This window comes from Neobacillus niacini, assembly GCF_030817695.1.
Classification (GTDB): Bacteria; Bacillota; Bacilli; order Bacillales; family Cytobacillaceae; genus Neobacillus; species Neobacillus niacini_F.
The window spans coordinates 1,382,184-1,438,015 of record NZ_JAUSZQ010000002.1; the positions used below are offsets into that span (position 1 = coordinate 1,382,184).

68 protein-coding genes, 2 pseudogenes and 1 riboswitch (2 of these 71 cut by a window edge) are annotated in these 55,832 nt (G+C 37.9%); of the genes and pseudogenes, 55 read left to right on the top strand and 15 right to left on the bottom strand.

All coding sequences use genetic code 11. From position 1 onward, the window contains the following. The 9 genes from QFZ28_RS07025 to sufB form a co-directional block, all read left to right on the top strand. Positions 1 to 1,028: the 3' portion of an O-acetylhomoserine aminocarboxypropyltransferase/cysteine synthase family protein gene (locus QFZ28_RS07025; protein ID WP_307193988.1), read on the top strand. Its footprint begins 289 nt before the window's first position; only the last 1,028 of its 1,317 coding nucleotides appear in the window; the start codon falls outside the window, past its left edge; its stop codon occupies positions 1,026 to 1,028. 125 nt (positions 1,029 to 1,153) lie between these two features. Then, a riboswitch (SAM riboswitch) is annotated at positions 1,154 to 1,258 on the top strand. Between the two features lie 164 nt (positions 1,259 to 1,422). Then, complete coding sequence (locus QFZ28_RS07030; protein WP_307193989.1) at positions 1,423 to 2,448, top strand: methionine ABC transporter ATP-binding protein; 1,026 nt, start codon at positions 1,423 to 1,425, stop codon at positions 2,446 to 2,448. Beyond that, on the top strand, positions 2,441 to 3,106 hold the full coding sequence (locus QFZ28_RS07035; RefSeq protein ID WP_307193990.1) for a methionine ABC transporter permease: 666 nt from the start codon (positions 2,441 to 2,443) through the stop codon (positions 3,104 to 3,106). The genes QFZ28_RS07030 and QFZ28_RS07035 overlap by 8 nt, the downstream gene beginning before the upstream one ends. 16 nt (positions 3,107 to 3,122) lie before the next feature. Then, positions 3,123 to 3,959 (top strand): MetQ/NlpA family ABC transporter substrate-binding protein, encoded by an 837-nt coding sequence (locus QFZ28_RS07040; RefSeq protein ID WP_307193991.1) that lies wholly within the window; start codon positions 3,123 to 3,125, stop codon positions 3,957 to 3,959. A gap of 449 nt (positions 3,960 to 4,408) precedes the next feature. Beyond that, positions 4,409 to 5,194, top strand: a complete 786-nt coding sequence (sufC, locus tag QFZ28_RS07045; protein WP_307193992.1) for a Fe-S cluster assembly ATPase SufC — start codon at positions 4,409 to 4,411, stop codon at positions 5,192 to 5,194. A 23-nt stretch (positions 5,195 to 5,217) separates the two neighbouring features. Then, entirely contained in the window at positions 5,218 to 6,528 is a 1,311-nt protein-coding gene (gene sufD, locus QFZ28_RS07050) for a Fe-S cluster assembly protein SufD (protein WP_307193993.1), read from the top strand. After that, positions 6,528 to 7,757: a cysteine desulfurase gene (locus QFZ28_RS07055; RefSeq protein WP_307193994.1), complete on the top strand. Its 1,230-nt coding sequence runs from the start codon at positions 6,528 to 6,530 to the stop codon at positions 7,755 to 7,757. Before sufD ends, QFZ28_RS07055 begins: the two co-directional genes overlap by 1 nt. After that, the gene (gene sufU / locus QFZ28_RS07060; protein ID WP_307193995.1) at positions 7,747 to 8,184 is read left to right on the top strand and encodes a Fe-S cluster assembly sulfur transfer protein SufU; all 438 of its coding nucleotides are present in this window, start codon (positions 7,747 to 7,749) and stop codon (positions 8,182 to 8,184) included. Before QFZ28_RS07055 ends, sufU begins: the two co-directional genes overlap by 11 nt. 158 nt (positions 8,185 to 8,342) lie before the next feature. Continuing rightward, complete coding sequence (sufB, locus tag QFZ28_RS07065; protein ID WP_307193996.1) at positions 8,343 to 9,740, top strand: Fe-S cluster assembly protein SufB; 1,398 nt, start codon at positions 8,343 to 8,345, stop codon at positions 9,738 to 9,740. An 88-nt stretch (positions 9,741 to 9,828) separates the two neighbouring features. Here sufB and QFZ28_RS07070 read toward each other — a convergent pair whose 3' ends face one another. Then, positions 9,829 to 10,716, bottom strand: coding sequence for a tyrosine-type recombinase/integrase (locus QFZ28_RS07070; protein ID WP_307193997.1), 888 nt, complete (start codon positions 10,714 to 10,716; stop codon positions 9,829 to 9,831). On the opposite strand from QFZ28_RS07070, the gene QFZ28_RS07075 reads away from it, so the two are divergent. Together QFZ28_RS07075 and QFZ28_RS07080 are read left to right on the top strand one after the other, a co-directional pair. Continuing rightward, positions 10,670 to 10,876: a xenobiotic reductase b gene (locus QFZ28_RS07075; RefSeq protein ID WP_307196971.1), complete on the top strand. Its 207-nt coding sequence runs from the start codon at positions 10,670 to 10,672 to the stop codon at positions 10,874 to 10,876. The genes QFZ28_RS07070 and QFZ28_RS07075 overlap by 47 nt on opposite strands. A gap of 900 nt (positions 10,877 to 11,776) precedes the next feature. Next, positions 11,777 to 12,310: a sodium:solute symporter family transporter gene (locus QFZ28_RS07080; RefSeq protein WP_307196972.1), complete on the top strand. Its 534-nt coding sequence runs from the start codon at positions 11,777 to 11,779 to the stop codon at positions 12,308 to 12,310. A 247-nt stretch (positions 12,311 to 12,557) separates the two neighbouring features. On the opposite strand, the pseudogene QFZ28_RS07085 reads toward QFZ28_RS07080, so the two are convergent. Beyond that, positions 12,558 to 12,800 (bottom strand): annotated as a pseudogene (locus QFZ28_RS07085) (ATP-binding protein); the annotation flags it as partial. Between QFZ28_RS07085 and QFZ28_RS07090 the strand changes: the two are divergent. The 14 genes and pseudogenes from QFZ28_RS07090 to yunB all read left to right on the top strand — a co-directional run. After that, positions 12,801 to 13,294: pseudogene (locus QFZ28_RS07090) on the top strand (putative PEP-binding protein); the annotation flags it as partial. 430 nt (positions 13,295 to 13,724) lie between these two features. Then, positions 13,725 to 13,862, top strand: a complete 138-nt coding sequence (locus QFZ28_RS07095; RefSeq protein WP_307193998.1) for a hypothetical protein — start codon at positions 13,725 to 13,727, stop codon at positions 13,860 to 13,862. Positions 13,863 to 13,906: 44 nt separating this feature from the next. Further along, complete coding sequence (locus tag QFZ28_RS29705; protein ID WP_373428048.1) at positions 13,907 to 14,251, top strand: GerAB/ArcD/ProY family transporter; 345 nt, start codon at positions 13,907 to 13,909, stop codon at positions 14,249 to 14,251. A 169-nt stretch (positions 14,252 to 14,420) separates the two neighbouring features. Beyond that, a complete protein-coding gene (locus QFZ28_RS07100; RefSeq protein ID WP_307193999.1) occupies positions 14,421 to 15,902 on the top strand; it encodes a spore germination protein in 1,482 nt (493 codons plus the stop codon). A 212-nt stretch (positions 15,903 to 16,114) separates the two neighbouring features. Further along, entirely contained in the window at positions 16,115 to 17,203 is a 1,089-nt protein-coding gene (locus QFZ28_RS07105; protein WP_307194000.1) for a GerAB/ArcD/ProY family transporter, read from the top strand. Beyond that, positions 17,196 to 17,777 (top strand): Ger(x)C family spore germination protein, encoded by a 582-nt coding sequence (locus tag QFZ28_RS07110; RefSeq protein WP_307194001.1) that lies wholly within the window; start codon positions 17,196 to 17,198, stop codon positions 17,775 to 17,777. Before QFZ28_RS07105 ends, QFZ28_RS07110 begins: the two co-directional genes overlap by 8 nt. After that, on the top strand, positions 17,770 to 18,258 hold the full coding sequence (locus QFZ28_RS07115; protein ID WP_307194002.1) for a Ger(x)C family spore germination C-terminal domain-containing protein: 489 nt from the start codon (positions 17,770 to 17,772) through the stop codon (positions 18,256 to 18,258). The genes QFZ28_RS07110 and QFZ28_RS07115 overlap by 8 nt, the downstream gene beginning before the upstream one ends. Before the next feature lie 506 nt (positions 18,259 to 18,764). Further along, entirely contained in the window at positions 18,765 to 18,923 is a 159-nt protein-coding gene (locus tag QFZ28_RS07120) for a hypothetical protein (RefSeq protein WP_307194003.1), read from the top strand. Between the two features lie 998 nt (positions 18,924 to 19,921). Continuing rightward, the gene (locus QFZ28_RS07125) at positions 19,922 to 20,896 is read left to right on the top strand and encodes an N-acetylmuramoyl-L-alanine amidase (protein ID WP_307194004.1); all 975 of its coding nucleotides are present in this window, start codon (positions 19,922 to 19,924) and stop codon (positions 20,894 to 20,896) included. Positions 20,897 to 21,049: 153 nt separating this feature from the next. Continuing rightward, positions 21,050 to 21,895, top strand: coding sequence for a DUF72 domain-containing protein (locus QFZ28_RS07130; RefSeq protein WP_307194005.1), 846 nt, complete (start codon positions 21,050 to 21,052; stop codon positions 21,893 to 21,895). A gap of 21 nt (positions 21,896 to 21,916) precedes the next feature. Continuing rightward, complete coding sequence (locus tag QFZ28_RS07135) at positions 21,917 to 22,738, top strand: sulfite exporter TauE/SafE family protein (RefSeq protein WP_307194006.1); 822 nt, start codon at positions 21,917 to 21,919, stop codon at positions 22,736 to 22,738. Between the two features lie 19 nt (positions 22,739 to 22,757). Beyond that, entirely contained in the window at positions 22,758 to 24,104 is a 1,347-nt protein-coding gene (locus QFZ28_RS07140; protein WP_307194007.1) for a bifunctional metallophosphatase/5'-nucleotidase, read from the top strand. Positions 24,105 to 24,171: 67 nt separating this feature from the next. Continuing rightward, positions 24,172 to 24,474: a YunC family protein gene (locus QFZ28_RS07145; protein ID WP_307194008.1), complete on the top strand. Its 303-nt coding sequence runs from the start codon at positions 24,172 to 24,174 to the stop codon at positions 24,472 to 24,474. Between the two features lie 93 nt (positions 24,475 to 24,567). Next, positions 24,568 to 25,320 (top strand): sporulation protein YunB, encoded by a 753-nt coding sequence (yunB, locus tag QFZ28_RS07150; RefSeq protein WP_307194009.1) that lies wholly within the window; start codon positions 24,568 to 24,570, stop codon positions 25,318 to 25,320. 22 nt (positions 25,321 to 25,342) lie between these two features. On the opposite strand, the gene QFZ28_RS07155 is transcribed toward yunB, so the two are convergent. Continuing rightward, complete coding sequence (locus tag QFZ28_RS07155; protein ID WP_307196973.1) at positions 25,343 to 26,293, bottom strand: M23 family metallopeptidase; 951 nt, start codon at positions 26,291 to 26,293, stop codon at positions 25,343 to 25,345. A gap of 129 nt (positions 26,294 to 26,422) precedes the next feature. Between QFZ28_RS07155 and lipA the strand changes: the two genes are divergently transcribed. After that, positions 26,423 to 27,415 carry a lipoyl synthase gene (gene lipA, locus QFZ28_RS07160; protein ID WP_373428049.1) on the top strand — a complete coding sequence of 331 codons (993 nt, stop codon included), beginning with the start codon at positions 26,423 to 26,425 and terminating at the stop codon, positions 27,413 to 27,415. An 80-nt stretch (positions 27,416 to 27,495) separates the two neighbouring features. Here the strand turns inward: lipA and QFZ28_RS07165 are convergent, their stop codons facing one another. Continuing rightward, positions 27,496 to 28,134: a YhcN/YlaJ family sporulation lipoprotein gene (locus tag QFZ28_RS07165; protein WP_307194011.1), complete on the bottom strand. Its 639-nt coding sequence runs from the start codon at positions 28,132 to 28,134 to the stop codon at positions 27,496 to 27,498. Between the two features lie 113 nt (positions 28,135 to 28,247). Here QFZ28_RS07165 and QFZ28_RS07170 point away from each other — a divergent pair, with 113 nt between their 5' ends. After that, positions 28,248 to 28,523, top strand: a complete 276-nt coding sequence (locus tag QFZ28_RS07170) for a YutD family protein (protein WP_307194012.1) — start codon at positions 28,248 to 28,250, stop codon at positions 28,521 to 28,523. 64 nt (positions 28,524 to 28,587) lie between these two features. Here the strand turns inward: QFZ28_RS07170 and QFZ28_RS07175 are convergent, their stop codons facing one another. Further along, on the bottom strand, positions 28,588 to 28,872 hold the full coding sequence (locus QFZ28_RS07175; protein ID WP_307194013.1) for a cytosolic protein: 285 nt from the start codon (positions 28,870 to 28,872) through the stop codon (positions 28,588 to 28,590). A gap of 49 nt (positions 28,873 to 28,921) precedes the next feature. Next, the gene (locus QFZ28_RS07180) at positions 28,922 to 29,188 is read right to left on the bottom strand and encodes a DUF3055 domain-containing protein (RefSeq protein ID WP_307194014.1); all 267 of its coding nucleotides are present in this window, start codon (positions 29,186 to 29,188) and stop codon (positions 28,922 to 28,924) included. A gap of 197 nt (positions 29,189 to 29,385) precedes the next feature. Between QFZ28_RS07180 and QFZ28_RS07185 the strand changes: the two genes are divergently transcribed. The 4 genes from QFZ28_RS07185 (at position 29,386) to QFZ28_RS07200 (ending at position 31,378) form a co-directional block, all read left to right on the top strand. Continuing rightward, entirely contained in the window at positions 29,386 to 29,841 is a 456-nt protein-coding gene (locus QFZ28_RS07185; protein WP_307194015.1) for a hypothetical protein, read from the top strand. 4 nt (positions 29,842 to 29,845) lie between these two features. After that, positions 29,846 to 30,082 carry an EAL domain-containing protein gene (locus QFZ28_RS07190; RefSeq protein ID WP_307194016.1) on the top strand — a complete coding sequence of 79 codons (237 nt, stop codon included), beginning with the start codon at positions 29,846 to 29,848 and terminating at the stop codon, positions 30,080 to 30,082. A 27-nt stretch (positions 30,083 to 30,109) separates the two neighbouring features. Continuing rightward, positions 30,110 to 30,544, top strand: coding sequence for a DUF86 domain-containing protein (locus tag QFZ28_RS07195; RefSeq protein WP_307196974.1), 435 nt, complete (start codon positions 30,110 to 30,112; stop codon positions 30,542 to 30,544). Positions 30,545 to 30,613: 69 nt separating this feature from the next. Beyond that, on the top strand, positions 30,614 to 31,378 hold the full coding sequence (locus tag QFZ28_RS07200) for a TIGR01457 family HAD-type hydrolase (RefSeq protein WP_307194017.1): 765 nt from the start codon (positions 30,614 to 30,616) through the stop codon (positions 31,376 to 31,378). 37 nt (positions 31,379 to 31,415) lie between these two features. Here QFZ28_RS07200 and QFZ28_RS07205 read toward each other — a convergent pair whose 3' ends face one another. Then, positions 31,416 to 31,916: a phosphatidylglycerophosphatase A family protein gene (locus QFZ28_RS07205; RefSeq protein ID WP_179595316.1), complete on the bottom strand. Its 501-nt coding sequence runs from the start codon at positions 31,914 to 31,916 to the stop codon at positions 31,416 to 31,418. Between the two features lie 211 nt (positions 31,917 to 32,127). Between QFZ28_RS07205 and yutH the strand changes: the two genes are divergently transcribed. Further along, complete coding sequence (gene yutH / locus QFZ28_RS07210; RefSeq protein ID WP_307194018.1) at positions 32,128 to 33,138, top strand: spore coat putative kinase YutH; 1,011 nt, start codon at positions 32,128 to 32,130, stop codon at positions 33,136 to 33,138. A gap of 79 nt (positions 33,139 to 33,217) precedes the next feature. Here yutH and QFZ28_RS07215 read toward each other — a convergent pair whose 3' ends face one another. Beyond that, positions 33,218 to 33,460, bottom strand: coding sequence for a NifU family protein (locus QFZ28_RS07215; RefSeq protein WP_034674824.1), 243 nt, complete (start codon positions 33,458 to 33,460; stop codon positions 33,218 to 33,220). Between the two features lie 149 nt (positions 33,461 to 33,609). Here QFZ28_RS07215 and QFZ28_RS07220 point away from each other — a divergent pair, with 149 nt between their 5' ends. Further along, positions 33,610 to 33,936, top strand: coding sequence for a YuzD family protein (locus tag QFZ28_RS07220; RefSeq protein ID WP_307194019.1), 327 nt, complete (start codon positions 33,610 to 33,612; stop codon positions 33,934 to 33,936). Between the two features lie 419 nt (positions 33,937 to 34,355). On the opposite strand, the gene QFZ28_RS07225 is transcribed toward QFZ28_RS07220, so the two are convergent. Continuing rightward, the gene (locus tag QFZ28_RS07225) at positions 34,356 to 35,423 is read right to left on the bottom strand and encodes an NAD(P)/FAD-dependent oxidoreductase (protein ID WP_307194020.1); all 1,068 of its coding nucleotides are present in this window, start codon (positions 35,421 to 35,423) and stop codon (positions 34,356 to 34,358) included. Positions 35,424 to 35,664: 241 nt separating this feature from the next. Here QFZ28_RS07225 and QFZ28_RS07230 point away from each other — a divergent pair, with 241 nt between their 5' ends. Together QFZ28_RS07230 and QFZ28_RS07235 are read left to right on the top strand one after the other, a co-directional pair. Further along, a complete protein-coding gene (locus QFZ28_RS07230) occupies positions 35,665 to 35,904 on the top strand; it encodes a YuzB family protein (protein WP_307194021.1) in 240 nt (79 codons plus the stop codon). A gap of 143 nt (positions 35,905 to 36,047) precedes the next feature. After that, the gene (locus tag QFZ28_RS07235) at positions 36,048 to 36,413 is read left to right on the top strand and encodes a HesB/IscA family protein (protein WP_307194022.1); all 366 of its coding nucleotides are present in this window, start codon (positions 36,048 to 36,050) and stop codon (positions 36,411 to 36,413) included. 41 nt (positions 36,414 to 36,454) lie between these two features. Here QFZ28_RS07235 and QFZ28_RS07240 read toward each other — a convergent pair whose 3' ends face one another. Beyond that, positions 36,455 to 37,453 (bottom strand): NAD(P)/FAD-dependent oxidoreductase, encoded by a 999-nt coding sequence (locus tag QFZ28_RS07240; protein ID WP_307194023.1) that lies wholly within the window; start codon positions 37,451 to 37,453, stop codon positions 36,455 to 36,457. A 347-nt stretch (positions 37,454 to 37,800) separates the two neighbouring features. On the opposite strand from QFZ28_RS07240, the gene QFZ28_RS07245 reads away from it, so the two are divergent. The 9 genes from QFZ28_RS07245 to kapD all read left to right on the top strand — a co-directional run bounded on the left by QFZ28_RS07245 (position 37,801) and on the right by kapD (position 44,327). After that, positions 37,801 to 39,018, top strand: a complete 1,218-nt coding sequence (locus tag QFZ28_RS07245; protein ID WP_307194024.1) for an NAD(P)/FAD-dependent oxidoreductase — start codon at positions 37,801 to 37,803, stop codon at positions 39,016 to 39,018. 81 nt (positions 39,019 to 39,099) lie between these two features. Continuing rightward, the gene (locus QFZ28_RS07250) at positions 39,100 to 39,591 is read left to right on the top strand and encodes an NUDIX hydrolase (protein WP_307194025.1); all 492 of its coding nucleotides are present in this window, start codon (positions 39,100 to 39,102) and stop codon (positions 39,589 to 39,591) included. 156 nt (positions 39,592 to 39,747) lie between these two features. Then, positions 39,748 to 39,879: a YuiA family protein gene (locus QFZ28_RS07255; protein WP_307194026.1), complete on the top strand. Its 132-nt coding sequence runs from the start codon at positions 39,748 to 39,750 to the stop codon at positions 39,877 to 39,879. Between the two features lie 168 nt (positions 39,880 to 40,047). Next, on the top strand, positions 40,048 to 40,371 hold the full coding sequence (locus QFZ28_RS07260; RefSeq protein WP_307194027.1) for a YuiB family protein: 324 nt from the start codon (positions 40,048 to 40,050) through the stop codon (positions 40,369 to 40,371). A 133-nt stretch (positions 40,372 to 40,504) separates the two neighbouring features. Then, positions 40,505 to 41,122: a 3D domain-containing protein gene (locus QFZ28_RS07265; protein WP_307194028.1), complete on the top strand. Its 618-nt coding sequence runs from the start codon at positions 40,505 to 40,507 to the stop codon at positions 41,120 to 41,122. A gap of 116 nt (positions 41,123 to 41,238) precedes the next feature. Then, positions 41,239 to 42,747, top strand: coding sequence for a leucyl aminopeptidase (locus QFZ28_RS07270; RefSeq protein WP_307194029.1), 1,509 nt, complete (start codon positions 41,239 to 41,241; stop codon positions 42,745 to 42,747). Positions 42,748 to 42,825: 78 nt separating this feature from the next. Continuing rightward, positions 42,826 to 43,038 carry a hypothetical protein gene (locus tag QFZ28_RS07275; protein ID WP_307194030.1) on the top strand — a complete coding sequence of 71 codons (213 nt, stop codon included), beginning with the start codon at positions 42,826 to 42,828 and terminating at the stop codon, positions 43,036 to 43,038. Positions 43,039 to 43,150: 112 nt separating this feature from the next. Beyond that, entirely contained in the window at positions 43,151 to 43,534 is a 384-nt protein-coding gene (locus QFZ28_RS07280) for a hotdog fold thioesterase (protein ID WP_307194031.1), read from the top strand. Between the two features lie 172 nt (positions 43,535 to 43,706). Further along, positions 43,707 to 44,327, top strand: coding sequence for a 3'-5' exonuclease KapD (gene kapD, locus QFZ28_RS07285; RefSeq protein WP_307194032.1), 621 nt, complete (start codon positions 43,707 to 43,709; stop codon positions 44,325 to 44,327). Positions 44,328 to 44,366: 39 nt separating this feature from the next. Here the strand turns inward: kapD and QFZ28_RS07290 are convergent, their stop codons facing one another. Then, positions 44,367 to 44,747 (bottom strand): kinase-associated lipoprotein B, encoded by a 381-nt coding sequence (locus QFZ28_RS07290; protein ID WP_307194033.1) that lies wholly within the window; start codon positions 44,745 to 44,747, stop codon positions 44,367 to 44,369. A 105-nt stretch (positions 44,748 to 44,852) separates the two neighbouring features. On the opposite strand from QFZ28_RS07290, the gene QFZ28_RS07295 reads away from it, so the two are divergent. The 6 genes from QFZ28_RS07295 (at position 44,853) to QFZ28_RS07320 (ending at position 48,689) form a co-directional block, all read left to right on the top strand. Next, positions 44,853 to 45,590 (top strand): peptidylprolyl isomerase, encoded by a 738-nt coding sequence (locus QFZ28_RS07295; RefSeq protein WP_307194034.1) that lies wholly within the window; start codon positions 44,853 to 44,855, stop codon positions 45,588 to 45,590. Between the two features lie 90 nt (positions 45,591 to 45,680). Continuing rightward, positions 45,681 to 45,893, top strand: coding sequence for a hypothetical protein (locus QFZ28_RS07300; protein WP_307194035.1), 213 nt, complete (start codon positions 45,681 to 45,683; stop codon positions 45,891 to 45,893). A gap of 74 nt (positions 45,894 to 45,967) precedes the next feature. Then, positions 45,968 to 46,480: a superoxide dismutase family protein gene (locus QFZ28_RS07305; protein ID WP_307194036.1), complete on the top strand. Its 513-nt coding sequence runs from the start codon at positions 45,968 to 45,970 to the stop codon at positions 46,478 to 46,480. A 100-nt stretch (positions 46,481 to 46,580) separates the two neighbouring features. Beyond that, complete coding sequence (locus QFZ28_RS07310; protein WP_307194037.1) at positions 46,581 to 47,768, top strand: alanyl-tRNA editing protein; 1,188 nt, start codon at positions 46,581 to 46,583, stop codon at positions 47,766 to 47,768. 101 nt (positions 47,769 to 47,869) lie between these two features. Further along, on the top strand, positions 47,870 to 48,247 hold the full coding sequence (locus tag QFZ28_RS07315; RefSeq protein ID WP_307194038.1) for a PH domain-containing protein: 378 nt from the start codon (positions 47,870 to 47,872) through the stop codon (positions 48,245 to 48,247). Positions 48,248 to 48,425: 178 nt separating this feature from the next. Further along, positions 48,426 to 48,689 carry a DUF1871 family protein gene (locus QFZ28_RS07320; RefSeq protein WP_307194039.1) on the top strand — a complete coding sequence of 88 codons (264 nt, stop codon included), beginning with the start codon at positions 48,426 to 48,428 and terminating at the stop codon, positions 48,687 to 48,689. Positions 48,690 to 48,715: 26 nt separating this feature from the next. On the opposite strand, the gene QFZ28_RS29710 is transcribed toward QFZ28_RS07320, so the two are convergent. The 3 genes from QFZ28_RS29710 to QFZ28_RS07330 all read right to left on the bottom strand — a co-directional run bounded on the left by QFZ28_RS29710 (position 48,716) and on the right by QFZ28_RS07330 (position 49,642). Beyond that, positions 48,716 to 48,910 (bottom strand): alpha/beta fold hydrolase, encoded by a 195-nt coding sequence (locus QFZ28_RS29710; protein WP_373428050.1) that lies wholly within the window; start codon positions 48,908 to 48,910, stop codon positions 48,716 to 48,718. After that, positions 48,894 to 49,223 (bottom strand): alpha/beta fold hydrolase, encoded by a 330-nt coding sequence (locus QFZ28_RS29715; protein ID WP_373428051.1) that lies wholly within the window; start codon positions 49,221 to 49,223, stop codon positions 48,894 to 48,896. Before QFZ28_RS29715 ends, QFZ28_RS29710 begins: the two co-directional genes overlap by 17 nt. A gap of 203 nt (positions 49,224 to 49,426) precedes the next feature. Then, positions 49,427 to 49,642, bottom strand: coding sequence for a helix-turn-helix domain-containing protein (locus tag QFZ28_RS07330; protein WP_307194040.1), 216 nt, complete (start codon positions 49,640 to 49,642; stop codon positions 49,427 to 49,429). 207 nt (positions 49,643 to 49,849) lie between these two features. Between QFZ28_RS07330 and yugI the strand changes: the two genes are divergently transcribed. From yugI to QFZ28_RS07345, 3 genes are all read left to right on the top strand, one after another. After that, a complete protein-coding gene (gene yugI / locus QFZ28_RS07335; RefSeq protein ID WP_306075957.1) occupies positions 49,850 to 50,254 on the top strand; it encodes a S1 domain-containing post-transcriptional regulator GSP13 in 405 nt (134 codons plus the stop codon). 158 nt (positions 50,255 to 50,412) lie between these two features. Beyond that, entirely contained in the window at positions 50,413 to 51,612 is a 1,200-nt protein-coding gene (locus tag QFZ28_RS07340; protein WP_307194041.1) for an ornithine--oxo-acid transaminase, read from the top strand. A 22-nt stretch (positions 51,613 to 51,634) separates the two neighbouring features. Beyond that, entirely contained in the window at positions 51,635 to 52,918 is a 1,284-nt protein-coding gene (locus tag QFZ28_RS07345) for a Glu/Leu/Phe/Val family dehydrogenase (RefSeq protein WP_307194042.1), read from the top strand. A 35-nt stretch (positions 52,919 to 52,953) separates the two neighbouring features. On the opposite strand, the gene QFZ28_RS07350 is transcribed toward QFZ28_RS07345, so the two are convergent. Beyond that, entirely contained in the window at positions 52,954 to 53,184 is a 231-nt protein-coding gene (locus QFZ28_RS07350; RefSeq protein ID WP_034674139.1) for a DUF378 domain-containing protein, read from the bottom strand. Between the two features lie 131 nt (positions 53,185 to 53,315). On the opposite strand from QFZ28_RS07350, the gene QFZ28_RS07355 reads away from it, so the two are divergent. Continuing rightward, positions 53,316 to 54,479 (top strand): iron-containing alcohol dehydrogenase, encoded by a 1,164-nt coding sequence (locus QFZ28_RS07355; RefSeq protein WP_307194043.1) that lies wholly within the window; start codon positions 53,316 to 53,318, stop codon positions 54,477 to 54,479. A 171-nt stretch (positions 54,480 to 54,650) separates the two neighbouring features. Then, a protein-coding gene (locus QFZ28_RS07360) for a glucose-6-phosphate isomerase (RefSeq protein WP_307194044.1) crosses the window boundary here: on the top strand, positions 54,651 to 55,832 show its 5' portion. The gene runs 165 nt beyond the window's last position; the window shows 1,182 of its 1,347 coding nt (coding positions 1-1,182); it begins with the start codon at positions 54,651 to 54,653; its stop codon lies beyond the right edge, outside the window.

The window sequence follows — 55,832 nt, forward strand, 5'->3', positions numbered from 1 at the left end:
TTTTAAATATTGCGGAAGCGGGTGATGAAATCGTTTCAGCATCCACATTATATGGCGGCACCTACAATTTATTTGCCGTTACTCTTCCGAAATATGGAATTAAAGTTAGGTTTGTAGATCCCGAAAATCCAGAAAATTTCCGTAGTGCTATCAATGAAAAAACAAAAGCAGTTTTTGCCGAAACGATTGGGAATCCGTCTTTAAGAATTCTTGATATTGAAAAAGTGGCGGACATTGCCCACGCCGCAGGGGTTCCATTAATTATTGATAATACATTTGCGACACCATACCTATGCAGACCTATCGAATACGGTGCAGATATTGTTATTCATTCAGCTACTAAATGGCTATTGGGTAATGGAACCACCACCGGAGGAGTAATCGTAGACGGAGGGAAGTTCGACTGGAATTCGCCTAAATTCCCAGGTTTTACGACTCCAGATCCAAGCTATCATGACCTAGTTTATGCAGAAGCGCTGGGTGCTGTTGCCTATATTATTAAAGCACGTGTACAGCTTTTACGTGATTTAGGACCTTCTTTAAGTCCACAAAATGCATTTCAATTCATACTCGGATTAGAGACGCTTCATGTTCGGATGAAGGAGCATGTTGCCAATACAAAGCAAGTAGTTGAGTATTTAGTAAAGCACCCTGCCGTTGAGTGGGTATCCTATCCTGGTCACTCTTCTCATCCTGATTATGAATTGGCAAGTAAGTATTTGCCTAAAGGTGCCGGGTCGATGATTGTTTTTGGAATCAAAGGTGGAAGAGAAGCAGGAGCAAAGTTAATTGATTCGATTACACTTTTCGCCCATGTTGCGAATGTTGGGGATGCGAAAAGCTTAATTATTCATCCTGCTAGCACTACACATCAACAGCTTGATGCAGAAGGACTAAAGGCAGCTGGAGTTTCTGAGGATTTAATTCGACTTTCCATTGGCATTGAAAATGTAGAGGATTTAATTGAAGACTTAGAAGCGGCAATTGAAACAGCCACAGGAGTGACTTCTTTAACAGCAAAAGCCTAAAAGAGTTTATTCGAAATTTGTAGAAAATTCGTTGACAGCCTTTTTTATCCGTGTTACGATAACTTTCGTACTATAAGTAATTACTTCAATCAATAAAGGCGTTAATTGAATATAGAATGTTGTAACTCTTATCAAGAGAGGTGGAGGGATGTGCCCGATGAAGCCCGGCAACCGTCAATTTATTGAAATGGTGCCAATTCACACAAAGCGGATGCTTTGGAAGATGGGAGAAAGGTCTTATTAGTGATGCCTTTCTGCCTTCCGCAGAAAGGCTTTTTAAATTTTCTAATATAAGAATGTTTTTCTGGAATCAACAAACCCTATATTAAATAGTCCGCTCTAATTCGAATTTTTGTAATACACATTTAATTGGATAAAAAAGAAGGTGTAGAAAATGATTTCTATAAAAGATGTCCGTAAGTTTTTTCCTTCTAAGCAGGGGCAGCTGAAGGCTGTAGATGATGTTAATTTAGAGATACGAGAAGGGGAGATTTTTGGGGTAATCGGGTATAGTGGTGCGGGAAAAAGTACCTTAATTCGAATGCTCAATGGATTAGAGCTCCCAACAGAAGGCTCCGTTACCGTTGCTGGCCGTGTTATTTCAAAGATTAGGGGCAGTGAACTTCGGAAAGCACGTCAAGAAATAAGTATGATTTTTCAGCATTTTAATCTACTCTGGTCAAGAACAGTTAGCGAGAATATCGCCTTTCCTTTGGAGATAGCTGGCGTAGGTGGAGCAGAAAGACAAAGAAGAGTAAATGAATTGATTAAATTAGTTGGTCTTGAAGGCAGAGAAAATGCTTACCCCTCCCAGCTAAGCGGCGGTCAGAAACAGCGTGTGGGAATTGCGCGGGCACTGGCCAACAATCCAAAAGTACTTCTTTGTGATGAAGCAACTTCAGCCCTAGATCCACAAACCACTGATTCTATTTTAGATTTATTGGTCGATATCAATAAAAGGCTAGGATTAACGATTGTATTGATAACTCATGAAATGCATGTCATTCGTAAAATCTGTCATCGGGTAGCGGTTATGGAAAGTGGAAGAATCGTAGAATTAGGTCAGGTGTTAGATGTCTTTAAGAACCCCGCGCAGCAGATTACGAAACGGTTTGTTCAGCAAGTTACCGAGCCCGAAGAAACGAAAGAAACAGCTGAACATTTGTTAGAACGCTATCAATCGGGTAAGGTTGTTCAATTATCCTTTATCGGCGATTCAGTCGAGCAACCGTTAATCACTAATTTAATCCGTCAAAATAATGTTACAGTCAACATTTTGCAGGGGAAAATTTCGCAAACGCAAAGTGGTTCCTATGGGACTCTCTTTATACACCTTGATGGCAGTGAACTAGAAGTTAATAAGGCAGTCGACTACATTCGCTCCCAGCAAGTCGGCGTGGAGGTGATTAGTAATGGCTAACTTTACAGAAATGGTAAAGTGGACTCAATTATTAGAAGCCACACGTGAGACCCTTTATATGACTACTATTTCAGTCCTTGTTACATTTATTTTAGGATTAGTCCTTGGTCTGCTGTTATTTCTAACGGATAAAGGTAATTTGTGGGAAAATAGAGGTATAAATGCTATTATTGCTGGATTTGTAAATATTTTCAGATCAATACCGTTTATTATCTTAATTGTATTATTAATTCCTTTTACTAAATTATTGGTTGGTACGATGCTCGGTGCAAATGCGGCGCTGCCTGCCTTAATTATTGGAGCAGCTCCTTTTTACGCAAGAATGGTGGAAATTGCTCTTAGAGAAATCGATAAAGGTGTTATTGAAGCATCACAATCAATGGGAGCAACACATGGCCAGATTATTTTTAAAGTATTAATACCGGAGTCTTTGCCAGCCTTAATTTCAGGTCTAACAGTTACAGCTATTTCGTTAGTAAGTTTTACAGCGATGGCTGGGGTAATTGGAGCAGGGGGACTTGGTCATTTTGCCTACCTAGAAGGTTTTCAGCGCAATAGGCCGCTTGTTACGTTAGTTGCAACAATTGCTATTTTAATTTTGGTTTTTATCATCCAATTTATTGGGGATTATTTTACAAAAAAAACAGATAAACGATAACAGGAGGAGTTAGATTATGAAAAAAGCATTTGGTTTAATTATCATTGCGTTAGTAGCACTTGTACTATCAGCTTGCGGTGGTGCTAAAAACGATACTGCAGATAACGCAGGAGAAGATGGAAACAAAAAATTAGTTGTTGGTGCATCTGCCGTACCGCACGCGGAAGTGTTAGAGGCGGCAAAACCTTTATTAAAGGAAAAAGGCATTGACCTAGAAGTGCAAGTTTTTCAAGATTATATCCTGCCAAACGTAGCTTTAAGAGATAAAGAACTCGACGCAAACTATTTCCAAACACCAGGGTATTTAGAATTGCAAATGGAAGAAAATAAGGACTTTGATTTTGTAAGTGTAGGTGGCGTTCATAAGGAACCAATCGGAATTTATTCTAAGGAATATAAAAGCGTAAATGACCTTCCAAAAGGTGCAAAAATTATTATGAGTGATTCACTAAGTGACCATGGACGTATCTTACCTATTTTTGAAAAAGAAGGATTAATTAAGCTTAAAGAAGGCGTTGGAGCAAATGCAAGAGTAGAGGATATTGTTGAAAATCCAAAGGACCTTGATTTCTCAACGCTAATTGAAGCAAAACTATTAGCTTCTTCTTTTGAAAGTGGTGAAGGTGATGCGGTTGTTATTAATACGAACTACGCTTTAGAAGGCGGTATTGACATTGGAAAGTATGGAATCGCATTTGAGGGCGATGACGTTGTACCGGCAAACCTTGTTGTCGTTCGCTCAGAGGACCAAGACCGTGAAGAAATTAAAACCCTTGTAGAAGTTCTACAATCAGATGAAATTAAAAAATTCCTCGAAGAAAAGTACCAAGGTGCTGTAATACCAGGTGAATAAGCTCTAAATTGAAATAAAACGATACGAATTAATACGAAGATAGAAGAGGCCGGTGAAGATGTTTCACTGGTTTTCTTTTTATCTATCACATAATATACATGAATCCAATTGGATAGGTAAAAATAGGTATCAAATATAATGTCGAAGTCTTGGCAAAATAGAGATAGATACGTTATAGTTTTATTCGTATGTGACTACATAAAGCGTTCACATTATTAGTCAATTAAGAATTATTATGTTACAAATTCATCTTGTTTGATTTTCATTCTCATTTGGAATGTATGGAGTGAAAATAAAATTACTTTTTTTTCATAAAAGTTATTACTGTTTATGAGTTGCTAACAGATTCTATTTGTTATAAGATTATAATGAGAATAAAGTGAGAATAGAATTTTGAGGCCAAGTGTTTTGGCTACAAGATACAAAATTATCTTTACGGAGGTATATATATGGCGGGGTCAACATTAACGATCAAAGATTTACATGTAGAAATTGATGGAAAAGAAATTTTAAAAGGTGTAAACCTTGAAATAAAAGGTGGAGAAATTCACGCAATCATGGGACCTAATGGTACTGGTAAATCTACTTTATCATCTGCTATCATGGGACATCCAAAATATGAGGTAACAAGCGGTTCCATTATGTTAGATGATCAAAACGTGCTTGAAATGGAAGTAGATGAGCGCGCACGTGCTGGACTATTTTTAGCCATGCAATATCCAAGCGAAATTAATGGTGTAACAAATGCCGATTTCTTACGTTCTGCCTTAAATAGCCGTCTTGGCGAAGGCAATGAAATTTCATTAATGAAATTTATCCGTAAAATGGATAAGCAAATGGAATACCTTGAAATGGACCTTGATATGGCACAGCGTTATCTAAATGAAGGATTTTCTGGTGGAGAGAAAAAGCGAAATGAAATCCTGCAATTAATGATGCTTGAGCCGAAAATCGCCATTTTGGATGAAATTGACTCTGGATTAGATATTGATGCCTTAAAGGTTGTTTCAAAAGGTATTAACCAAATGCGCGGAGAAGATTTTGGCTGTTTAGTCATTACTCACTATCAACGACTTTTAAATTATATCACTCCTGACTATGTGCACGTTATGATGCAGGGCCGTGTTGTAAAATCAGGCGGACCAGAACTAGCACAACGCTTAGAAGCAGAAGGATATGACTGGATCAAGCAAGAGCTCGGAATCGAAGATGAAACAGTTGGGCAAGAAGCGTAGAAGTTAGCGTTAGGAGGATAATCATGACAACAGAAACGAATTTATCATACGATAAAGATTTTGTTCGTTCTTTTTCAAAAGAATTGAACGAGCCTGCGTGGATGGAAGAATTGCGTTTAAAAGCATTAGAATTAAGCGAATCTCTTCCAATGCCAAGACCGGATAAAACAAAAATTGATAAGTGGAACTTCACACAATTTGATACAACTATCGTGAAAAGTGACACGTTTGCGTCATTAGCTGAGCTTCCAGAAGAGGTAAAAGCTTTAATTGGTGACGAATCGACGGCAAAAAATCTGTATATTCAACGAAATCATACCCCTGCATATATTTCTTTAACACAGGAATTAAAGGGGCAAGGCGTCATTTTTACGGATATCTTTACTGCAGTTCGTGAACATAGCGAGCTGGTACAGAAGTACTTGTTAACAGACGCAGTTAAAACAGACGAACACCGCCTGATTGCCATTCATGCAGCACTTATGAATGGCGGAGCATTTTTGTACATTCCTAAAAATGTTGAAATTAAAGAACCGATTCATTCGATTTATTTACATGACTCTGCCGACGCAAACCTCGTCAATCATGTATTAGTTGTTGCCGATGATAACAGCGCAGTTACGTATGTAGAAAATTACCTATCAACGCTAGAGAGTGCTGACAGTGTCTTTAATATCGTAACAGAGGTCATTGCAAAAGCTGGAGCAAAAGTTCAATATGGTGCAGTTGATACTCTTGCAAAAGGAATCACCACTTACGTGAATCGTCGTGGATCAGCTGGAAGAGATGCTAGAATTGAATGGGCACTTGGATTAATGAATGAAGGAAATACTATTTCTGAGAATACAACCAACTTAGTTGGTGACGGTGCTTATGGTGATACAAAAACAGTAGTTGTTGGACGTGGTGAGCAGATTCAAAACTTCACAACAAAAGTTGTTCATTATGGGAAAAACAGCGAAGGTTATATTTTAAAGCACGGTGTCATGAAGGACAGCGCTTCTTCCATTTTTAATGGAATTGGTCATATCCTGCATGGTGCTTCAAAATCAAATGCTGAACAAGAATCACGTGTACTTATGCTAAGTGAAAAAGCGCGGGGGGATGCCAACCCAATTCTTCTTATTGATGAAGATGATGTTACTGCTGGTCATGCAGCTTCAGTTGGACGTGTTGACCCAGTGCAACTTTACTACCTAATGAGCCGCGGAATTCCGAAAAAAGAAGCAGAACGTTTGGTTATCCATGGGTTCCTTGCTCCTGTAGTGAACCAGCTTCCAATTGAAGGAGTTAAGAAGCAATTAACAGCTGTGATTGAAAGGAAAGTAAGATAATGAATGTCTTGGATATTCGTCGTCAATTCCCTATTTTAGATCAAGAAGTAAATGGAAACCCACTTGTCTATCTTGATAGTTCAGCAACATCTCAAAAACCAATCCAAGTGATTGAGACAGTTGAGAAATATTATAAAGAAATTAATTCCAATGTTCATCGTGGTGTTCATACGCTTGGAACACGAGCAACGGATGCCTATGAAGGAGCACGGGAAAAGGTTCGAAAATTTATTAATGCTAAATCAACCCAGGAAGTTATTTTTACCCGGGGGACTACAACAGCCTTAAATACGGTTGCTGCAAGCTATGCAGCTGAGAATCTAAATCCTGGTGATGAGATTGTCATTACGTATATGGAGCACCATAGCAATATTATTCCTTGGCAGCAGGTTGCAAGACGGACAGGAGCAGTGTTAAAGTACATCCCACTTCAAGAAGATGGAACGATTTCACTTGAAGATGTTCAAGCAACGATTACAGCTAATACTCGTGTAGTTTCTGTTATGCAGGTTTCAAACGTACTAGGTGTTATTAATCCTATTAAGGAAATTGCGAAAATTGCCCATGACAATGGTGCGATTATGGTAGTCGATGGGGCACAAAGTGCGCCTCATATGAAAATAGACGTTCAAGATTTAGATTGTGATTTTTTAGCTTTTTCAGGACATAAAATGTGTGCTCCAACTGGTATCGGAGTTCTATATGGAAAAAAGCATTTGTTAGAAAAAATGGAACCAATTGAATTCGGTGGAGAAATGATTGATTTCGTCCATTTACAAGAATCGACATGGAAAGAGCTGCCATGGAAGTTTGAAGCGGGAACACCAATTATTGCAGGTGCCATTGGTCTTGGAGCTGCAATCGACTTTTTAAATGAAATTGGCTTAGATAATATTGCAGAACACGAGCATAAGCTTGCGGCCTACGCATTAGAAAAAATGTCTTCAGTACCTGGAATGACGATTTACGGGCCATTAGACGCCGCAAAACGTGCAGGTCTTGTGACTTTTAATATTAGTGATGTACATCCGCATGATGTCGCTACTGTTCTTGACGCAGAGGGCATTGCTGTCCGTGCAGGACATCACTGTGCCCAGCCGTTAATGAAGTGGCTAAAGGCGTCAGCAACTGCTCGTGCAAGCTTTTATTTATACAACACAGAAGACGATATTGATAAGCTAGTTGAAGGACTTGTTAAAACAAAGGAGTATTTCAGCGATGTCTTCTAATTTAGATGCACTTTACCGTCAAGTTATTATGGATCATTATAAAAAACCGCGTAACCGCGGACTGTTAGAGGATGGCAGTCACACCATCAATATGAACAATCCTACATGTGGTGACAGAATTCAATTGACTTTTAAAGTTGAAGATGGAATTGTAAAGGATGTAGGATTTGAAGGAGAAGGCTGTTCAATTTCCATGTCATCTGCTTCGATGATGACACAAGCCATTAAGGGGAAAAAAGTAGAGGAAGCGATTAGGCTTTCAAAAATTTTCTCTGATATGATTCAAGGGAAAGATTATGATGATGAAGTTGACCTAGGTGATATCGAAGCACTTCAGGGTGTTTCTAAATTCCCTGCGAGAATCAAATGTGCCACGCTTGCATGGAAGGCAATGGAAAAGGGATTGAATGAAGAGGAACAACAATAAAACGAAATTGCGGTTGAGATGTGCTCCAGCGCCCAGCCCCTCGAGTGCTTCGGTCCAGACTTTGAAGTCAAAAAACGACTTCACCGACAGGCCCGCAAGCAACTGTCGGGGCTGAGCAAGGCGCTTCCGCTTTTCGAATGAAATGGAGGAATACGACGATGGCGAAGAAGATGCCGGAAATCGGTGATTATAAATACGGTTTTGCCGATAAGGACGTTTCCATATTCCGATCAAAACGTGGTTTGACAAGTGATATTGTAAAAGAGATTTCAAAGTTAAAAAACGAACCGCAGTGGATGCTTGATTTCCGTTTGAAATCACTTGAGCACTTTTACAAAATGCCGATGCCACAGTGGGGCGGAGATTTAGCTCCGTTAAACTTTGACGAAATCACTTATTATGTAAAACCATCTGAGAGATCGGAAAAATCGTGGGATGAAGTCCCAGAAGAAATTAAAGCAACATTTGATAAACTTGGGATTCCTGAAGCAGAGCAAAAGTATCTAGCTGGTGTATCAGCTCAATACGAATCTGAAGTGGTATACCATAACATGAAGGAAGAACTTGAGGATTTAGGTATCGTCTTTAAAGATACTGATTCTGCTCTTAGAGAAAATGAGGATATCTTCCGTGAGCATTTTGGAAAAACGATTCCACCAACAGATAACAAGTTTGCTGCACTAAACTCGGCAGTATGGTCAGGTGGATCATTTATATATGTTCCAAAAGGAGTTAAAGTAGATACTCCTCTACAGGCATATTTCCGAATTAACTCTGAAAATATGGGACAATTTGAGCGTACTTTGATCGTTGTTGATGAAGGCGCACACGTTCATTATGTAGAAGGCTGTACGGCACCTGTTTATACTACAAACTCACTTCACAGTGCGGTTGTTGAGATTGTTATTAAAAAAGATGCATATTGCCGTTATACAACCATTCAAAACTGGGCGAACAACGTGTTCAACTTAGTTACTAAGCGTGCAGTTTGTGAAGCGAATGCCACGATGGAATGGATTGATGGTAACATCGGTTCAAAATTAACGATGAAATACCCAGCTGTTATTTTAAAGGGTGAAGGCGCACGTGGTATGACTTTATCTATTGCAATTGCAGGTAAAGGTCAGCACCAGGACGCGGGAGCAAAGATGATTCACTTAGCTCCAAATACCTCATCTACAATCGTTTCAAAATCAATTTCTAAGCATGGCGGTAAGGTAACCTACCGTGGTGTTGTACACTTTGGACGTAAAGCAGATGGCGCTCGTGCAAACATCGAATGTGATACGTTGATAATGGATAATCAATCAACATCTGATACCATTCCTTACAACGAGATCTTAAACGATAACATTTCACTTGAGCACGAAGCAAAAGTTTCAAAAGTATCTGAAGAGCAGCTTTTCTACTTGATGAGCCGTGGTATCTCAGAACAAGAAGCAACAGAAATGATTGTAATGGGCTTTATTGAGCCATTTACAAAAGAATTACCAATGGAATATGCAGTCGAAATGAACCGTCTAATCAAGTTCGAAATGGAAGGTTCTATCGGTTAAGATAGAAGAAGCCTTTGTGTATCAAGGGTTTAAGGGGTTATTATAAAATGTAAAATTGTCGGCGTGCCGATTTTGTGCCGATTTGATTTTATCTTTTAGTGTAGGAGGCGAACTTTTGAAGTTCGTCTTCTTCTATTTTTTCAGTAATATCAAGATAAGTATCCGCTGTTGTTTTGATGATTTTATGGCCCAATCGATTTGATACATATTTAAGGCTTGCACCTGATTCAAGCAGTAGAACTGCATGTGTATGTCTGAACCCGTGGGTTCCTTTATATTCAACACCGGCTTTTTTACAATATCCTCGAATTGTTTCACGAATTATAGAAGGTGTTAGATAATGACCATTATAATTTTGAAAAATGATGCCCTCTTCATTTTTACGGAATCTTTCATTACCTAAAATTAATTCATTTTGCTTCAGCTTAAACTTCTTCAATTCACGTATTAAATCAGGGTCTATTTTGATTGTTCGATAAGAAGAATTTTTTAATGTTGTTAATTTCACTTTGTTGTTATCATCACGGCTTGTTTGTTTATCGATCGTTATCTTATCAACATCAATATCTTCCCACCTTAAAGCTAAAGCTAAAGCTTCAGATATCCTTAAACCGGTTTTGCTTAAAAAGAACATTAACATGTAATAAAGCTGGTATTCAGGAAAGCGTTGATGTTTGTATGTTTTCATAAAATCTAATAACTGATTTAATTCTTGAAGGCTGAAATATTTCACTTTTTCTTTTTTAATAGCAACTGCATCTTGAACAGGAACCTTTAATTTATCAGCAGGATTTTTTTCAAGCACTTCAAGTTCATGAACAGCATGATCATTTCCGGAAGGAGAAGGCACGACCGCAACCGATTCAGCTTTTGGAGATGGTGAAGCTTCACTTGCAAGGTTAGCAAAAAAATACAGCAACTTACCTGTTATTGCGAATGGGCACCTTGAGAATCCGGGAACAGCTACAGAAATCATTGGAAAAGGAGAGGCTGACGTGGTTACCTTAGGAAAGGGGGCGCTAGCCAACCATGACTGGGTAAACAAGGTGAAAGCCGGGGAACCTATAGCCGATTTCCAGTTGGAAAAGATACTAAGCCCGAATGCTAGGATTAAAGATTTTGAAGCTCAGGTATAGCTGTCGTTGTGTATTATAAAAAAACTACATGGTGCGTTAATCCAAAAAGGAATAACGCCTTTTTTTGAACTGCTTATTCAACAATCGGGCGCTATTGTTGAAGAGCGATAAAAAAAGTTGATACCTTATTGTCTTAGGGTACCGGCTTTTTGTGCTATAGAAGTCCTGTTGTTTGGAGAAATTCCTAAAGGAATCCAGCATTATTGCTACTGCTATAAACTATGTAGAATTCATTTTTTACACGTATTATGTTGATAAATATAGCTAAATCATACGACCGACACCAAGGGAATACAACGTAGTTTATATTTTGTGGAATTTTTTCTAGGGGTCAGAAATAAGCGGAATTTTTTAAGAAATGCCAAATGTAAATCGCAGAGCTGTTACGTTTGCTTATCAAAACGATCCTTTATTTACAAAGTACCTGTCAATAATAAAATCCATTCGTTTAAGGAGTAAATTAAAAACCAAACAGTAGTCCACCAAGCGGAGATATAATGATTAGAAGGATACCTTCCCAAAAAAATTAAAATAGTACATATAAATACAATGAACTCTCCAGCTAGACATACAACTTCAAATTTAAGTGGTGGGGGAGTAATTGTCCAAATCCGATGATTGTGAGTTGCATAGTAATAAAAAACATCGCCTCTAATACGCCTTTCCCCCCTATGTAAAAATGGAGTAGAACACTCGAATGTTTCCCAGTTTTCTAGATACTCACATTTACTTATTATTCTAACGTGAAATTATATTGACAAACATACATATACCTAGGTATAAATACGGTTTTTTTTCGACAAACTTCTACAATGATAATAGATAACTTTCCTGCCTATTTGCAGTTCAAAACTGACAATCCGTATAGATATATCAAAGAAACCAAATAAATATTAACTTATTACAGGAGCTACATCCTTTTCACATGATTTCTACAATGAGATTTTAAAGGATGGAAAAGCAACTGAAAAACAGCAAATGTTCATGGTTCGTCTCTCTTCTATTATTATTACGATTGTTTCTATTATCTTATCTTTGTCCCTTCAGTCATTTAATGTTACGTTTTTAGCAGTATTAGCCCTGACTTTAGCTGCAAGTTCCAATTTACCAGTTATTTTATTTACTATCTATTGGAAGAAATTTAATAAAACGGGAGCGGTCTTTGGTATGCTTGTCGGGTTAATTGGGACACTAGTCTTGGTTGGGTTAAGTCCAAACGTCTGGAGCCCTGAACCAGGTGCTGCATTATTTAAAGGAGAACCTATTTTCCCGCTCGTTTCGCCAGGGATCGTATCCATTCCACTAGGTTTCGTGGCTTGTTACATTGGAACATTAATAGGTTCCCGAAAGAAAGCTGTCATAGAGGATAATTTTTCAGAAATTACGGTTAAGTCAAATATAGGGAACGATGTAAAAGGGATTGCTCATCACTGATTCTTTATATGTTGAAAGGAACAAAACAGGCGCCGTGCTTAGATAAGGTGGTGCCTGTTTTGTTCCTTTTGCTATGGGTGATAACTGGATAAAACACGACTTAAGAATTTATAAATAGACTTCTATCCTCTAATTGGACACTTAGGAAAATCACTTTCATAATGTATGAAAATGGAGGTTTCATGGAATGAGCATCCTTTCTTTTATCATATTGTAAGCAACAAGTGAAATTAACACTTTTTGCTAATTAATTTTGAACACTTTTCTGTCCGAATATGGAAGATCGATGTTTCATTCTATAACTATCTCCATTTAATTGGATTATCTCAGATCGATGAATAATCCTATCCAAAATTGCTGTCGTTATAGCTGGGTCACCCAATAGTTCTCCCCAATCTGAGGGTTCCTTGTTAGAGGTCAAGATAATAGAAGAATTATTATAGAGAACATTTACTAAATGAAAAAATAAATTAGCTTCTCTTTGATCCATTTATTACGTGCTAGTGTGTTTGGTAATTTAAAAATGATGTTCCCAATGATAGTACTCGATGAACTCCCGCCAAGCTAAAGCGATATTAATGGAAGAAAAAGCAAAGCTTCACGCTGAGGTCACGGCTGTTTCTGATCAAATCGAAGTGGGTATGATGGTAGAAATTCCATCTTCAGCTGTGATAGCAGATATATTCGCAAAAGAAGTAGACTTCTTCTCCATTGGCACAAACGATTTAATTCAGTACACAATGGCGGCACCGTATGAATGAGCGTGTTTCTTATCTTTATCAGCCATATAGTCCAGCTATTCTTCGCTTAGTCAAAATGGTCATTGATGCAACTTATAAAGAAGGAAAATGGGCAGGCATGTGCGGAGAAATGGCAGGGGACGAAGTAGCAATACCAATTCTACTTGGACTGGGCTTAGATGAGTTTAGTATGAGTGCCACTTCCATTTTAAAAACTAAAAGCCAATGCTTCAGCTTTCAAAAGCTGAACGCAACATAAACGCCTTGAAGAACTTTTAAAGGTAGCAGTGTATATATATTAGGAATAAATGGAAAATTAATCTTTTATTAGTAATTAAGGAGTATGAACATGGTTAAAAAAATCCTACAGTTGAACGACAACATATTAGTATTATGTGGAATATTTTTTGCTATTCGCTTTATCTACACAAAAGACATATATATACAGGTATATGGATATACGGTCAATACGCTTGAGTTACTCATACTAACAATTGTATTAGTTGCCGTACATAGAACATATGAAGAAAAAAGTGAGAAGACTATCGAAAAGGTAAAGTCAAATAAGAGTTAGTAAAATGTATCATGATACTACTTTAATTTATAGTATCCTAATTATCTCAATCGAAAAAGTCTTAGGTGACCACTCGTAAGTTAGGGAGTTGTTATCGATTATGCTTGAGAAAGGTAAAATTAACGCCGGCGAATTTCTTATATTAGTCTTCGTATTTTCAATAGGCAGTTCGATACTTGTTGCACCTGCTCCATTTACAGCGTCAGCAAGCAGGATGCCTGTATTGCTAGTGCCTTAACTATTCTCATCAGTTTAATTTTTGTTTTCTTATATAACTAGTTAGTGTTCCTTTATCTATCCAAAACATATGTAGAAGTTTATGGAAAAATATTTGGAAAATGGATTGGCAAAATCGCATCTCTGCTCTATCTTTTTTATCTTTATTACCTTTCTTCTGTTTTACTTAGAGAAATTGGGGATTTTTTTACTACGCAAATAATGGTTGAGACACCGTTCCAAATGATAATGATCATGTTTTTACTGACGAACTTAATTGGTGTACGCGTTAGGATTAGAAGTAATTTGCCGTACAGTGATTATCTTTTTTCCATGGATCGTTATGCTGCTTTTCTTTTTAATTATCTTTCTTGTACCTCAAATAAAATTAGATTTTTGGAGAAGGCATGACAAGTCTTTGGAGTTAACCCTGTTTCTTGCATTACACAAATGGCAGAAGTCTTGATAGGTAATAACCTGTTCAGGTAATTTGATTCACTTTATACAACTTCGCACTCCATTCATAACATTTCCTGTTCTGGAAACAATAAAAGCATACACAACTTTACAGGTGATAACTATGAAAAATTGGTTTCATAAGAAATCTAAAAGCAAATCAGAACTCGAACAAAAGCTAGCAAATTCCAATGATTATAAAAAAGTTAATTACATTAATCAAAAGACTAATATACAATTCAATCTAACTTTTATGTCAACCCTAGTCGACGAAAAAATAATACATCAAAATGTCCTCCCCTTTTTATTAGAACAATCCTTTGGATCCCTTGATGATATTGTAAAAATTCTTCCAATCGCTGACATGCAAATAAGTGATGATGTAAGTTTGATTGAGCAAAAAATATTTAATGGCTATATTTTGTTAACTATAGAATCGATAGAAAAACAATTTGCCTTTATCGCAGCTCAAAAAGAGCTAGGTAGAAGCATTACTCCACCTGAAGTAGAATTTAGTGTCATTGGACCAAAGGAATCATTTGTTGAGTCGATTGGACAGAACCTTAATCTTATTCGCAAACGTGTGCCGATTAAAGAATTGGTTGTTGAAGAACTTACAGTAGGTAAACTGTCAAAAACAAAGGTTGCTATCCTGCATCTTGATGGAATTACTGATAAAGAAAACGTAAATACCGTTAAACAACGTATTAAGGAACTTGAATTTGATCTTATAACTGATAGCTCTTATATAGTACAGCTTATCTCAGACAACAGTAATTCACCGTTTCCACAATTACTGGATACAGAAAGACCTGACCGTATTGCTGCAATCTTAGCCGAGGGAAAAGTGGCCATTGTTGTAGATGGTTCCCCGCATGTGCTTATTGCACCGACAACAATGGTAGAATTTTTTAGTTCCTTTGAAGATTATTTTTTAAATTGGATACTATCTTCTTTCTTTCGCTTAATCCGTGTATTTTCAGTTGCCTTTTCAATTTTAATTACACCAATTTATGTGGCGACCCTTAACTATCACTATGTATTAATTCCGAAAGACCTGCTCGTAACATTGGTGTCTTCTAGGCGGTTAATACCATTTCCGCCAATCCTCGAAGCGTTAATTTTAGAACTTACAATTGAATTACTTAGGGAAGCGGGAGCCAGATTGCCTACTAAGGTTGGACAAACCATCGGTATCGTGGGAGGAATTGTCATTGGAACAGCATCTGTAGAGGCTGGTTTAACAAGTAACGTTCTCTTAATTCTTGTAGCATTGGCTGCTCTTGCATCATTTACAACACCTGTGTATAAGATGGGCAATACCATTCGATTATTGCGGTTCCCTTTTTTAATTTTTGCTGAATTATGGGGATTACTCGGGATCGTCTTTTGCTTTTGTTTTTTATTAACTCACTTAATAAGTCTTACTTCTTTAGGAAGGCCTTTCTTGGAACCAATTTATCCTCTTAGATTGGCTGATATTAAAGATTCCATTGTCCGCCTTCCTTTTAGTAAGCTTACGAAAAGACCAGGTTATTTAAGAACAGAAACACACGCTCGTTTCAATAAAGAAAAGGCCAACAAAAAGAAGGATATTGACGAATGATTATCTAAAAGCGGAAGCACCCGGTTAGCGAAGTATGGGCTCGAGTACACCGACTTAGATAAATGAAACACGAAGAGAGTAAGTAATTCGATGTTAACGTTAAATTATCGTAGGGAGACGGGCAAAGCCTAATAGGCGCTGGGCGCTAGAGCTAGACCCAATAAAAGCACAAGGCACCCAAACACGTATTTTAGAAGGAAGGGATTCAAGTAATGCAACCAGTAGCTGAAAATTCAAAAATATCCCCTTCTCTAGTTTTTTATTTGGTCATTGGTATGCAAATTGGCATTGGAATTCTAGGGTTTCAGAGACAAATCGCTAAAGATGCTGGATATGATGCCTGGATTTCTGTATTAGCTGCAGGTCTTTCTGTACATGTATTTATTTGGATGATTTATAAAATAACTGAAACAGCTGACGGAGATCTTGTTCAAGTACACGAATATATTTTCGGTAAAAAGATTGCTAAACTCTTTAGTTCCCTATATATTCTTTATGCTTGTCTCGTTTGTATAACAGTTCTGAGAACCTTTATTGAAATCATCCAGGTATGGATGTTCCGTGACCTTAGTCCCTTCTGGTTTTCATTAGGATATTTAATTTTATGCATTTATATTGTGTTTGGCGGCTTTAGAACCGTAACAGGTATTGCTTTTTTTTCGATAATATTGCCTAGTTATTTAATCTTTGCTTTTGCCTATCCTTTACCCTTTAGTGACATTACTAATATCCAGCCTATATTTACCCATTCATTTAAAGAAATGACGAAGGCCTATTATGATATGGCCTTAACCTTTTCTGGCTTTGAAACATTGTTATTTTTTTATCCATTTATAAAAGAACCACAAAAGTCAAAAAAGTGGGCGCATTTAGCAGTATTGACTACAACCATTATTTATACAGTTCTCACACTCCTAACTTTTTCTTACTTTGCAGAAAAACAGCTTCAAGAAACCATCTGGCCCACCTTAAACATGTGGAAAATTGTTGAACTGCCATTTGTTGAACGGTTTGAATATATTGGGATCGCGAACTGGAATCTTATTATTTTGCCGAATGTTTGTATTCCACTTTGGGTTGCCAGCCGGTTATGCAAACAAATCTTTCATATTCGTCAACAGTTGGGAGTAATAGCTGTATCTATTGTCTGCTTAGTCGCTTCGAGTTTTATGAATACTAGGAATCAAATTCTTTTTCTTGGTGAGTTTTCCGGTAAAATGAGTTTTTTATTTATTTTTGTTTATATTCCGTTCCTTTTGATCGCAGTCATGATTGCTAAGAAGGTGAAACACGATGATTAGAAATTTTACATTAAATATGATAATCATGCTGTCCATAACAGGATGTGTAGATAAGAATGTATTAGATGATGTCAGTATCGAAAGTGGAATGGGGTATGACATAATAGACCGAAAAATTATAGGAACAGCCGTAGTACCAAATTATTTGCCCGATAAATCTGTTAAAAATGTCAATTATACCGGAGAAGCCACTGAGAATCATGAGATTTTTGTAGAAATGCAGCGGCAATCTGCTGCTCCATTGGTAACGGGTAGCTTAGAGGTTGTCTTATTCGGAGAAAAAATGGCTCAAAAAGGGATTATAGACATAGTTGATATTTTGCAAAGGGATGCCACTATTGGGGAGCGTCTCTATTTAGGAGTTGTCGATGGAACTGCCAATGATATATTAAAACAAGATCTTGGAATAAGTGGTACAGCAACACACATTTCAAATTTAATAGAGCATAATATAGAATCCTATGATCTTCCTAAATCGAATTTACACTTGTTTCTTTATGATTTTTTTCAACAAGGAAAGGATCCTTATTTACCAAGAATTAAAAAAATTAACCCCAAAAAAGATTATGGTTAGCGGGGTTGGTTTATTCAAAGAAGATAAATTAGTCGATACGATTCCAAATAGCAAATTGTTTTTTTTCAAGCTTCTGGCTGATAAATATGGTGAAGGATTTTATAAAGTTAGGCTGGATGGACAGGAGGCAGCCATTCATAGCATAAGTTCACAGCATAATTTAGAGTTATCTAAAAAAAAACCTGCTGAGATTACCATTCATATTAAAATCAAAGGAGCGATTAGGGCCTATACGGGAAAAAAAATCACACTTAAAGAGGTTAAAATGATTGAAAAAACCTTAGAAAAACAAGTAAATGAAGAATGCTTAAAATTAATTAATCATTTTAAAAAGCTCGAGGTTGATCCTATTGGATTAGGAAATTTTGCAAGAACTAAAACAAGAGATTTTGACTTAAAAAAATGGGAAGACGATTATAAAAATTTATCTGTCAAAATTAGAACAGATGTCACTATTATCGAAGCTGGTGTTATTGAATAAATTAAAAGAGGTTGGCAGCACCTTAGTTTCTTCCTATACTTTTATTTGTAGACTTGCTATGATTTCATAAACTAATTCGAATTCCCAACCAATAGGAGTTTTCACTTTGACTTTTATACATTTCTTTGAAGAACGTCTGCTTCGACAGCATTATTTACTTGTTCAAGTAACGGGGAGGGTATTTCAATAAGTGTGGAAAAAAGATCTTCTCTTTAATTCTGCATTTGACCACCAAGACCACTACTATGCGGGGAATGTCAATCACTCCCTCATGCCTAGCCCAAGGAAACCCTAATATTAAAAAGCCTAATTCCTCGGTATTAAAATTGAGAAACTAGGCTTTTTAATTGCTCCATTAAAGCTCCTTCTTTTGCTGTATTGGAGAGTAGTATCCTAGCTTTTCCTTGACTGTAGTAGGGTTTAAAATCTGATGCGCTTTTGAGTTTAGGCCGATATAACAAGCCAATCCCATAAATATTAAAGGGGATCCAAAGAAGACGGACAAAATGATTAAACCTGATATGCTTATTTCATCTGGAGTGGATTCTGCTAATAATTGGTTCGGAATGGAAAACGGAATACTTACCGTTATCGTTACAATTCCTATACCTAGTGTTCTTGCTGCTTTTGCAATCCTAACCCTATTTTTATTTTCGATTAGATAAAAAAACCTCCGAAAATAATCAGTAAAATCCCTAGAATACAACCAATTGTAGTAACGGTTAGCCCAATTTTCTCCAATGGCATTTTTTCACACCCTATTTTTATTTTAGTTTCATTCTTTTCTTGTTTATAAAATCAGACTAACGAGTATATAGAATTAGACGATATATTTTTAAGGAATTATAACACAAGGAACATGAACGTAGTGATAGAATTTGAAATGAGCAACATACCTATTTTTTCCTTTTTGTTTCTATAGTTTTATTCCATTTAAAGGGCGCTTTAGTGGAATAAGTATGGGTTATTTTTGACCACATTCTGACCACCAAACATATATAAGAGTATATTAACAAATTTTTATTAAACAGAAAAAAAGCCCGATAAATCAGGCTTTCAGTAAATCATTTTATTCCCAGTTTCTTCATATTTAATATATAAATAAAAGAGAGCAAAAAATACGCTCTAAAAGGTGCAGTTTGTCCGTGAATCAGGGATGGGTTAATTATTTCATCTCTCATACAGTACCATCACACGCCTGCTGTTTGGTTTGGCTTCTTGACCTTTCATTAATATAGGCATGGGCTGAAAAATTTGTGAGTATATGAAAAGAGCCACAGATTGTTGTCTGTGGGTTCTCTTTTTACCATCTTTCCATAAGTGCTGATGTTGTATTTTGAAACCCTGAAAAATCATTATTTATGAGGTTTCAGCAATTGCCGGCACCGTGCCGATTTCGTGCCGAAATGAAATTATTTTGTATTGTAAGCTATTTTAATAAATGTCTTTATATCAAGCTTCAGCCGCTTTTTTTTATATTATTTCATGCCGTTTTAAGCAAAATTAATCAAGTTCGAGATGGAAGGTTCTATCGGTTAATCACCCAAGGAGACGAACTTATAAGTTTGTCTCCTTCTTGCTTATTCAAAAAATTTTTGCCCATTTGACCTATACAATTATGACCTTTAGTTCATTTAATATTACTAAGGGGGAGATGATAGTAATGGTAAAAATTATGTTAGACCCTGGTCACGACATTAACACGCCTGGAAAACGTGCCCCAGATGGCAGTGTGCGCGAGTTTGAGTTTAACAAGGCAACAGCTATTCATACAGCCAACCTTCTAGCTCAATATAATGGAGTAGAGGTATACTTCTCTCACGATTTAAACGACGCTATTGATACTAGTCTGAATGCGCGTGCGGACTTAGCTAATCGATTACAAGTTAATTGTTTGGTAAGTATTCATGCCAATGCCGGACCAACTTCTGCAAGAGGGATAGAAACTTTTATTTACCTTAATACACCTACTAGTACAGATAACCTAGCAAGGATGATACACGATCATGTGATAAATATTACTGGCATGACCAATCGTGGGGTGAAGCGTGCTGATTTTGCTATCTTACGTCAAACAAACATGGACGCACTTTTGATTGAATGTGGGTTTATGACCAATAATGAGGATTTAGCATTGCTTAAATCTGATGAATACCGAAGGAAATGTGCTCAAGGTATCGTCAATGGATTGGTTCAATTTTATGGTTTGACTAGGAAAGCAGCACCAGCACCAGCACCAGCAAGACCACCTGCACCTTCTATTGTGTATGAAGCACATATCGAACACATCGGGTGGCAAGGACCAAGGAGAAACGGAGAAACGGCCGGGACTACAGGGCAGTCATTAAGACTAGAGGCATTAACGGTAAGATTAGAAAATACTAATGCAAAGTTAGAAATGGAAGGTCATGTTGAAAACAAAGGCTGGACAACTGTTAGAACAAACGGCGAAGTCTTCGGAACTGTAGGGGAAGGACTACGCTTAGAGGCAATTAAAATAAAAAGTGACCAGCATACTGTATTATATAGGGTACATGTGCAGAATATTGGTTGGACGGATTGGAAGAAAAACGGTGAAGTAGCAGGTACCACGGGGCAAGCGTTACGGATTGAAGCGGTAGAGATTAAATTAGCTTAATAAGGTTTATCTTAGACAATGGATCCGCTTGCCTTTTAGGCAGGTGGAATTATTTTTGTTATCAAAAAATACAAGGATAGCGAGAAATACTGGCGGATGGCGGAAAATCCCAACTAGGGTTATATTATTAATAACTAGGTGGAGGTGATTTAGGTGATTTACATTGGTGTAACAGGTTGGGGAGATCATGATAGCCTATATCCGGATCATACACCACCCCGAGACAAGCTAAAAGAATATGCAGGTCATTTTCCAACAGTAGAAGTGGACACTGCTTTTTATGCGATTCAACCAAAAAGGAATGCAGTTAAGTGGGTTAACGACACAACAGACTCATTCCAATTCATTGTCAAAGCCTACCAGGGTATGACAGGTCATCAGCGTGGTGATATTCCATTTGCAACAAAGCAAGAAATGTTTCAGGCTTTCAAAGAATCTCTAGAACCATACATAGAAGCAAAGAAATTAGCCATGGTCCTTTTCCAGTTCCCTCCTTGGTTTGATTGTAAGCGGGAAAATGTAGAATATTTACGTTGGTGCAAAAATGTTATGGGTGATTTACCCTGTGCACTTGAGTTCAGGCATCAATCTTGGTTTACACCTCGTTACCGCCAGCATACACTAGATTTTATGAAAGAAGAAAAGTGGATACATAGTATTTGTGATGAACCCCAATCAGGTAAAGGCTCCATTCCAACCATATTAGAAGCAATTGATTCTGAAAAACTGCTTATTCGATTCCATGGGCGAAACGTTCATGGCTGGCAAAAACGTCAGGCTGAAAATTGGCGTGAGGTTCGCTACCTTTATCGCTATAATCAGTACGAACTCCAAGAATGGGCAGATATCATCCGCAAATTAGCCAAAGAAAGCGCCAATGTTTATGTTCTTTTTAATAACAATTCAGGCGGAGATGCGGCAGATAACGCGAAAGAAATGATTAACCTTTTAGATATAAAATATAAGGACCTTGCTCCTAGACAACTGGATTTATTTTAAAATAAAGGAGAAACAAAGATAATGGAGTGGATTATTTTAATATTGATAGGGATAGCAGGCAGTTCCTTAGGCAGTCTAATTGGATTGGGAGGAGGGATTGTAATTGTTCCTTCCTTGCTTTTTTTAGGCTCTCTTTCTACATTTGGTTATATTTCACCTCAGACAGCCGTGGGCACCTCCCTATTTACGATGATTTTTACCGGACTTTCCTCCACGTTAGCTTATATGAAGCATAAAACGGTGGATTACAAAAGTGGATTGATTTTTTTGATTGGAAGTGGTCCTGGGAGTATCCTAGGAGCATGGGTTACGGAGATTTTAAACTTAAAATCATTTAATTTATTCTTTGGTATTTTTATCATATTTGTTTCATTTGTTTTGCTTTTAAAAGACAAATTAAAACCAATTCCATTTCGAAAAGAAAAGGGAATTGTCAGGAGTTTTACCGATAATTCCGGGAAACTCTTTGAATATGGCTTTAACCCTTTTATGGCCATCATTATCTCTTTCGTAGTCGGCTTTTTATCCGGGATACTAGGTGTTGGCGGAGGATCGTTATTGGTGCCGACTATGATCCTGTTCTTTTTCTTTCCTCCCCATGTAGCAACTGCCACATCGATGTTTATGATCTTACCAACATCCATCCTAAGCTCAATCACCCATATCACTTTAGGGAATGTGGATTGGCTGCTTGCATTGGCATTAGTTCCAGGGGCTTGGATTGGTGCAAAGGTCGGTGTCTATTTAAACACAAGACTGAAAAGCAAAACCATTGTTTTGTTACTGCGAACCATTTTGTTAATTGTTGGGATACGATTAATTTATCAAGGTATTACGGGTTAAAAAAGGATGCGAATGTTACATGGAATTCATTCAAATATATCATACAAATGATCTTCATAGCCATTTAAAACGATGGGCGCGAATTCATCATTTCTTAACTAGTCGAAGAACATATCACGAAGAAGCGGGGGAAGAATTTTTTCTTTTTGACATAGGTGATTTTATTGACCGGTGGCACCCGTTTTCTGAGGGAACTCAGGGCGAAGGGAATATTGAGCTGTTAAATCTAAGCGGCTATACGGCTGTGACTATTGGTAACAATGAGGGAATCAATTTTCCTTACGAAAGACTGAATCACTTATATGACAACAGGAAATTTGATGTTATACTAGCTAATCTCTATAACAGTAACAGGCAGTATCCCACGTGGCTAAAACCATACAAAATTTATCAGACTCAAAAAGGTACACGAATTGGTGTGATTGGATTAACGGCCTATTTCTCCCTGCTTTATGAGCTTTTAGGATGGCACCTTACAGAACCCCTTGAAGAGCTAAAAAGCTGGATCAACACGTTAAAGGCCCAATCAGATATAATTGTTCTGCTTTCTCATCTCGGACTTAACCATGATGAACAAATTGCAAGGGATTTCCCAGAGATTGATATCATTCTTGGCGGTCACACCCACCATACCCTTCCTGAAGGAAAATTAGCCGGGCAGACGTTGCTTGCCGGGGCTGGCAAACATGGAAGATATGTGGGGCATATCTCTATTGATATTGATGAGCGTAAAACAATTAAGAAACAAGCGGTATTATATAACGTGATGGAACTTTCTCCAGTACCGAATGAAAAAGCTATTTCCAAGGAGCTTTACCGTAAAGGTAAGAAATTGTTAAATCAAAAAATTACAACCCTTGCTAACAAATACCCACATGATCTAATCCAAGAAACGGAGCTTGCACAGCTCCTTTGCCAAGGTCTAAGAGAATGGTGCAAAGCTGATTGTGCATTTATTAATGGCGGTCTTATTTTAGGTCCATTATCAGGTAAAGTGACATTGTATGATTTGCTGTCTATTTGTCCTCACCCGATTAATCCTTGTAAAATAGAACTAACAGGCCGGGAATTAAGGACGGTATTACTGGAAACCAGGGATAAAGACTGGGCACAGCAGCACGTAGTTGGGCTTGGTTTCAGGGGAACTATGATGGGAGCAAGTATATATGATAGGATTACCTTTAATGAAAAAAACGACATATATATCAATGGTCATCAACTTGATTTAGCCCAAGTTTATACGCTGGCGGTACCTGATATGTTTACCTTCGGACATTTTTTCAAAGAGATTTTTCCACAAATGAAAAAGGAATATTTCCTTCCTGAATTCTTACGGGACATACTGAAATGGAAATTAGAAAAGTAGTCCTAAAATATATACACGCTTTTTCTCTCGCCTTCATAAGTTGATAGTGAGGAAGGGAGTGTGTAAATTGATTGAGTTATCACCGGTAGAGATTAATGGTCACACGTTCTTGGCTGTTACTGTCTTGCTACCAAAAACTACACTGCTCTCTGTAAGCAATGATAAGGGATATATTATGTGCGGTGCTTTAGATGTTGGATTATTAAATGAAAAATTAAAGGATCGCAAAATCATTGCAGCTAGAGCAGTGGGGGTAAGAACCATTGAACAGCTCCTTAACGCACCAATGGAGTCGGTTACAGTCGAGGCTGAAGCAATCGGTATTACAAAAGGAATGCTCGGAAAAGACGCCTTGTTAAAAATGGTGTAAAAGCTTGCACATGTTGTGCAGGCTTTTTTCAATTTAATAGGCTAGTTCCTCTTTTTTAAGCATACATATAGCATGTAAGGGGGGATTTTTTTGGTGAGGTTTCGTGTGCGTGCCCGGAAACGAGGACCATTACCTTTCAGATATGTCATGCTCTTATCTTTTGTTTTCTTTCTTTTGTCTACTGCATTTGGAATATGGCTGGTTAACAAAGGTATTGAGCCTTCCCTAATGAGATATGCCGAATCTAAAACCAACCAAATTGCCTCGCAGGTAATTAATAAAGCCATTAATAAAAAAACGGTAGAGGTAGGGGATGTTATAGCAGTAGAACCAGGCCAAAATGGAGCACAGCCAAGCGCTAGTTTAAATACAGAAGTAATAAACCAAAAATTATCTGAAATCACCAGTGAAATACAAAAAAACTTGAATGCAGCAGAAAAAGGAGACCTCGCTTCCTTAGAACAATTAACAGACGTGGATATTGAGGTGAATGAGGAAAGAGAGGATGGGATCGTTTGGAATGTTCCATTGGGGCAGGCAACCAACATGGCATTGTTAGGAAATTTAGGTCCTAAAATACCTGTTAGGTTTCATGCAATTGGTGAGGTACGTCCTGATGTAAAAATCGACCCAAAACCTATGGGCATTAATAATACGTGGATTGATGTTGCTATTCATCTAGAGGTGTCCGTACAAATCATAACTCCGTTTGCAACAGAGATCACAAAACTAGAGCAGAAAATCCCTGTTGGCGGAAGATTAATTCAGGGGGATGTACCACAATTTTATAATAATGGCGGGAATGGTGTTACGCCATCCATTGAAATTCCTTCCCCTCAAAATTAAAAGGACTGTCAAAAGGACAGTCCTATTTTTTCGATTTTAATGCTTGTCTTTCTTGCTGTTTCCACAATCTTAAATGCGGGGTAGGGTCAAAGGACCATTCGGTATATCCATTATCTTTATACATTCCATAGTGCAAATGCGGCGGGAATTTTCCAGATGTCCCCGGAGGTCCATAACCGGAACTGCCGACACCGCCAATCAAGGTTCCGGGTTCAACGATTTGGCCAACTTTTAAATCTTTAGCAAAACCGCTAAGATGAGCAAAATAATGATACGTATTATTAATATCACGAATTCCAACTCTCCAGCCGCCGAACTTATTCCAGCCCTTCATTTCCACTATGCCATAGTTTGTAGCGCGTACAGGAACACCGTAACCTGCAAAAATATCGGTACCCTCATGAATTCTTCTGCCGCCCCAGCCCCTTGCATCGCCCCATGTACTGCGATAACTGTGATTACTGCGTAAGGGCAGCGGGAATACATGTGCATCTAAATCTAACCGGCCAAAATGGCGGTACATTTTCGCCTTTCCAACGATTATGCCAACTGTTTTGTCACGGTGATAATAATTCCATAATCCAATTTTAATATTATCATCGTCGATTCCATACGAAAGAAGATAATTGGAGAAAGTATATAAAACATCTTCGTCACTCTTTAAACTAGCTTTACCATCTCCATCCCCATCGACGCCCATACCATTGAAAAATTGGATAATTGCTGGGTTTTCTTCTTCAGGATTTGGATTTGTCGGTCCAGCCCATTTCTCCGGAGTGAAATAAATGCCAATTACACTTTCTGCTTTAGGTAAATCTTTGCGTACCTGCCGAATATTCCTTTCATACTGATCCACAGCAGCTAAGTAATACCAAGGAATGAGTGTAACGGTTTCAACTTTTTTGTATAGCTTCATTCTTTCCTGATACTCATCAGGACCTTTAGCATGAGCATCCCTGAGAGAAAAGCTCATAAATAAGAGGATTGTTCCAATTATCAGAAATGCCCGCACAGGAATCCTCCTTCCGATTATTGTACGCTTTTAGTTTATGATTTCTTGGCCATTTCATTATGAACAATAATTGGAAATAGGCGAATATTGATGTTGTCTGCTTGTTGTTGTGACAAAAAGTATGGTAAAGTGACAAGGAGCAAACTCATTTATAGGGGTGGAAAAGTGAGCAGGAATAGTGAATACCTAAGAAAACCGGAATGGTTGAAAATAAAATTAAATACGAATGAACATTATACAGGCTTAAAAAAAATGATGCGTGAAAAAAATCTACATACCGTTTGTGAGGAAGCGCGCTGCCCTAATATTCATGAATGCTGGGCTGAGAGAAGAACGGCTACCTTCATGATCCTTGGTGATACATGTACACGTGCCTGCCGTTTCTGTGCCGTTAAAACAGGATTGCCAACAGAATTAGATTTGGCAGAACCAGAACGAGTGGCAGACTCCGTTCAATTAATGAACTTAAAACATGTTGTCGTTACGGCAGTTGCGAGGGATGATTTAAAAGATGGCGGTGCAGCTGTTTTTGCAGAAACGGTTAGGGCGATTAGAAGAAAAAATCCTTTTACAAGCATTGAAGTTCTTCCTTCAGATATGGGTGGAAAAGAAGAAAATTTAGCTATGTTAATGGATTCAAAGCCCGACATCCTAAATCATAATATTGAAACGGTAAGACGATTAACACCAAGAGTTAGAGCGCGTGCTAAGTATGAACGTTCATTAGAATTTTTACGCAGAGCGAAAGAAATGCAGCCCACTATCCCAACTAAATCCAGCTTAATGGTTGGACTTGGAGAAACAAAAGAAGAAATTATTGAGGTCATGGAAGACCTTAGAGCAAATCATGTGGATATTATGACGATTGGACAATATTTACAACCGTCTAAGAGCCATCTAAAGGTTGAAAAGTATTATCGCCCTGAGGAATTCGCTGAATTACGCGAAATTGCCCTCACAAAAGGATTTAGTCATTGTGAAGCAGGTCCATTAGTCCGTTCCTCCTATCATGCAGATGAACAGGTGAATGCGGCCGCAAAACACAAACAATTGCTTGGAGAAGCAGAGGCTAAAGAGGCATAAAATGAAAAGCGGAAGGCCCTAGGCGCTGCAGCTAGACAATAAGTAAAAGAGTTCAGTCCACTTGGGCTGAACTCTTTTTGTTAGCGATTGGTTGTATTCATATTATCATCCGCGGTAGCGCCGTTTTCGTCTTCACTATCGCTCATACGATTTCCTTGCGGCGACTTTTTCATTTGTGTAATTAAACCATTCACTAAGTTTCTGGCATTATGACTAGTCGAATCCAAATTTGCAAGATTTTCAACATCACGCATTAATTTTGTATTGTCTGATACATAGACATGATAGTATCTTGGGACCACAGACATAGCCGTTCTCTTTACTTGGTCGGCTGTCCGGTTGCGGTCTTTTGAATTTGTGTCATAAGAAACGAGAACTTCTTGGTCGGTTACAAGAGTAGCCACATCATCTACATTCGGAATATCTGTGCTTAGCTGACTAATAATATTGGCCACTTGTTCACGGTCTATCGCTGCGTAGTGTTGAGTTCCACCTCTGTCGCCTTGAATCGGGCTTTTTTGATGACGGACAAAGCCATAATCATCACTTACATTTCGGACACCCTGGCCGCCGCCTTCATTATAAAGCTCTTCACGCTTGTTATTGACGTTGATGGTATCTCCACTTTCTTTATAAACGTCACGATTAGCCATATCCCTTGAGCAGCCAGCTGCTGTTAGGAGTAAACAAAAAACAATCATCATCGACCATTTTTTCACTTTCAGCACCTCCTTTTTATAGAATAGCCAAATAACTGATTTTTTTTCTTAGTAATTGATGGTGAATCGGTTATAATGAAAGAAAGATTGACTGGTAAATTTGAGGTGATAACATGATCAATATAAACGGCACAACGTATGAAATCGTGCAGGAACATAGAGATGCCTTTAACGAGGAAGCTCTAAAGGCGAGATACAGTGATATATTATCTAGATATGATTATATTGTCGGGGATTGGGGATATGGACAACTTCGGCTTAAAGGCTTTTTTGAAGATCAGAATCAAAAAGCTACATTTGATACAAAAATCAGTACATTAAGCGAATATTTATATGAATACTGTAATTTTGGATGTGCGTATTTTGTCTTGAGGAAAGTCAAAAAGTAAAAAAGAGGCTTGCCAAAACGGCAAGCCTTTAAATATCTAGATTTACACCTACAGCGCAGGAGCTTCAATGTGTATAAGGAGTTTGTTCCTCCGTATTAGGGTCGTCGTGTGTTGGGTGAGCCCCTTCCATTTGACGGGGAATATCCTGATGAAAGGTTTTATTCTCATAATTAAAGTTGCTATAATAACGCTGCCCTTCTTGCCAAGGGGTGCTTTTATTTTGAACAGGTTCATCTTTACGAATTGGAGATCCAAATGAGCCATCTGGAAATTCCTCTGCGGTCAGAAAGTTCTTCCGTTTTTCAACGTTAGAAAGGTCAAAATAGGTCCTTGATTTGTTTTTGGTCATAAATTTACTCACTCCTTTTTATTATTATGTAAAAAGGAATGATAAAAAATTATATTAATTCTAACAAAAAGGAACGTAATTCTTCGGCATCTTCTTCATTTAATTGAAAAGCGTATTCTAAATACCCTTCTTCTTTCAAGTCATCCTCACCAATAATCGCAAAGCGATTCCCTTGTATATCAAGTACAAGATGCTTTCCATAATGACGATCGGTTTTAACAATCGCCAAATCAAATCGCTGGTTGTCACCAACAAAGCTTACAAATCGTGTTTTGGTATCCTCTGTATCATCATATAAGAAATAACGTTCTGCCATGTAAAGTTCTCCTTTAGTTAGTTTCTTCAACCTCTTTATATTACCAAATAATCAGGAGATGGGGGAATATTTGGCGATAATAGAATATTGCTAAAAATTTACTCAAAGAAAAACGGTTTCTGTCAAATTGTGTTACAATATACTTATTATTGTCGGATGTGTTTCTGAGAGGGATGGAATCAATGGACTGTCGTTACATGAAAAAAGTTAAGAGTGTAATGCAATGGGGAAAAATTATTTTACCTCTTTCGTCCATACGCTATTATCCTCCTCGATTTACCTTGCGTAATCCTTTAATGCAAGGGGTAACAAATGCTTTTGAGGCAGGGCATGAGGTAGCGGTAATTGTTTTTAAATTAAGTAACCTTCATGATTTAATAGAACCGGCAAACTCCCAGCAGCATTCTAAATTGCAAAAAAATATGAAGAAACTTTTTCAAACCGTCGTGGAACTAACCGTTGATCCAAAGGAGTTAATTACCCTTCATGATTATTATGGCGAAGGAATTACGCTATTAATTACCGTTGATCACGATAGACATTCTATTTCAAATATCGATATCTTGTTTAAAAAAATAAAAGACGAAGTTTCGCACAGCTACATGAAACAGTATTCTTCTGTGTATCCAATTTTTGAAGTTGGGTATATGTGAACTTATGCCTGACATTATAAAGATTGATCGTTCTGTGATAGAAAATATAGATAAAAACTCTGTAAAGGAGTCAATGTTAAAGGGATTGCTTCTTGTTGCGAAGGAGGCAGGATCCTTAGTGGTGGCCGAAGGTATTGAAAACCAAGAAGAGGCACCCGTATTAACGAGAAATAACGTTGACCTCGCACAGGGGAATTTTTATGCCCGGCCAGCGATGTTTTTTAATGAAATTGCAACGTAAGTGATTATGAAAGAGGAAGTGGATAAAATGTATTTTGTCGACCGCGAAAAGTTGGAGACCACTTTGGTATTTCTAGAAAAGCAAATCAGCCTATTTTCTAATCAAAAAGAGTGGTCCACACCGATAGAAAAAGCAGCATTAGAACGGATTACACATCTTATGATTGAATCAGTGTTAGATGTGGGGAACGCAATGATAGATGGGTTTATTATGAGAGACCCTGGCAGTTATGAAGATATCATTGAGATATTGGTGGATGAGAAGGTTATTACTGAGGAAACCGGAAAAAACTTAAAAACCCTCGTCCAATATCGTAAGGTTCTCGTTCAGTTCTATACGGAGATTAATCATGGGGAACTTCAAAATCAGTTCTCTAGTCTACTTAAAGAGTTAGCCTTATTCCCGAAAAATGTGCGAGACTACCTTGAGAACGAACTCGGCCCTGTAACAGCATTTATTTAAATTTATTACATGACCGCGTTTGCGGTCCTTTTTATGTATTGGGAAATGATAAAGATAGGAGTGATTAATATGAACAAGTATAAAGGTTATTTAATTGATCTCGATGGAACCATGTATAAGGGAACAGAAAAAATTGAAGCAGCAGGAGTATTTGTGAAAAAATTAAAGGAAAAGGGTATTCCATATTTATTCGTAACCAATAATTCATCACGGACACCTGCCCAAGTTGCACAGAAGCTAATAGATTTTGATATTCCAGCTCATGAGGACCTTGTTTTTACAACGAGCCAGGCAACAGCTAATTATATCTATAGTCAAAAGAAAAATGCGTCTGTTTATGTAATAGGTGAGGAAGGCCTTCGTATGGCTTTGGAGGAAAAGGGGTTCACATTCGCCGCTGAGAATGCAGAATATGTTGTCATCGGTATTGACCGTGAGATTAGCTATGAAAAATTAGCTGTAGCATGCCTAGCTGTTCGTAACGGTGCTTCCTTTATCTCAACTAATGGAGACATAGCGATACCAACAGAAAGAGGCTTAGTTCCTGGAAATGGTTCGTTTACGTCTGTAATTGCTGTTTCAACACAAACCGAGCCGACTTTTATTGGAAAGCCTGAATCAATCATTATGGAGCAGGCGTTAAAAGTGTTGGGCACTACTAAAGAAGAAACACTCATGGTAGGCGACTATTATGATACCGATATTTTAGCGGGGATGAATGCGGGTCTTGATACGCTGTTAGTCCATACGGGTGTCACTACAAAGGAATTACTCGCAGGCTATGACCGAAAACCAACATATGCGATAGATTCATTGGATCAATGGGAGCCGTAAGAAAAGGATGGATCCCTCCATCCTTCTCTTGCTTGTTTTATTCCACATGTGCCGCTCGGTGAGCAAGTCTGCTTGAGGCTGCAGCTGCGATTGCACCGACAATGTCATCCAAAAATGTATGGCATTCTCCTGTTGATTTATCATTTAAGCGGGCTAATATTCCAGGCTTTTGCTTATCGATATAGCCATAATTTGTAAAGCCGATAGACCCGTACACATTAACGATGGAAAGTGCCAAAATCTCATCGACACCATAAAGACTTTCATCTGTTTTAATAATGGATTGAATAGGTTCCTCCAGCATGTTTTTTTCGGCTAACATATCCAGTTGAATTCCCGTTATGATGGCATTTTGGACCTCACGTTTTGATATGACTCGTTCCACATTTGCAATACAGTCTTCCATTTTTAAGTTTTCGTGGTATTTTTCCTGCAAGAAATAGACTAAATCAGCGATATCCTGAATTTCCACTCCTCTTTCTTTGATCCATCTTCTTGCAGTTTCTTCTGTTAAATCCATTTTTTTATCTTCTGCCATCCATTTATCACCTTTTCCTCTAAATTTTTTAATTATTCTTAATTTTTAACATATGCACGGTATTTTGAAAAAGGAACGAATGAACCATCACCCTTCTTACAGATTTCTCCTATTACGTTTTTCTTATACTTTTATTACGTAAGAAGACAACAAGTTTTTTGGGCTACTACATATATATGACATAAGAGTAGAAAAGAGAAGAGGTGGAAGGGTGCTTCAAAAATTACTTGAAAATAAATATGGAATACAAGTCGATGAGTACGTAAAGCTGGATTCTTACGACGCATTGAGAAGTAATGGCTGGTTATACTTAGTTGCCAAATCTGACGGAAGAGAAGCTGAGGATATTAATGAACTGGAGAAAATTGCTGAACACCTCAGGAAAAGCGGAGATCCCCATGTGCCAGGATTCCTGCAATCTAATGAGGGCGAATTGATTACTACCTGGGAACATCATCAATATTGTGTATTAGCAAATCGTCAAACAGATAAACCTTTAAAGGTGAAACTTGGAAGGAAGTTGGCCAAATTTCATGAGAGAGGAAAAACGGTACCATTCAAAATTGAAAGAACAAGCAGAATTGGACAATGGAAGCAATTATGGGAAAAGCGCTTGGACCAAATTGAAAAGGTATGGAGTGAGCTCCTATATCAAACACCTGAAGATGACTTTGAACGAATGTTTATTGACTCATTTCCTTATTATATTGGTTTAACGGAAAACGCCATTCAGTATTTAGTAGATACTGAACTAGACGATGAACCAAAAGAATCCGATAGTGGTACCGTATGTCACGAACGTTTTTCAAATGACTCTTGGGGAGCTAATTATTATTTTAAGGACCCATTTGATTGGGTTTTTGATCATCGCAGCCGTGACCTTGCAGAATGGACTCGAGAGCGATATTTCCGTAATACGCAGACGTATGAGATAGATGTTAGACAGTTTTTCGTCGATTATCAAAGTATTGCTCCTTTATCCTCTTTTTCATGGCGGTTATTATTTTCCCGTTTATTATTTCCGCTTCATTACTTTGAATGTATTGAAAATTATTATATAACTCGGTCTGAACAGGAAAAGAAGCTTTTAGAAGAACAGTTAAGTAAGATGTTAAAGCAGTCAACAGAGTATGAGCGCTTTTTAGGCCATTTTTATCATACTGTAGGTGCACCATTAAAACCATTAAATATCCCCCGACTAGACTGGCTGCTTATTAGGTAATCGCTTTTTTAAATTAGTTTGCACAGGTTAGTAATAAAAAAAGCGATTGCTCTTTTGCAGCAATCGCTTTTTATCTGTATTAAAATACTTGTTCTACTTCGACAACGCCAGGAACTTCTTCTAATAGTGCTCTTTCGATTCCTGCTTTTAGGGTGATTGTTGAGCTCGGGCAGCTTCCGCATGCACCTAGTAAACGTAGTTTTACAATACCATCCTCAACATCAACTAATTCACAATCTCCTCCATCGCGAAGAAGAAATGGACGTAATTTATCTAATACTTCCTGAACCTGCTCAAACATTTCTTGTACTTGTTCTGCCATATTTATCGTCTCCTTCCTACCTTATATTATAATGTCATTGAAGGGAAAAATCCATTCTCATGAAATGGGAATTAGCACATTTACAACCATATTTTTATGTTTAATAGTTTAAATGTTGTAAAATAAAAGAAAAAGGCAGGATTGATGGAATGACAAATACGACAATCGAAATTATACTCTATGGTGCAGAACAATTATGTCCGAGCTGTGTTAACCTACCGTCCTCAAAGGAAACATTCGAATGGCTTGAGGCTGCTATTTCAAGGAAGTTCCCTGATCAGCCATTCAAGATGACGTATGTTGATATTTATCAACCACCGGAAGAAAGTGAAAAAGAGGCTTTTGCGAAAAGAGTTATTGAAGAAGATCTGTTTTATCCCGTTGTTGTAATTAAAGATAAAATTGTTGGAGAAGGAAACCCTCGATTAAAAACAATATTTAGTGAGTTGGAAAAGTACGGATACAAATCAATGTAAAACTCACTTCTGTTAAATGAGATCCTTAATCGAGTCACAGTAAAGGTAAAATAAGCGGAGAATTTCCGGTTAAATGAAGAACGGAGCTCGTTTCGGGGGTAAATAAGCGGAGAAATTCCGCCTATGGAAAGAAAAATCTCCCATTTACGACTTTTTTGAGCCTATAGGCGGAATTTCTCCGTCTATTTAAGCCTTTTTTAACAATAATTACGAATTAAGCGGAATTCTTCCGTCTATTTATCAGCTCGTGTTCTTAATCTAACAACCGATAAGTGTGGGTCCTCTTAATCCTAGATTCGGGAGAGATTAAAATAAAGAAAAGACGTATGCCAATTTCATACGTCAATTTCTTGCGTCTTTTAATAAGAAAGCAACCGAAAACGGAAGCCCTCACTGTTATAGCTGGAATGCTTTTTATTTCATCCATTATGATACTTATAGAGCCAAAGAACTCCTGATTTTAACAGACGAGCAACGCGTCCAGTAATGGCTCTGTCTGCCATCATTCCAAAACCATGTTTCTTGCCAAGAGAACCAAGAACACCTTTTAGTTTAATGGTTGGGAATTCAACTGGAGGTTCTTCGCCATTCCATCGCTTTTTCAACACTTCGACGATTTGCTCCGCCTGTCCCTCTGCTAATTGAGCACTTGGGGCATGTGGAAGACTTGCACAATCTCCTAATACAAAAACGTGCTCATCATTTGGCAGATGATGACGAGGAGTAATGATGAGCCTTCCTGAGCGGTCCATTTCTTCCCCTAATTGACGAACAACCTTATTTGCCTGGATACCAGCAGTCCAAACAATCACATCACAAGGGACGGGCTCATCATGATTATAGAGTAAATTTTCTTCTACTTTTGTGATATTAGAGTTGCCAATAATCTCAACATTATTTTTATGAAACCAATTCTCAACATATTTACTTAAACGATCAGGAAAGGCAGGAAGGATGTGTTTACCACGATCAAATAGTTTAATCTTTAGGTCCCGGCGGCTTTCACTTAACTCACTGGCAAGCTCCACACCACTTAGACCCGCACCTACGATGCCTACCACTGACCCTGGTCCTAAATTGTTTAGGACTGAGTACGTCTTACGGGATTTTTCAATGCTTTGGATGCTGTAGGTGTATTGGTCAGCGCCTGGGACACCATGATATTTATCTTCACAGCCGAGCCCAATAATTAAGTCATCATAGGAAATTGGCTCAGAATCTCTTAGCAGGACCTTTTTATTGCCTTTTTCTATTCCTATAACTTCCCCATATTTAATTTCTAATTGGGGATGCTCTGGAAAGGAAACACGCAGCTCCTTGTCAGAAACAGTTCCTGCGGCTAACGCATAGTATTCAGTTTTCAAGCAATGGTATGGAACGCGGTCAACAAGTGTAATTTTTACATCCTCGGGTAAGTGGTTTGGAAGAAGTTCGCTCAATATCTTCATTCCCCCGTACCCGCCGCCGAGAATCACAAGGTTTTTCATTTTTTATATCCCCTTTGTAAACCTGTTTTCATGTCTCTGATTTGATTGAGAATATGAAGCCTAGCAAGCTAGGTCTAAGATAAAAATAAAGTATACAGCCTTTAAATCCAATAAGAGTATATCTGAATTATGACAAAATAACAACAAATATGGGAATATTATTGACGATTTCACTCAAACATGGTATTTGACGTGACCGATGAAAGATAGTAGGATATTATGTTGTGGAGAGGTGATAGCCATGTTTATGCCAATTATTGAATTTTGTATGAGTAATCTAGCTAGTGGTGCTCAAAAAGCGCTGGAAAGGTTAGAAAAAGACCCCAATCTGGATATCATTGAATATGGATGTCTTGGGTATTGCGGGAAATGTGCTTCCACCCTTTTTGCACTTGTAAATGGGGAAGTGGTAACAGGCAAAACACCGGATGAACTGGTTGAGAATATTTACAAACACTTAGATGAAAATCCAATGTTTTAATATATAGCAGCACAGCAGGGGGAGCGTATACCGCTTCCTTATTTTATGTTGATCATATAATACTCATAATAAACGTATTAGTTGAGTCATGAAGATACAGTGTATATACTATAATAAAGACCTCAAATGAAGGAGGAAAAATAATGAGTAACGATGTAATTATTTTAACGGAATCTGCGGCACTTCAAATACAAGAAATGATGAAACACAATGAAGAAGAAGGTGCACTATTACGTGTTAGTGTAAAGGGTGGCGGCTGCAGTGGTTTATCCTACGGCATGGGGTTTGACCATGAAGTAAAGGGAGATGATCTTCATTTTGCTCAGCATGGAATTCAAATTCTTGTGGCTAAAGAGGACGCTCCTATATTAAATGGTACAAAAATTGATTATAAGCAATCAATGATGGGCGGCGGATTTACGATTGATAATCCTAATGCAATTGCATCTTGCGGCTGTGGCTCATCCTTCAGAACCGCAACAGCAACAGGTACACCAGAAGAATGTTAATCACAAAGTAAAAAGGCGCCTTAAGGGGCGCCTTTATTATTTTATTTTCCGAACATGGATGAACTGTGAAGCGGCTGAATTTTAGCTTTTGGATCGATAAATGCTTTTGCGTTGTTTACTGCAGTAGGCGCTTCACCAAATCCGCAGGCAATCAATTTTACTTTCCCTTCATAGGTACAAATATCGCCAGCAGCATAGATTCCTGGTACATTTGTTTCCATTTTAGAATTTACGACAATAGAATTCTTTTCGATTGCTAAGCCCCATTCTTTTATTGGTCCTAGTGAGGAAACGAAACCATAGTTACAAATAACAGCATCAACATCAATTGCTTCCCTGCCATCACCATTAACCCCGGTAAGGACCACTTGCTTGATACCGCTGTCATCCCCAATTAATTCGGCTGGTACAAAAGGAGTTTTTACAATTACTTTGGAGTTATGCAAGTTCTCTACACTATGCTCGTGAGCTCTGAATTTGTCTCTCCGGTGAACAATCGTTACTTCCTTCGCGATTGGCTCTAACATTAATGCCCAGTCGACAGCTGAATCACCACCGCCAAAGACGACAACTTTTTGACCTGCAAACTTGTTAAGGTCATCAATAAAGTAGTGAAGGTTTTTTCGCTCATATTGTCCAGCACTTTCAAGTTCTAAACGGCGTGGTTGGAAAGCTCCATTACCTGCTGTAATAATGACTGTTTTTGAATAGTGAACTTCAGAATTAGTTGTTAATTTGAAAGTACCATCCTCTTGTTTTTCCAATTTCTCGACGGATTGCTCTAAAGCAACAGCTGGTTCAAACTTGGCCATTTGCTCCTTTAGGTTATTAATAAGTTCTTGTGCACGGACTTTCGGAAACCCTGCAACATCGTAAATATATTTTTCCGGGTATAGTGCCGATAATTGACCACCTAATTGTGGTAAGCTTTCAATAATTTTTACAGAAGCTTGTCTCATTCCGCCGTAAAAGGCAGTAAAAAGACCAGTAGGACCGCCCCCGATAATGGTAATATCATAAACTTTTTGATCTTCTTGCACGCTGTATCCCCCTAACTTATGTAGTAACAGACTCCATTCCTTATAATATCACAAAAACATAAAATCCTCACAACTTTTGGGGATTATTTCAGAGTAGTTTGTCGAGGGAATTTAAACTTTTTTTTTAAAAATAATCATGTAAACCACTTGATAATGTGAAGAGTTTAGCATAATATGTATTGAGGATAGATGTTAATTTTTTGTGACAAAAAAGTAAATCTTTTGTGTCATCATACGTGAATTATATCACAAACTTTTTTCCTCTAAACAAAATAAAAATGTAACATGCTGAGGAAGATAAGAACAAGTATATTACTCAAAATTATAAAAGGGTGGTAGTGATCACTTTGAAAAAGCCTAAAATTGTTATTGTTGGTGCGGGGTATGGCGGGCTTATGACAACTGTAAGGTTGCAAAAGCTTGTTGGTGTAAATGAAGCTGATATCGTGTTAATTAATAAAAATGATTACCATTATGAAACGACATGGCTGCATGAGGCTTCTGCAGGTACACTTCATCATGACCGTGTACGTTATGACATTCGTGATGTTATTGATAGAAGTAAAGTTGATTTTGTACAGGATACGGTTGTAGAAATTAAGAAAGAAGAGAAAAAGGTAATTTTAGAAAAGGGCGAAGTCGAGTATGATTACCTGGTTATTGCTCTTGGAGGAGAACCTGAAACTTTCGGAATTAAGGGATTAAAGGAATATGCTTTTGGAATTACCAATGTAAATTCATCACGTCAATTACGTGAGCATATTGAGTATCAATTTGCCACTTATAACATGGAAGAAGAAAAGAATGATAATCGTTTGGTTATCGTTGTTGGCGGAGCAGGCTTTACAGGTATTGAATTCTTAGGAGAATTAACAAATCGTATACCTGAGCTATGTCACGAATATGATGTTGATTCTCACAAAGTAAAAATTATCTGTGTAGAAGCAGCACCAACTGTTTTGCCAGGGTTTGATCCTGAACTAGTTAACTACGCTGTATCACAATTAGAGCGTAAAGGGGTAGAATTCTTAATTGGAACTGCCATTAAAGAATGTACACCTGATGGAATCATAGTAGCAAAAGGTGAGGAAGAACCCCGTGAAATTAAAGCAGAAACGGTCGTGTGGGCTGCTGGTGTACGTGGGAATTCAATCATCGAAAAATCAGGTTTTGAAGCAATGAGAGGTCGTGTGAAAGTTCAGCCTGACCTTCGTGTACCAGGTTTTGATGATGTGTTTATTATTGGGGACAGCTCACTTGTTATCAATGAAGAAATCAATCGCCCATATCCTCCTACAGCACAAATCGCTATGCAGCAGGGTGAAGTCGTTGCTCGTAACTTAGCTGCATTGGTGAGAGACAAGCAGGATCTTGAAACCTTTACGTTTGATAATAAAGGAACAGTTTGTTCACTTGGTCATGATGATGCCATTGGAGTTGTGTTTGGCAAAAAAGTAACTGGTGCTAAGGCGTCCTTTATGAAAAAAGTAGTCGATAATCGTTCGCTATACATGATTGGCGGCGCAGGGCTTGTATTAAAAAAGGGTAAATTTAATGTTTTCTAAATAGAATTTGAAAAAAGGACAGAGAAATCTGTCCTTTTTTTGATACTATATACATAAATAGGCAGGGTGAGGGGGGTTACAATGAGTAATACAGCGAAACGAGGAAAGGTTTGGTTAGCGGTTGGCGGGTTAGTCAAATCTTCTGAGGGAAATTGGCTGGTTGTAAAAAAGCGTTACGGTGGTCTGAAGGGAAAGTGGTCACTTCCCGCCGGATTTGTAGACGAAGGTGAAACGGCAGATGAGGCTGTTGTTAGGGAAGTAAAGGAGGAAACCGGAATAGATTGTGTTGTCAAGGGATTGATAGGGCTAAGAACAGGTGTCATTTCAGAAGAAATTAGTGATAATATGCTCGTCTTTTTACTTGAACCATTAGATGAAGGGAAAATCCAACATCAGGAAAATGAATTGTATGAGGCAAGGTTTATTGCACCAGAAGACCTCCTTCAAGAAAAAGAGGCCTCGATTATGCTGCATTACCTTATCAACCAAAATCTCACTTTAACCAATCCAGGATACGATGGACTAAACCCTGGGGATCAGTTTAAATATAGTGCTTATAAATTATTTTTCTAATTTTTTGATAATTTAAGTAACACTTAGAAAATGAAAGAAAACTTATGATGTATCCGTTTTCTCATTCAATTTTGAATAAATTTCGTCCTTTTCTTTCTCTGGAATTCTTGGTATATTATCAGAAAATTTAAATAATATTTTAAGGAGCTGATTTGAATGAGTACGACTAGTGTAGATACTAAAATTTGTGATTATTGTTTAGGTACGGGATATTTTCAATTACTGCTTGGGGGATCTGAAACATGTACCTGCTGCGAGGGCACTGGCGAGAAACGGGAAAAACAGTAGATTGACGAGCTTCTAAGATCAACAAGAGCTGCTTCACGAGATACTTCGGGAAGCTATTTTTTTTGTATATTTTTCCTGGTATAGGTAACGATAATCTGATATGTAAGGATTGACTCCCTTTTGGACATTAAGTAAACTAATAACTGGATGTGTAAAGGAGGTATTTCCATGCAAATGAGTATTGTTGTTTTAATCATATCGATCTTATTATTCTTTGTGCTATTTTTTGGAATTGGTTTTATACTTAATATGCTTTTAAGGATGTCCTGGATTATGGCAATAATATATCCGATTATCGCCATTTTTATTGTCGATAAGGTAAGGTTTATCGAATATATAACAAATAGTAAAATAGCGTTTCAAGATCTTGGTCAAAAATTGGGATCATTAGCAACAGCAGATGTTCTAATATTACTTAGTGGGTTAGCCGGTGCCATTGCCGCTGGTGTTACAATCAAAATGTTAAGGAAAAATGGATATCAAATGTTTTAAGCTTTTTGCCTGGGTTACTCCACTTTCGGACTAACTTAGGTAAAAAGCTTTTTTTATGATTAGGATTTTACTCCTTTTTGAATATTTCCTCGCGGGTTGGGAAATGAATATTTTGGGAGGAGTGAAAATCTTAATGAATAAAATCAAAAATTGGACAAAGCGTTTTGCGATGACCGTTCTTTTCCTGATTGCCATATTAGTAACGGTTCAATCTATTACAGGTATTAATCTTAAATTGTTTATTAAACAAATGGTAGAGCTTGAAGCCCATGCAGCTTCAAACGCCGTAGCTTCAGAGACACCAAAGGCTCTAGAGGATGCCTTTGATTGGTCGAAGTACCCGAAAAAAACAGTAATCGCAACAGGATATACAGCAGGTATTGAATCCACGGGTAAAAATGAAAGCCATCCTGAGTATGGAATAACCTATTCAGGTGTTAAAGTAAAACGGGATTTATACTCAACCGTAGCTGCAGACTTATCGGTTTTTCCGATTGGCACCATTCTGTTCATTCCCGGGTATGGGTTAGGGGTTGTAGCAGATAAAGGCGGAGCTATTAAGGGAGATAAAGTTGACCTTTATTATGAAACAGTTGAGGATGTTTATAAAAAGTGGGGTAAAAAGGAAATCGATGTATATATTATAGAGCAGGGAAAGGGAAAACTTACAGAGGCGGAGTTGCAAGCATTAAATGAAGACAAATCCATGCAGGTTTTCCGTCAGCAGTATATTGGTACAGAGAGAAAATAATGCAGGCATAGAGCCTGCTATTTTTATTGTTCTAACGTAATGAAATACTTAGAAACTCGAAATATATTCATGGTTCCGATATAATGAACAGGTAATATACACGGAGGTGGAAAAACGTGTTTGATGTAAAAAATGAATTTAACCTTTCGGAAGGTCACGAAGGATTGATTATTGGAATTTTTGATAAACCCGAAAAGTTTACAGGTACCTTAGAGAAGCTGGATGAACAATTTGAAGGTCAATTAAGAGAGCTTGTTAGAGCAGGTGATATCTCTGCAAAGATTAAAACTATTAGCAAAGTACATAGCTTCGGTAAAATCGGAGCAAAAAGAATTTGGTTTGTTGGTCTTGGAAAAGAAAAGGATTTTAACTTTGAAAGGCTAAGTGAGGCTTTAGGGAAGGCTTTTAAAGCGTTAAAAGCAAGCAAACTTCAAGAATGTGGCGTTCTTTTGGATTCTTTTACGGCGGGGGCAGTAAGCGAACTAGAAGCAGCACATGCTGTAAGTGAAGTCTTTACTCTCGCCACTTACCAATTCCATGGCTACAAGCAAAAGTCAAATGAGCCAGAAAAGAGAATCGAGAAGATCACCGTCTATAGTGAAAGTATGGATAAGGAAGAACTTTCTGCTTCGCTAACTGTAGGTCTTGCTTTTGGAAAAGGCACCAACTCTGCTCGCACACTAGTAAATATTCCAGGCAATCTGCTTACAGCAAAGAACATGGCGGATTATGCCCAGGAGCTTGCTGCTAAATATGATTTTGAGGTTGAAATTCTAGATAAAGAAGAAATTGAAAAGTTAGGTATGGGAGCTTTTCTAGCTGTTAACCAAGGGTCGACAGAGCCTCCTAAGATGATCGTTCTCAAATACCAGGGGAAAGAACAATGGCAGGATGTTATTGGACTGGTTGGAAAAGGAATCACCTTTGATACGGGCGGTTATTCTATCAAAACCAAAGCTGGCATTGTAGGTATGAAAACCGATATGGGTGGAGCTGCGGCTGTTCTAGGTGCAATGGAAATTATCGGGGAATTAAAACCAGAGCAAAATGTTGTCGCGGTTATTCCTTCAACGGATAACATGATCTCGGGTAACGCCTTTAAGCCGGATGATGTAATTACCTCTATGAGCGGGAAAACAATCGAAGTGTTAAATACGGATGCAGAGGGCCGGCTTGTTTTAGCAGATGCTATAACCTATGCTAAGCACCATGGTGCGGAATATTTGGTTGATGTGGCAACTCTAACAGGTGGGGTTATTACAGCACTTGGATTACATACAACCGGTGCCATGACGAATCACGAAACATTGTATGAACAAGTATTAGAAGCCTCAATGGAATCAGGAGAGCCAATTTGGCAATTACCGTTGTTTGAGAAGGATAAAGAACGAGTTAGAAACAGTAAAGTTGCAGATTTAAACAATTCTCCTGGCAGTGAAGGTCATGCCATTGTAGCGGGTGCCTTTATCGGGGAATTTACTGAGGGGACTCCTTGGGTTCATTTGGATATTGCAGGAACTTCTACGACATCTAAGGAACACGATCTTGGTCCTGCTGGAGCAACAGGTGTAATGACCAGGACACTAGCTCTATTCGTAGAACGATTTGAACCAATCGAAAAGTAATGATTTGCCCAACCCATCCACTCTCTTTTCGCATATGAAGTAGTGTAGGCAAGTATTGCAAAAGGGAGGTTTGGCTGCATGTATTATTATCGAAGCCCATATTCTAAACATAACCAAAGATTTATTGGCTTTGGGCTGCCTTTTTTAGGTGGATTAGTAGGCGGGCTATTAGGAAGCGCATTGATTTATCCTCGTCCATTCTATGGATATCCTCGCCCATATTATGGCTATCCTGTTTATGCCCCGCCAGTATATGGTTACCCTGGATATGGAGCACCTTATTACTATTAGATTGATTTTTAAAAACAGCTGATGAGGCTGTTTTTTCTTTGTAAGTACATAAAAGGAATTTCCAACGTAAAAGAGAATATATACATTTAATGAAAAAGAAAGGGAGAGAGGAATGATTAAAAACACATTAATTGAAACATTAGGTATTGAAATAACGCATTTAGAACCAGGAAAGGTTATTGCAACCATGCCAGTAGATGAAAGAACACGCCAGCCATTTGGTTTATTACATGGCGGTGCTTCTGTTGCCCTGGCAGAAACAGTTGCAAGTGTTGGTGCATATGAATTGGTTGATAAAGAAACCGAAGGTGCTGCTGGTTTAGAAATTAACGCTAACCATGTTCGCCCAATTACACAGGGCACCGTAACCGCAGTTGGGACCATTCTGCACCAGGGCAAAACAACCATGGTTTGGGATATCAAAATTACGGATGAGAAGGATCGTCTCATTTGTGTTTCAAGATGTACCATCGCAGTGATTAAATTAAAAAAGTGATGGTAAAAAAGATGGGATATTTTCCATCTTTTTTTGGCTAAATTGAAAAAATATTTAAAAAATTTATGTTAATTTCGTGATATAATGTAAGAAATATAGAGAATTAGTACAATACTTTGTACAGGTTTCTTTATATAATGGTAGTAAGAAACCTGAAAAAGGTGGTGAAAAAATGAAGGAAAAGAGACAAACTATCTTTATTGATTTTGAATTTACAATGCCTGAACGAAATGTCCGGATGAAAGATTTTTATGCAGAGATTATTGAGGTTGGACTCGTGGCAGTTGTTGATGATCAAATTACAGAGCAATTCTCATCCTATGTAACACCACTAAAATTCCCGATTTTATCTGAACGCTGTAAATCATTCTTACATATTTCACAGCAGCAGGTTGACCAGGGAATTTCATTTTATGAACTCGTCCGGAAGTTAGGAGAATTCAATAATGAGTATGAAACTACCATTGTCACTTGGGGAAATATGGATATGAAGGTACTAAGGCATAATTGTTTAGAAGCAGGGGTGGCATTTCCATTTAAGGCAACAGAACTAGATTTATCCATGGAGTATAAACGCTTCTTTGGTGATCAAAACCAGACAGGATTATGGAAAGCTGTACAGGAATACGGTAAGGAAGGAACAGGAAAGCATCATAGAGCGTTGGATGATGCGTTGACTACCTACAATATTTTCCGTCTTGTTGAAAAGGATAAACGCTATTTAGAAAAGCCAAAACCTACTACAATTGGGGACCGCATTGATTTTTCAAAACTATTAAATGAATTCGCATAAAAGGCCAAATCATTCAATCTGATTTGGCCTTAATTTTATTTATTTAAAATAATCCTTTTCTAGGGAAGCAATACTTTTTAGACTCATTTCTGCCCAGGCAGACGCATTTTCTGTTAATTCCTTTTTCAATTTTTCAACCGCTTGTCTTAATGACTCAAGATAGTCAGGTACTTCCTCCGTGAAAAGTTTGACCATCTGCTTTGGAATATTGGCTTGCTCCCTGTATGAAAGAGCCTTTCTTTCATGAAAAATTGGGACATCCGCTTCTTTTGGATTATGTAAATCCCCTTGCATAGGATGTTTGACAACAGCTAAAACTCTGACTAAATAATGCTGTGGACGAATTTCAGTTATTTCCCCAATATATTTTCCCGTTTTATATATTCCGGTAACAATTTCACCAATCTGTAATTCTGACATAAAAACCACTCCTCAATCTTCAATAACCTTAATCCTATTATATAAAAAACGAAGTGCAAAAAACAAAAATATCGGTTAAATTAATAAAATGGAGGGATGATAGTGATGAAGAAATTTCAATTTTGGTTAGTTTTATTGATTGGTGTGCTTATCCTGGCTGGATGTGGGACAAGCAAAGAGACAGAGGAGGCAGCTCCAAAGAGCACTGCTCCAAAAACAGAGGAAAAGGAAGGGAGCAATCAAGTGGAAAAGGCAGTTTATCCTCAACTTTCAAATGAGGTTTCAGAGAATGAAAAACTAGTGGAAATAGAAACGACAATGGGAAACATTAAAATTAAGTTATTCCCTGAATATGCTCCAAAAGCGGTAGAAAATTTTGTCACTCATGGTGAGGAAGGGTATTATGATGGACTAATCTTTCACCGGGTAATCAATGACTTCATGATTCAGGGCGGTGACCCGAACGGAGACGGAACGGGTGGCGAAAGTATTTACGGAGCGCCATTCGAGGATGAGTTTTCAACCAATCTTTTTAATGTACGAGGAGCATTATCCATGGCTAATTCAGGGGCCAATACAAATGGGAGCCAATTTTTTATTGTAACGAAAAAATCAGTAGACCCGGCAATGAAAACCGAGATGGAAAAAGCGGGATTTCCAAAAGAAATTATTGAGGCATATGATGAAAGAGGAGGCACACCTTGGCTTGACCACCGTCATACTGTTTTCGGACAAGTAGTGGAGGGAATGGATATAGTTGATAAAATTTCTGAAACCCCAGTAGACACCAAGGATAAACCAGAAGAAGATGTAACTATTAAAAATATAAAGGTATTAAAGTAAACCCTTTCCGAGATTCAATAATGGCAGGACACACTTTTTGTTGCTATAATTAATCTTTAGTGACATTCCTTTAAAGAAAGGGAGAAAAAGATGATCCAGTCATTTGTATTATCGTTATTTCTATACTTTCCAGAAGATAAATCAGAATACGGCCCAGCTGCCATTACTTTTACCATTTTTGTGATTGGTGCCCTTCTGACCATGCGGTACATAATTAAGATTTCAAAACGGGAAGCATTGAAAGCGAAAGAACTCGAAGAAAAATTATTGTCTCAGCATAATCAAGGAAACAGCGAACAATAACCCGCTGTTTCTTTTTTTACATAAATTTTCCACCTGGGGCTAATACTATGACAAAATGTCTTAGGGGGATACGTATGAAACGAGTTTGGATCATCCCACTTATACTACTCACGGGTTGTTTAGAAAAGGATATTACAAAACTTGATGTGAAAATGATAAATGATAAGGGCGATTCTGTCGGAACGGTTAAATTACATGAGGTATCTAGTGGAGTAAAATTAACTTTTGATTTAAAGGGACTTCCGTCTGGAGAACACGCCGTTCACATTCATGAAAAGGGTGAATGTAAGACTCCAGACTTTAAATCGGCTGGAAAGGATTTAAACCCTGATGAGAAAGAGCATGGTCTTTTGCACCCGAAAGGCGCTCACCCCGGAGACCTTCCTAATTTAATTGTAGAGGATGACGGAACAGTAAAAGCAGAATTAATGGCTCCGAGTGTAACTTTAAAAGAGGGTAAGGCGACGCTGATTAGGAAAGATGGAACGACCATTGTCATACATGAAGAAAAAGATGACGGTATGACCCAGCCGGAAGGGGGATCCGGTGATAGGATTGCATGCGGTGAAATCCCTAAGGAAAAATAAACAGAAAATAACAAGCCCGAAAATTAGACGTTTTAAGCCTGTTTCTTCATAATTGAGGGACAGGCTTTCTTATTACTAAAATAACTAGGAGAATTGAAATATGGGAATTAAACTATTCTACCAAGACCCTTACATCAAATCATTTTCAGCAAAAGTAGTAACACAAAGAAAAGATGAAAATGGAAATTACTATATAATCTTGGAGCAAACTGCATTTTATCCAACAGGCGGAGGACAACCGCATGATGTTGGAACGATTGAAAACATTAAAGTACTAAATGTCGAGGAAGTGGAGGGCGAGGTTCGCCACTACCTTGAAACGGAGTTAGAAGAGGGAAACGGAGCTGTGCACGGTGTTATTGATTGGGAGAGACGCTTTAATCATATGCAGCAGCATGCAGGTCAGCATATCCTATCTGCCGCTTTCGAACAACTGTTTGGGTACAAGACTGTAGGCTTTCATTTAGGAAACGAAACGTTAACCATTGATTTGGAAACGGAGAATCTTTTGGAATCGGAAGCTTTACGCGCAGAGGAACTTTCCAACCAAATCATTATCGAGAATCGACCGATAGAAACAAAGTGGGTAACGGAAGAGGAGTTAGTGAATTATAATCTCCGAAAAGAGACCAAAGTAAAAGAGGATATTCGACTTGTTATTATTCCAAACTTCGATTACAACGGCTGCGGTGGTACTCATCCGAGAGCCACTGGAGAAGTGCAAGCGATAAAAATATTGGACTGGGAGAGGCAAAAGAAAAAAATCCGTGTCCAATTTGTTTGCGGCAATCGCGTTATGAAACAGTTAAGCCAAAAACATAAGGTGCTCATGGAATTAACGAAACTACTTAATGCTCCTGAAGCAGAAATGCAGCAAGCCGTCATTCGACTATTAGAGAATGGGAAAACTGTTGAAAAAGAGTTAGAACAAACATTAGAAACTATATTGCACTATGAAGCGAAAAGCTTATTAGACAAAATCGATGGCAAAATTGTTAGTAAGGTTTTCCAAAACAGAAGCATTCAGGAACTGCAAAAATTAGCCCGAATCATCATAGCAAAAGAAGAGGAAGCAATCGTATGTTTTGTTTCTCATAATGAGAATAGGTTACAGCTGGTTTGTGCAAGTGGGCCAGCAAACAACATCAGTATGAAAAAGGTCATGAGTCACGCACTTCCTATTATTAATGGTAAGGGTGGAGGTAGTGATTCATTTGCACAAGGTGGAGGGGAAGCGCTGATTTCAGGTGAACAAATGCTCTTACATTTATTAAATCTAATCCAATAGTGTGAGGAACCTTAATGTATGGCGTCAATATAACGCCTAGCTTTTTATTGTAAGTGTAAATGAGTATAATAAAGTTAAAGGCTCGGAAAGGTGTGGGGTTGATGGGATTTTTTGATGGCATGATGGGAAACGCCTCTGAGGTAAACCCAGCAGAAGCACAAAGGGAATTTGCAAGGATTCTTGCTAAAGATGAAGCAATTGAAAAAGCCTATAAACTAGTTAGAGATTTATTTATATTTACGAATAAACGGCTAATTTTAGTAGATAAACAGGGATTAACGGGTAAGAAGGTTGAATATCACTCCATCCCCTATAAAAGTATTACCCATTTTAGCATCGAGACGGCAGGGAGTTTTGATTTAGACGCAGAATTAAAAATCTGGATTTCAGGTAACGCACTCCCGCTTCAAAAACAATTTAACAAAAACCTAAACATTTATGAACTTCAAACAGTTTTAGCTGAATATGTACTAAAATAGAAAAGCGGAAGCGCCTTGTCCAAGGAAAAATGCAGTTCAATTTTTCCCAGGGGCGACAGGCATAAGACGAGCCGGCGAGAAGGTTGCTCTTTAACCTTCTTGTCGGATTGGCTTATGACCCCGAGCCCCTAGGCGCTGGAGCTAGACAAATAGATATGCTGGAGTAGGAGAGAATCAAATGGAAAGCGAAATGAAAACGAATCTGCAATTTGTGGACGTATTAAATGAATGGGATCCTTTCAAATTAAAGAATGGGAATTATGACACGGAGATAGCTGATACCATTCAGGCAATTCATGAGGTAGACAACCCAGGGGCATTAGCAGCAAGAATACAAAGTATATATGAATTTTCCTTTGAAAGAATCATACCTATCGAACAATGTATTAAAATTGCTAATAAACTGCTGTTGATAAAGGATAACGACTCTTGTACGATATAAAACGACAGCGTCATGCTGTCGTTTTTTTATGCCAGGAATTGTTTAATATGCTGGAAGACATCTTCTGGACGTTCCTCTGGGACTAAATGTCCCGTTTCTTTTAAAATAACCAGATCAGATTCTCTTAAATCATTTTTCAACCGTTTCCCTACTGACAGCGGGACAACTTTGTCATACTCACCCCAAATTAATAAACATGGATGGTCAATTTGATTGAGCACCCATGGAATGGCCGATCAGAACAATCTCTTTTAAATCGAGTGCGAAAATAAGCTCAATAACTGTTTGTGCAAGATTACGATAAGAATAAACAAATTTGTTGCTTTTCTCACTTTTTCCAAAGGGAGGAAGATCAATGGAAACCACTTGAAATTCTTTATTTAGAAATGGAATTAACCGTCGAAAACTAAAAGTGGAAGATAGAAATCCATGAAGTAGTACCAGAGTCTTTTTAGAATTTGGATTTGGATAGAATTCATAATAAATATTAATATTATTAACTAGCTGATTACGGTAAAAAACCTTCTCTTCCACGCATTCAACCCACCTTCTGCTAATATCTCAGTGATAATAATTTCTCCAGTAGTTTCTTAATTTAACACCTAACTAATACATTTTTTCAAAAAAAAGAGGACAAACCATGTGTGTTTGTCCACTTCAAAAAAGGGGGGAATACTAGAAAGCTTATACAATAATGATTTCCTATTTTTTTATATATTATTCATTGATTTTGAAAATTAAATATGTTGATCTAGTTGGTCTAATAATAGTTCAGATGCAGGAATATCAAGAACAGTCGACAATTTAAGAAGGGTTTGAGTACTAGGGATTTGTTCACCGGATTCATATTTTTCAATGGTATGAATTCCTACTCTTATTTTTTGAGCTAATTCCTCTTTCGTCATTTTCAAATGCTCACGATAACTTTTGATTTTATTGCCAATTGTGTTCAAAGAGCTCACCTCTCCTATTTAGACATTAACTCATATTTATTTTATCATAAAAATCCTATTTCTTGAAAAAAACGTTTTCAAACTTTATGTTAACGATTTCATTGTTACTCTTAGAAAAAACCTTTTTTTGATTATATGTTCAGGATGTGCTATAATTTCTTATTGCGTATATAGAAGATAAAATAATTATTTCTTAGGAGTGTTTTCATGACAGAAAAGATTGAAACTGGAAGTGTATTAACAGGTAAAGTAACAGGAATTCAACCATATGGTGCGTTCATAGCATTAGATGAAAATACACAAGGTCTTGTGCATATTTCTGAAATCACACATGGTTATGTAAAAGATATTAACGACCATCTGAAAGTTGGAGATGAAGTTAAAGTAAAAGTATTATCCATTGATGAAAATGCAGGTAAAATTGGCTTATCGATTCGTGCAACGGAAGAAGCACCTGTACAACAGGCAGTTGCTAAACCTAAAAAGCCTCGTAAGCGTCAAGCCGCTGCAATCGTACCAGAAGTTGAAGGACAACAAGGCTTTAACACATTAAAAGACAAGCTTCAAGAATGGATTGACCAATCACAGCGTGAAGATTTGATTAAAAAATAATAATCATTAAAACAGCCTAGTTCCATGCTAAACATTAGCAGGAACTAGGTTTTTTTATTATCATTAAAAAAGTTTTTCAGTTAATGGTTCATTCTTTTTCAATGCTCGGCTAAAATAGGTATGTACATAACTCACCGTTGAAACGGAGGAAACGTTTTATGGCAGCAGAAAAGAAAACTAAAGCTTTAATAGAACAAACCGAGAAATACGGTGCTAATAACTATCATCCACTACCAATTGTTATTTCACGAGCTGAAGGGGTATGGGTAGAAGACCCCGAAGGTAACAAATATATGGATATGTTAAGTGCTTATTCAGCAGTTAACCAAGGCCATCGCCATCCAAAAATTATTCAAGCATTAAAGGAACAAGCAGATAAGGTAACGTTAACTTCTCGTGCCTTTCATAATGATCAATTAGGTCCGTGGTATGAAAAGATTTGCAAATTAACGAAAAAAGAAATGGCACTTCCTATGAATACAGGAGCGGAGGCAGTCGAAACAGCTGTTAAAGCAGCACGTCGCTGGTCTTATGATGTAAAGGGCGTGCCTGAAAACCAAGCAGAAATTATCGCTTGCACAGGAAACTTTCATGGCAGAACGATGACTGCTGTTTCCTTGTCATCTGAAGCCGAATATAAACGTGGATTTGGACCGATGCTGCCAGGTATAAAACTAATACCTTATGGAGATTTAGAAGCTTTGAAATCAACGATTACAGATAATACAGCCGCTTTTTTAATTGAGCCAATTCAAGGAGAGGCTGGTATTGTTATTCCTCCTGAAGGCTTTATGAAAGCCGCCTTTGATTTATGTAAGCAAACCAATGTTCTTTTTATTGCCGATGAAATCCAAGCTGGTTTATCCCGTACTGGAAAAATGTTTGCCTGTGAGTGGGAAGGAATCGAGCCAGATATGTATATTCTTGGCAAGGCGCTTGGAGGCGGTGTATTCCCAATTTCCTGTGTAGTCGCAAACCAAGATATTTTAGGCGTATTTAATCCCGGATCTCACGGTTCTACCTTCGGGGGAAATCCGCTCGCATGTGCCGTATCAATCGCTGCTATAGATGTATTGATAGACGAGAAACTATCCGATAAATCATTAGAGTTAGGACAATATTTTGTAAGGAAATTAAAAGAAATTCAGAATCCGCGAATAAAAGAAGTAAGAGGTCGTGGATTGTTTATCGGGGTAGAATTAACTGAGCCGGCACGAAAATATTGTGAAGAATTAAAAGAGCAAGGGCTGTTATGCAAGGAAACACATGATACAGTGATTCGTTTCGCCCCTCCGCTAATTATTAGTAAAGATGAATTAGATTGGGCGATTGAACGCATTAATAAAGTACTTAGTTAAATGAAAAACTTGAGGTGCCAAAATGGGGAAGAATGATGTAACAAATCGTGTAGGTGACCATGATAAAGAGACATTAAATCTACTTACAGCCACACAGATTGTTATTCAGGATGCATTGCAAAGACTAGGACTTCCAGAAGCTGCATTTGAGTTATTGAAAGAACCGATACGGATGTTTCATGTGCGGATACCCGTTCGGATGGATGATGGTTCAGTTAAAATTTTTAGCGGCTATAGAGCACAACATAATGATTCCGTTGGACCAACGATTGGCGGTGTTCGCTTCCATCCTAAGATAAATGATGATGATATAAAGGCATTATCGATGTGGATGAGCCTGAAATGTGGAATTGCTGATTTACCATTTGGAGGTGGAAAGGGAGGTATTATTTGTAATCCTCGTACACTTTCATTTGGTGAACTGGAGCGCCTCAGTCGTGGGTATGTCCGATCAATTAGTCAAATTGTTGGTCCAACCAAAGATATCCCGGCACCGGATATGTATACCAATTCTCAGATTATGGCCTGGATGATGGATGAGTACAGTCGTCTAAGAAAGTTCGACTCTCCTGGTTTTATCACAGGGAAGCCCCTTGTCCTTGGGGGTTCCGAAGTTAGGGAGGAAGCAGGGGCACTGGGTGCTGCTATTTGTATCGAAGAAGCTGCAAAATTACGTGGAATTCCAATTAAGGGGGCCCGTATTATTGTTCAAGGCTTTGGTAATGCTGGAAGTTCCATTGCAAAATTCATGCATAAATCGGGAGCAATTATCGTTGGGATTTCAGATGTCTATGGCGCTCTTTATGATCCGGATGGCTTAAATATTGAATATTTGCTTAGCCGCCGTGATAGTTTCGGTACCGTTACTTCCCTTTTTGATGGAACGATTACTAACGAAGAATTGCTTGAACAGGAATGTGATATTCTTGTGCCTGCGGCGATTTCTAATCAAATTACCGCAAAGAACGCTAATAATATAAGAGCAAAGATTATCGTAGAGGCCGCCAATGGCCCTACAACGAATGAGGGTACAAGAATACTTTCTGAACGAGGAATATTACTTGTTCCCGATGTTCTAGCGGGAGCTGGCGGGGTGACTGTCTCTTATTTTGAATGGGTTCAAAACAAGCAAGGTTATTATTGGGATGAAGAGGAAGTAGCAGCTAAATTACGTGAAAAAATGATCAGTGCGTTTCAACAAATATATGAACTCTCAAACCGCTGTCAAGTAAACTTGCGTACAGCTGCATACATGGTCGGTGTAAGAAAAATGGTAGAAGCCTCTGAATTTAGAGGATGGATATGAAAAAATCCTTGCAATAGTAATTGCAAGGATTTTTTCTATCGAGTTGTATCTGTTTGTGGCTCCCTAACATGCTGCTCATTTGGCTTGAACAGCAGTCCTAGGTTAATTAGTCCAGCTATTCCTACTAAGCCATATATAATTCTGGAAAGTGCTGAATTGTCGCCAAAAATGGCTTCAACTAAATTAAATCCAAAAAAACCAATTAATCCCCAATTAATAGCACCAATGATGGTAAGGATTAGAGCAATTCTTTGAATTGTACTCAAGGTAGATTCCTCCTATCAATATAACTTTCAATAATTAGCTTGCTAAAATCAAGAAGAAATATTCATCTGTGTAACCTTTGCAAAATATTTTTTTTTCAATAATAATGGGATGTGGAAAGGATGTGCATATCATGCAAAATTTTACGTTTTGGAATCCAACCAAATTAATTTTTGGTAAAGGACAACTGGAACAGTTAAAATCTGAAATTCCTCGGTATGGACAGAAAGTACTTGTAGTTTACGGCGGTGGTAGCATTAAGCGGAGCGGTCTTTATGACAAAGTTATCAACTTATTGAATGAAATCGACGCACAGGTATTTGAATTACCTGGAGTTGAACCGAATCCACGGATTACAACCGCCCGTAAAGGTGTAGAAATTTGTAAAAACGAAGGTATAGATGTACTCTTAGCTGTCGGCGGCGGCAGTGTTATTGACTGTACGAAGTTAATTGCAGCAGGAGCAAAATATGACGGTGATGCATGGGACCTGGTGACAAGAAAAGCAGAGGTAAATGAAGCATTGCCATTTGGAACAGTCCTTACGTTAGCGGCTACCGGTTCAGAAATGAACTCAGGGTCCGTTATTACCAATTGGGAGACAAATGAAAAATATGGGTGGGGAAGTCCCTATACTTTTCCGAAATTCTCCATTTTGGATCCTGTACATACTTTTTCCGTTCCGCGTGATCAAACCATTTATGGAATTGTGGATATGATGACTCATGTATTAGAGCATTATTTTCATTTAGAAGAGAATACATTATTCCAAGATCGTATGTGCGAATCCTTACTCATTACCGTTATGGAAACAGCACCTAAATTGCTGGAGAATCTTGAAAGCTATGAACATCGTGCTACTATCCTTTATAGTGGAACAATGGCTTTAAACGGTATCTTAAATATGGGCTATCGTGGTGATTGGGCTACACATAATCTAGAACATGCGGTATCAGCGGTTTATGATATCCCGCATGGCGGAGGTCTTGCGATTTTATTTCCCCACTGGATGAAACATAACCTTAAAGTAAAACCTGAGCGATTTAAACAGCTGGCTGTGCGGGTCTTTGGGGTAAATACAGAAGGTAAATCTGCAGAAGAAGCAGGGCTGGAAGGTATACAAAAATTACGTAACTACTGGAACAGTATTGGGGCACCTGCACGTTTAGCAGATTATAATATCGATGACAACAAACTAGAATTAATGGCAGACAGGGCAATGGTCTATGGTGAATTCGGAAACTTTACAAAACTAAATAGAGAAGACGTATTAACCATTTATCGTGAGTCACTTTAATGAACAGAAACGGGCACTTTAGGTGTTCGTTTCCTTTTTTTCGACAAAAAATGAAGAATGTAAAAAAAATGGCGAAAATGGGTACGCTTACAAGGGAAGACCCTTCTTGATAAACTGTCCAGCTTTCGTTAAAGTGAGAATTGAAAATAAATTTATTGGAGGATTACATACATGACACACATACGTTTTGATTACTCAAAAGCGTTAACCTTCTTTGCAGAGCATGAAATAACATATTTACGGGATGCCGTAAAGGTTGCTCATCATTCCCTGCATGAGCAGACAGGTGCAGGAAGTGACTTTTTAGGCTGGATTGACCTTCCTACAAACTACGATAAAGAAGAATTCTCACGCATTAAGCAAGCAGCAGAAAAAATTAAGTCCGATTCAGATGTACTTCTAGTGATTGGAATTGGAGGTTCCTATTTAGGAGCACGAGCTGCAATTGAAATGTTACAGCATAGTTTCTACAATGCACTTCCGAAAGAAAAGCGTAAAACGCCGCAAATTATTTTTGTAGGTAATAACATTAGTTCAACATATATGAGAGATGTAATGGATCTCCTTGATGGAAAAGACTTTTCTATTAATGTCATTTCAAAGTCAGGTACAACAACAGAACCTGCGATTGCCTTTAGAATTTTCCGTAAGCTTCTTGAGGAGAAATACGGTGTAGAAGAAGCCCGTAAGAGAATATATGCGACAACGGACAAGGCAAGAGGCGCTTTAAAAACCTTAGCAACCGAAGAAGGATATGAGTCTTTTGTAATTGCAGATGATATCGGCGGTCGTTACTCTGTACTAACAGCAGTAGGATTACTGCCAATTGCTGTTAGCGGAGCTGACATTGATAAAATGATGCAGGGAGCTGCTAAAGCGCAGGAGGAATACAGCACTTCTGAACTTGAAGAAAACCAAGCCTATCAATATGCTGCTGTAAGAAACGCTCTTTATAATAAAGGGAAAACGATTGAAATGCTTATCAATTATGAGCCTGGACTTCAGTACTTTTCTGAATGGTGGAAGCAGTTATTTGGAGAAAGTGAAGGAAAAGACCAAAAAGGAATTTACCCTTCTTCTGCGAACTTCTCAACCGATCTACATTCTTTAGGACAATATGTACAAGAAGGCCGCCGAGATTTGTTCGAAACCGTCATTAAGGTAGAAAATCCACGCCATGAATTGACCATTGAAGAGGCTGATAGTGATTTAGATGGTTTAAATTATCTTGCCGGACAATCTGTTGATTTTGTAAACAATAAAGCATTCCAAGGAACCATGCTTGCCCATACAGATGGAGGCGTACCAAACTTAATCGTTTCTATTCCTGAAATGGATGAATACACATTCGGT

Excerpts from the sequence above, each read along its gene's own strand:
- QFZ28_RS07035 (WP_307193990.1), top strand. The coding sequence starts at position 2,441 with ATGGCTAACTTTACAGAAATGGTAAAGTGGACTCAATTATTAGAAGCC.
- QFZ28_RS07260 (WP_307194027.1), top strand. The coding sequence starts at position 40,048 with ATGCAAATGAGTATTGTTGTTTTAATCATATCGATCTTATTATTCTTT.
- QFZ28_RS07055 (WP_307193994.1), top strand. The coding sequence starts at position 6,528 with ATGAATGTCTTGGATATTCGTCGTCAATTCCCTATTTTAGATCAAGAA.
- QFZ28_RS07140 (WP_307194007.1), top strand. The coding sequence starts at position 22,758 with ATGGAATTCATTCAAATATATCATACAAATGATCTTCATAGCCATTTA.
- QFZ28_RS07205 (WP_179595316.1), bottom strand. The coding sequence starts at position 31,916 with ATGGCAGAAGATAAAAAAATGGATTTAACAGAAGAAACTGCAAGAAGA.
- QFZ28_RS07105 (WP_307194000.1), top strand. The coding sequence starts at position 16,115 with ATGCAACCAGTAGCTGAAAATTCAAAAATATCCCCTTCTCTAGTTTTT.
- QFZ28_RS07100 (WP_307193999.1), top strand. The coding sequence starts at position 14,421 with ATGAAAAATTGGTTTCATAAGAAATCTAAAAGCAAATCAGAACTCGAA.
- QFZ28_RS07215 (WP_034674824.1), bottom strand. The coding sequence starts at position 33,460 with ATGGCAGAACAAGTACAAGAAATGTTTGAGCAGGTTCAGGAAGTATTA.
- QFZ28_RS07125 (WP_307194004.1), top strand. The coding sequence starts at position 19,922 with ATGGTAAAAATTATGTTAGACCCTGGTCACGACATTAACACGCCTGGA.
- sufD (WP_307193993.1), top strand. The coding sequence starts at position 5,218 with ATGACAACAGAAACGAATTTATCATACGATAAAGATTTTGTTCGTTCT.
- QFZ28_RS07190 (WP_307194016.1), top strand. The coding sequence starts at position 29,846 with ATGCCTGACATTATAAAGATTGATCGTTCTGTGATAGAAAATATAGAT.
- QFZ28_RS07280 (WP_307194031.1), top strand. The coding sequence starts at position 43,151 with ATGATTAAAAACACATTAATTGAAACATTAGGTATTGAAATAACGCAT.
- QFZ28_RS07120 (WP_307194003.1), top strand. The coding sequence starts at position 18,765 with ATGATTAAACCTGATATGCTTATTTCATCTGGAGTGGATTCTGCTAAT.
- sufU (WP_307193995.1), top strand. The coding sequence starts at position 7,747 with ATGTCTTCTAATTTAGATGCACTTTACCGTCAAGTTATTATGGATCAT.
- QFZ28_RS07155 (WP_307196973.1), bottom strand. The coding sequence starts at position 26,293 with ATGAGCTTTTCTCTCAGGGATGCTCATGCTAAAGGTCCTGATGAGTAT.
- QFZ28_RS07185 (WP_307194015.1), top strand. The coding sequence starts at position 29,386 with ATGAAAAAAGTTAAGAGTGTAATGCAATGGGGAAAAATTATTTTACCT.
- QFZ28_RS07345 (WP_307194042.1), top strand. The coding sequence starts at position 51,635 with ATGGGGAAGAATGATGTAACAAATCGTGTAGGTGACCATGATAAAGAG.
- QFZ28_RS07135 (WP_307194006.1), top strand. The coding sequence starts at position 21,917 with ATGGAGTGGATTATTTTAATATTGATAGGGATAGCAGGCAGTTCCTTA.
- QFZ28_RS07170 (WP_307194012.1), top strand. The coding sequence starts at position 28,248 with ATGATCAATATAAACGGCACAACGTATGAAATCGTGCAGGAACATAGA.
- QFZ28_RS07070 (WP_307193997.1), bottom strand. The coding sequence starts at position 10,716 with ATGATTTCTGTAGCTGTTCCCGGATTCTCAAGGTGCCCATTCGCAATA.
- QFZ28_RS07275 (WP_307194030.1), top strand. The coding sequence starts at position 42,826 with ATGTATTATTATCGAAGCCCATATTCTAAACATAACCAAAGATTTATT.
- QFZ28_RS07180 (WP_307194014.1), bottom strand. The coding sequence starts at position 29,188 with ATGGCAGAACGTTATTTCTTATATGATGATACAGAGGATACCAAAACA.
- QFZ28_RS07115 (WP_307194002.1), top strand. The coding sequence starts at position 17,770 with ATGGTTAGCGGGGTTGGTTTATTCAAAGAAGATAAATTAGTCGATACG.
- sufB (WP_307193996.1), top strand. The coding sequence starts at position 8,343 with ATGGCGAAGAAGATGCCGGAAATCGGTGATTATAAATACGGTTTTGCC.
- QFZ28_RS07310 (WP_307194037.1), top strand. The coding sequence starts at position 46,581 with ATGGGAATTAAACTATTCTACCAAGACCCTTACATCAAATCATTTTCA.
- QFZ28_RS07300 (WP_307194035.1), top strand. The coding sequence starts at position 45,681 with ATGATCCAGTCATTTGTATTATCGTTATTTCTATACTTTCCAGAAGAT.
- QFZ28_RS07315 (WP_307194038.1), top strand. The coding sequence starts at position 47,870 with ATGGGATTTTTTGATGGCATGATGGGAAACGCCTCTGAGGTAAACCCA.
- sufC (WP_307193992.1), top strand. The coding sequence starts at position 4,409 with ATGGCGGGGTCAACATTAACGATCAAAGATTTACATGTAGAAATTGAT.
- kapD (WP_307194032.1), top strand. The coding sequence starts at position 43,707 with ATGAAGGAAAAGAGACAAACTATCTTTATTGATTTTGAATTTACAATG.
- QFZ28_RS07030 (WP_307193989.1), top strand. The coding sequence starts at position 1,423 with ATGATTTCTATAAAAGATGTCCGTAAGTTTTTTCCTTCTAAGCAGGGG.
- lipA (WP_373428049.1), top strand. The coding sequence starts at position 26,423 with ATGTTGTCTGCTTGTTGTTGTGACAAAAAGTATGGTAAAGTGACAAGG.
- QFZ28_RS07230 (WP_307194021.1), top strand. The coding sequence starts at position 35,665 with ATGTTTATGCCAATTATTGAATTTTGTATGAGTAATCTAGCTAGTGGT.
- yugI (WP_306075957.1), top strand. The coding sequence starts at position 49,850 with ATGACAGAAAAGATTGAAACTGGAAGTGTATTAACAGGTAAAGTAACA.
- QFZ28_RS07235 (WP_307194022.1), top strand. The coding sequence starts at position 36,048 with ATGAGTAACGATGTAATTATTTTAACGGAATCTGCGGCACTTCAAATA.
- QFZ28_RS07175 (WP_307194013.1), bottom strand. The coding sequence starts at position 28,872 with ATGACCAAAAACAAATCAAGGACCTATTTTGACCTTTCTAACGTTGAA.
- QFZ28_RS07095 (WP_307193998.1), top strand. The coding sequence starts at position 13,725 with ATGCTTGAGAAAGGTAAAATTAACGCCGGCGAATTTCTTATATTAGTC.
- QFZ28_RS07340 (WP_307194041.1), top strand. The coding sequence starts at position 50,413 with ATGGCAGCAGAAAAGAAAACTAAAGCTTTAATAGAACAAACCGAGAAA.
- QFZ28_RS07225 (WP_307194020.1), bottom strand. The coding sequence starts at position 35,423 with ATGAAAAACCTTGTGATTCTCGGCGGCGGGTACGGGGGAATGAAGATA.
- QFZ28_RS07290 (WP_307194033.1), bottom strand. The coding sequence starts at position 44,747 with ATGTCAGAATTACAGATTGGTGAAATTGTTACCGGAATATATAAAACG.
- QFZ28_RS07040 (WP_307193991.1), top strand. The coding sequence starts at position 3,123 with ATGAAAAAAGCATTTGGTTTAATTATCATTGCGTTAGTAGCACTTGTA.
- QFZ28_RS07250 (WP_307194025.1), top strand. The coding sequence starts at position 39,100 with ATGAGTAATACAGCGAAACGAGGAAAGGTTTGGTTAGCGGTTGGCGGG.
- QFZ28_RS07255 (WP_307194026.1), top strand. The coding sequence starts at position 39,748 with ATGAGTACGACTAGTGTAGATACTAAAATTTGTGATTATTGTTTAGGT.
- QFZ28_RS07320 (WP_307194039.1), top strand. The coding sequence starts at position 48,426 with ATGGAAAGCGAAATGAAAACGAATCTGCAATTTGTGGACGTATTAAAT.
- QFZ28_RS07265 (WP_307194028.1), top strand. The coding sequence starts at position 40,505 with ATGAATAAAATCAAAAATTGGACAAAGCGTTTTGCGATGACCGTTCTT.
- QFZ28_RS07200 (WP_307194017.1), top strand. The coding sequence starts at position 30,614 with ATGAACAAGTATAAAGGTTATTTAATTGATCTCGATGGAACCATGTAT.
- QFZ28_RS07305 (WP_307194036.1), top strand. The coding sequence starts at position 45,968 with ATGAAACGAGTTTGGATCATCCCACTTATACTACTCACGGGTTGTTTA.
- QFZ28_RS07295 (WP_307194034.1), top strand. The coding sequence starts at position 44,853 with ATGAAGAAATTTCAATTTTGGTTAGTTTTATTGATTGGTGTGCTTATC.
- QFZ28_RS07220 (WP_307194019.1), top strand. The coding sequence starts at position 33,610 with ATGACAAATACGACAATCGAAATTATACTCTATGGTGCAGAACAATTA.
- QFZ28_RS07110 (WP_307194001.1), top strand. The coding sequence starts at position 17,196 with ATGATTAGAAATTTTACATTAAATATGATAATCATGCTGTCCATAACA.
- QFZ28_RS07195 (WP_307196974.1), top strand. The coding sequence starts at position 30,110 with ATGTATTTTGTCGACCGCGAAAAGTTGGAGACCACTTTGGTATTTCTA.
- QFZ28_RS07355 (WP_307194043.1), top strand. The coding sequence starts at position 53,316 with ATGCAAAATTTTACGTTTTGGAATCCAACCAAATTAATTTTTGGTAAA.